Source organism: Kribbella sp. NPDC058245, from assembly GCF_042882005.1.
Taxonomy (GTDB): domain Bacteria; phylum Actinomycetota; class Actinomycetes; order Propionibacteriales; family Kribbellaceae; genus Kribbella.
In genome coordinates, this window is the sequence record NZ_JBHVWY010000019.1 from 142592 (window position 1) to 196718 (window position 54127).

Annotated in this window: 58 protein-coding genes (1 of these 58 only partly in view); 33 read left to right on the top strand and 25 right to left on the bottom strand. The window is 68.1% G+C overall.

Going from position 1 to position 54127, the window contains the following annotated elements; all coding sequences use genetic code 11:
- The first annotated feature begins 81 nt into the window (after positions 1-81).
- Positions 82-1065: a LuxR C-terminal-related transcriptional regulator gene (locus ACFVWG_RS35310; RefSeq protein WP_391547822.1), complete on the top strand. Its 984-nt coding sequence runs from the start codon at positions 82-84 to the stop codon at positions 1063-1065.
- 33 nt (positions 1066-1098) lie between these two features.
- Here the strand turns inward: ACFVWG_RS35310 and ACFVWG_RS35315 are convergent, their stop codons facing one another.
- The gene (locus ACFVWG_RS35315) at positions 1099-1800 is read right to left on the bottom strand and encodes an isocitrate lyase/phosphoenolpyruvate mutase family protein (RefSeq protein ID WP_391547823.1); all 702 of its coding nucleotides are present in this window, start codon (positions 1798-1800) and stop codon (positions 1099-1101) included.
- Positions 1797-2258 carry a carboxymuconolactone decarboxylase family protein gene (locus ACFVWG_RS35320; RefSeq protein ID WP_391547824.1) on the bottom strand — a complete coding sequence of 154 codons (462 nt, stop codon included), beginning with the start codon at positions 2256-2258 and terminating at the stop codon, positions 1797-1799. Before ACFVWG_RS35320 ends, ACFVWG_RS35315 begins: the two co-directional genes overlap by 4 nt.
- Positions 2259-2304: 46 nt before the next feature.
- Between ACFVWG_RS35320 and ACFVWG_RS35325 the strand changes: the two genes are divergently transcribed.
- Complete coding sequence (locus ACFVWG_RS35325) at positions 2305-3684, top strand: PLP-dependent aminotransferase family protein (RefSeq protein WP_391547825.1); 1380 nt, start codon at positions 2305-2307, stop codon at positions 3682-3684.
- Positions 3685-4449: 765 nt separating this feature from the next.
- Here ACFVWG_RS35325 and ACFVWG_RS35330 read toward each other — a convergent pair.
- Genes ACFVWG_RS35330 through kdgD form a run of 4 tightly spaced genes read right to left on the bottom strand, consistent with a single transcriptional unit; the run spans position 4450 to position 8693 of the window.
- A complete protein-coding gene (locus ACFVWG_RS35330; RefSeq protein WP_391547826.1) occupies positions 4450-5343 on the bottom strand; it encodes an FAD-dependent oxidoreductase in 894 nt (297 codons plus the stop codon).
- Positions 5344-5357: 14 nt separating this feature from the next.
- A complete protein-coding gene (locus ACFVWG_RS35335) occupies positions 5358-6440 on the bottom strand; it encodes an esterase-like activity of phytase family protein (protein ID WP_391547827.1) in 1083 nt (360 codons plus the stop codon).
- Between the two features lie 31 nt (positions 6441-6471).
- Positions 6472-7791: an enolase C-terminal domain-like protein gene (locus tag ACFVWG_RS35340; RefSeq protein WP_391547828.1), complete on the bottom strand. Its 1320-nt coding sequence runs from the start codon at positions 7789-7791 to the stop codon at positions 6472-6474.
- A complete protein-coding gene (gene kdgD / locus ACFVWG_RS35345; protein WP_391547829.1) occupies positions 7788-8693 on the bottom strand; it encodes a 5-dehydro-4-deoxyglucarate dehydratase in 906 nt (301 codons plus the stop codon). The genes ACFVWG_RS35340 and kdgD overlap by 4 nt, the downstream gene beginning before the upstream one ends.
- A gap of 131 nt (positions 8694-8824) precedes the next feature.
- On the opposite strand from kdgD, the gene ACFVWG_RS35350 reads away from it, so the two are divergent.
- A complete protein-coding gene (locus ACFVWG_RS35350) occupies positions 8825-9376 on the top strand; it encodes a hypothetical protein (RefSeq protein WP_391547830.1) in 552 nt (183 codons plus the stop codon).
- Positions 9376-9663: a transcriptional regulator gene (locus ACFVWG_RS35355; RefSeq protein ID WP_391547831.1), complete on the top strand. Its 288-nt coding sequence runs from the start codon at positions 9376-9378 to the stop codon at positions 9661-9663. Before ACFVWG_RS35350 ends, ACFVWG_RS35355 begins: the two co-directional genes overlap by 1 nt.
- Position 9664: 1 nt before the next feature.
- Here the strand turns inward: ACFVWG_RS35355 and glmS are convergent, their stop codons facing one another.
- The 3 genes from glmS to nucS form a co-directional block, all read right to left on the bottom strand.
- Positions 9665-11485 (bottom strand): glutamine--fructose-6-phosphate transaminase (isomerizing), encoded by a 1821-nt coding sequence (gene glmS / locus ACFVWG_RS35360; protein ID WP_391547832.1) that lies wholly within the window; start codon positions 11483-11485, stop codon positions 9665-9667.
- Between the two features lie 33 nt (positions 11486-11518).
- Positions 11519-11800 (bottom strand): hypothetical protein, encoded by a 282-nt coding sequence (locus ACFVWG_RS35365; RefSeq protein WP_391547833.1) that lies wholly within the window; start codon positions 11798-11800, stop codon positions 11519-11521.
- A gap of 76 nt (positions 11801-11876) precedes the next feature.
- On the bottom strand, positions 11877-12536 hold the full coding sequence (nucS, locus tag ACFVWG_RS35370) for an endonuclease NucS (RefSeq protein WP_391547834.1): 660 nt from the start codon (positions 12534-12536) through the stop codon (positions 11877-11879).
- Positions 12537-12609: 73 nt separating this feature from the next.
- Here nucS and ACFVWG_RS35375 point away from each other — a divergent pair, with 73 nt between their 5' ends.
- From ACFVWG_RS35375 to ACFVWG_RS35385, 3 genes are read left to right on the top strand one after another with little or no spacing between them, the layout of a single operon-like run.
- Positions 12610-13491 (top strand): class I SAM-dependent methyltransferase, encoded by an 882-nt coding sequence (locus ACFVWG_RS35375; protein ID WP_391547835.1) that lies wholly within the window; start codon positions 12610-12612, stop codon positions 13489-13491.
- On the top strand, positions 13488-13937 hold the full coding sequence (locus ACFVWG_RS35380; RefSeq protein WP_391547836.1) for an NUDIX domain-containing protein: 450 nt from the start codon (positions 13488-13490) through the stop codon (positions 13935-13937). The genes ACFVWG_RS35375 and ACFVWG_RS35380 overlap by 4 nt, the downstream gene beginning before the upstream one ends.
- A 44-nt stretch (positions 13938-13981) precedes the next feature.
- Positions 13982-15757, top strand: coding sequence for a 3-hydroxyacyl-CoA dehydrogenase family protein (locus ACFVWG_RS35385; RefSeq protein WP_391547837.1), 1776 nt, complete (start codon positions 13982-13984; stop codon positions 15755-15757).
- On the opposite strand, the gene ACFVWG_RS35390 is transcribed toward ACFVWG_RS35385, so the two are convergent.
- Positions 15741-16364, bottom strand: coding sequence for a TetR/AcrR family transcriptional regulator (locus ACFVWG_RS35390; RefSeq protein ID WP_391547838.1), 624 nt, complete (start codon positions 16362-16364; stop codon positions 15741-15743). The genes ACFVWG_RS35385 and ACFVWG_RS35390 overlap by 17 nt on opposite strands.
- Positions 16365-16455: 91 nt before the next feature.
- Here ACFVWG_RS35390 and ACFVWG_RS35395 point away from each other — a divergent pair, with 91 nt between their 5' ends.
- Both ACFVWG_RS35395 and ACFVWG_RS35400 read left to right on the top strand, forming a co-directional pair.
- A complete protein-coding gene (locus ACFVWG_RS35395; RefSeq protein ID WP_391547839.1) occupies positions 16456-16860 on the top strand; it encodes a nuclear transport factor 2 family protein in 405 nt (134 codons plus the stop codon).
- Entirely contained in the window at positions 16857-17003 is a 147-nt protein-coding gene (locus tag ACFVWG_RS35400; RefSeq protein WP_391547840.1) for a hypothetical protein, read from the top strand. The genes ACFVWG_RS35395 and ACFVWG_RS35400 overlap by 4 nt, the downstream gene beginning before the upstream one ends.
- On the opposite strand, the gene ACFVWG_RS35405 is transcribed toward ACFVWG_RS35400, so the two are convergent.
- The gene (locus ACFVWG_RS35405; RefSeq protein WP_391547841.1) at positions 17000-17782 is read right to left on the bottom strand and encodes a phytanoyl-CoA dioxygenase family protein; all 783 of its coding nucleotides are present in this window, start codon (positions 17780-17782) and stop codon (positions 17000-17002) included. The genes ACFVWG_RS35400 and ACFVWG_RS35405 overlap by 4 nt on opposite strands.
- Before the next feature lie 118 nt (positions 17783-17900).
- Here ACFVWG_RS35405 and ACFVWG_RS35410 point away from each other — a divergent pair, with 118 nt between their 5' ends.
- The 4 genes from ACFVWG_RS35410 to ACFVWG_RS35425 all read left to right on the top strand — a co-directional run bounded on the left by ACFVWG_RS35410 (position 17901) and on the right by ACFVWG_RS35425 (position 21189).
- Complete coding sequence (locus ACFVWG_RS35410) at positions 17901-18659, top strand: helix-turn-helix domain-containing protein (RefSeq protein ID WP_391547842.1); 759 nt, start codon at positions 17901-17903, stop codon at positions 18657-18659.
- 99 nt (positions 18660-18758) lie between these two features.
- Positions 18759-19613, top strand: a complete 855-nt coding sequence (locus ACFVWG_RS35415; protein WP_391547843.1) for an ABC transporter substrate-binding protein — start codon at positions 18759-18761, stop codon at positions 19611-19613.
- Positions 19610-20461 (top strand): amino acid ABC transporter permease, encoded by an 852-nt coding sequence (locus ACFVWG_RS35420; protein ID WP_391547844.1) that lies wholly within the window; start codon positions 19610-19612, stop codon positions 20459-20461. The genes ACFVWG_RS35415 and ACFVWG_RS35420 overlap by 4 nt, the downstream gene beginning before the upstream one ends.
- Positions 20458-21189, top strand: coding sequence for an amino acid ABC transporter ATP-binding protein (locus ACFVWG_RS35425; protein ID WP_391547845.1), 732 nt, complete (start codon positions 20458-20460; stop codon positions 21187-21189). The genes ACFVWG_RS35420 and ACFVWG_RS35425 overlap by 4 nt, the downstream gene beginning before the upstream one ends.
- Positions 21190-21278: 89 nt before the next feature.
- Here the strand turns inward: ACFVWG_RS35425 and ACFVWG_RS35430 are convergent, their stop codons facing one another.
- Together ACFVWG_RS35430 and ACFVWG_RS35435 are read right to left on the bottom strand one after the other, a co-directional pair.
- Positions 21279-21926 (bottom strand): response regulator, encoded by a 648-nt coding sequence (locus tag ACFVWG_RS35430; RefSeq protein WP_391547846.1) that lies wholly within the window; start codon positions 21924-21926, stop codon positions 21279-21281.
- Positions 21878-23185: a sensor histidine kinase gene (locus ACFVWG_RS35435; RefSeq protein ID WP_391547847.1), complete on the bottom strand. Its 1308-nt coding sequence runs from the start codon at positions 23183-23185 to the stop codon at positions 21878-21880. Before ACFVWG_RS35435 ends, ACFVWG_RS35430 begins: the two co-directional genes overlap by 49 nt.
- Before the next feature lie 131 nt (positions 23186-23316).
- Between ACFVWG_RS35435 and ACFVWG_RS35440 the strand changes: the two genes are divergently transcribed.
- The 9 genes from ACFVWG_RS35440 to ACFVWG_RS35480 all read left to right on the top strand — a co-directional run bounded on the left by ACFVWG_RS35440 (position 23317) and on the right by ACFVWG_RS35480 (position 29993).
- On the top strand, positions 23317-24363 hold the full coding sequence (locus ACFVWG_RS35440) for a fatty acid desaturase family protein (RefSeq protein WP_391547848.1): 1047 nt from the start codon (positions 23317-23319) through the stop codon (positions 24361-24363).
- 75 nt (positions 24364-24438) lie between these two features.
- A complete protein-coding gene (locus ACFVWG_RS35445) occupies positions 24439-25830 on the top strand; it encodes a M28 family peptidase (protein ID WP_391547849.1) in 1392 nt (463 codons plus the stop codon).
- 54 nt (positions 25831-25884) lie between these two features.
- Positions 25885-26184 carry a hypothetical protein gene (locus tag ACFVWG_RS35450; protein WP_391547850.1) on the top strand — a complete coding sequence of 100 codons (300 nt, stop codon included), beginning with the start codon at positions 25885-25887 and terminating at the stop codon, positions 26182-26184.
- 28 nt (positions 26185-26212) lie between these two features.
- Positions 26213-26980 carry an alpha/beta fold hydrolase gene (locus ACFVWG_RS35455; protein ID WP_391547851.1) on the top strand — a complete coding sequence of 256 codons (768 nt, stop codon included), beginning with the start codon at positions 26213-26215 and terminating at the stop codon, positions 26978-26980.
- Positions 26981-27050: 70 nt separating this feature from the next.
- Entirely contained in the window at positions 27051-27995 is a 945-nt protein-coding gene (locus ACFVWG_RS35460; protein WP_391547852.1) for a GNAT family N-acetyltransferase, read from the top strand.
- Between the two features lie 12 nt (positions 27996-28007).
- On the top strand, positions 28008-28718 hold the full coding sequence (locus ACFVWG_RS35465; protein WP_391547853.1) for a PIG-L deacetylase family protein: 711 nt from the start codon (positions 28008-28010) through the stop codon (positions 28716-28718).
- A gap of 104 nt (positions 28719-28822) precedes the next feature.
- Positions 28823-29350, top strand: coding sequence for a hypothetical protein (locus tag ACFVWG_RS35470; RefSeq protein WP_391547854.1), 528 nt, complete (start codon positions 28823-28825; stop codon positions 29348-29350).
- A 41-nt stretch (positions 29351-29391) separates the two neighbouring features.
- Complete coding sequence (locus tag ACFVWG_RS35475; RefSeq protein WP_391547855.1) at positions 29392-29556, top strand: hypothetical protein; 165 nt, start codon at positions 29392-29394, stop codon at positions 29554-29556.
- Positions 29553-29993, top strand: a complete 441-nt coding sequence (locus ACFVWG_RS35480) for a type II toxin-antitoxin system VapC family toxin (protein ID WP_391547856.1) — start codon at positions 29553-29555, stop codon at positions 29991-29993. Before ACFVWG_RS35475 ends, ACFVWG_RS35480 begins: the two co-directional genes overlap by 4 nt.
- 78 nt (positions 29994-30071) lie before the next feature.
- Here the strand turns inward: ACFVWG_RS35480 and ACFVWG_RS35485 are convergent, their stop codons facing one another.
- From ACFVWG_RS35485 to mce, 5 genes are all read right to left on the bottom strand, one after another.
- Positions 30072-31433, bottom strand: a complete 1362-nt coding sequence (locus ACFVWG_RS35485; protein ID WP_391547857.1) for an AI-2E family transporter — start codon at positions 31431-31433, stop codon at positions 30072-30074.
- The gene (locus tag ACFVWG_RS35490; RefSeq protein WP_391547858.1) at positions 31430-33061 is read right to left on the bottom strand and encodes a transposase; all 1632 of its coding nucleotides are present in this window, start codon (positions 33059-33061) and stop codon (positions 31430-31432) included. Before ACFVWG_RS35490 ends, ACFVWG_RS35485 begins: the two co-directional genes overlap by 4 nt.
- A gap of 97 nt (positions 33062-33158) precedes the next feature.
- Positions 33159-34490 (bottom strand): crotonyl-CoA carboxylase/reductase, encoded by a 1332-nt coding sequence (ccrA, locus tag ACFVWG_RS35495; protein ID WP_391547859.1) that lies wholly within the window; start codon positions 34488-34490, stop codon positions 33159-33161.
- A 154-nt stretch (positions 34491-34644) separates the two neighbouring features.
- Positions 34645-35547, bottom strand: a complete 903-nt coding sequence (locus ACFVWG_RS35500) for an anti-sigma factor RsbA family regulatory protein (RefSeq protein ID WP_391547860.1) — start codon at positions 35545-35547, stop codon at positions 34645-34647.
- 91 nt (positions 35548-35638) lie between these two features.
- A complete protein-coding gene (mce, locus tag ACFVWG_RS35505) occupies positions 35639-36055 on the bottom strand; it encodes a methylmalonyl-CoA epimerase (protein WP_391547861.1) in 417 nt (138 codons plus the stop codon).
- Between the two features lie 92 nt (positions 36056-36147).
- On the opposite strand from mce, the gene ACFVWG_RS35510 reads away from it, so the two are divergent.
- The 4 genes from ACFVWG_RS35510 (at position 36148) to ACFVWG_RS35525 (ending at position 39572) form a co-directional block, all read left to right on the top strand.
- Positions 36148-37350: an acetyl-CoA C-acetyltransferase gene (locus tag ACFVWG_RS35510; RefSeq protein WP_391547862.1), complete on the top strand. Its 1203-nt coding sequence runs from the start codon at positions 36148-36150 to the stop codon at positions 37348-37350.
- The gene (gene meaB / locus ACFVWG_RS35515) at positions 37350-38306 is read left to right on the top strand and encodes a methylmalonyl Co-A mutase-associated GTPase MeaB (protein WP_391547863.1); all 957 of its coding nucleotides are present in this window, start codon (positions 37350-37352) and stop codon (positions 38304-38306) included. The genes ACFVWG_RS35510 and meaB overlap by 1 nt, the downstream gene beginning before the upstream one ends.
- A 297-nt stretch (positions 38307-38603) precedes the next feature.
- Positions 38604-38762, top strand: coding sequence for a hypothetical protein (locus ACFVWG_RS35520; RefSeq protein WP_165956841.1), 159 nt, complete (start codon positions 38604-38606; stop codon positions 38760-38762).
- A 99-nt stretch (positions 38763-38861) separates the two neighbouring features.
- On the top strand, positions 38862-39572 hold the full coding sequence (locus tag ACFVWG_RS35525) for a PH domain-containing protein (protein WP_391547864.1): 711 nt from the start codon (positions 38862-38864) through the stop codon (positions 39570-39572).
- Here ACFVWG_RS35525 and ACFVWG_RS35530 read toward each other — a convergent pair.
- The 3 genes from ACFVWG_RS35530 to ACFVWG_RS35540 all read right to left on the bottom strand — a co-directional run bounded on the left by ACFVWG_RS35530 (position 39538) and on the right by ACFVWG_RS35540 (position 41994).
- Positions 39538-40815 carry an RNA polymerase sigma factor gene (locus ACFVWG_RS35530; protein ID WP_391547865.1) on the bottom strand — a complete coding sequence of 426 codons (1278 nt, stop codon included), beginning with the start codon at positions 40813-40815 and terminating at the stop codon, positions 39538-39540. The two genes, ACFVWG_RS35525 and ACFVWG_RS35530, sit on opposite strands and share 35 nt — an antisense overlap.
- A 3-nt stretch (positions 40816-40818) precedes the next feature.
- On the bottom strand, positions 40819-41166 hold the full coding sequence (locus tag ACFVWG_RS35535; RefSeq protein WP_391547866.1) for a YciI family protein: 348 nt from the start codon (positions 41164-41166) through the stop codon (positions 40819-40821).
- Positions 41167-41241: 75 nt separating this feature from the next.
- Positions 41242-41994, bottom strand: coding sequence for a maleylpyruvate isomerase family mycothiol-dependent enzyme (locus tag ACFVWG_RS35540; RefSeq protein ID WP_391547867.1), 753 nt, complete (start codon positions 41992-41994; stop codon positions 41242-41244).
- A gap of 43 nt (positions 41995-42037) precedes the next feature.
- Between ACFVWG_RS35540 and ACFVWG_RS35545 the strand changes: the two genes are divergently transcribed.
- From ACFVWG_RS35545 to ACFVWG_RS35560, 4 genes are all read left to right on the top strand, one after another.
- A complete protein-coding gene (locus ACFVWG_RS35545; protein WP_391547868.1) occupies positions 42038-42541 on the top strand; it encodes a MarR family winged helix-turn-helix transcriptional regulator in 504 nt (167 codons plus the stop codon).
- 69 nt (positions 42542-42610) lie between these two features.
- Positions 42611-44284, top strand: a complete 1674-nt coding sequence (locus ACFVWG_RS35550; RefSeq protein WP_391547869.1) for a methylmalonyl-CoA mutase — start codon at positions 42611-42613, stop codon at positions 44282-44284.
- Positions 44205-45998 (top strand): NAD-binding protein, encoded by a 1794-nt coding sequence (locus tag ACFVWG_RS35555; protein WP_391547870.1) that lies wholly within the window; start codon positions 44205-44207, stop codon positions 45996-45998. Before ACFVWG_RS35550 ends, ACFVWG_RS35555 begins: the two co-directional genes overlap by 80 nt.
- A gap of 76 nt (positions 45999-46074) precedes the next feature.
- The gene (locus ACFVWG_RS35560; RefSeq protein ID WP_391547871.1) at positions 46075-47025 is read left to right on the top strand and encodes a tetratricopeptide repeat protein; all 951 of its coding nucleotides are present in this window, start codon (positions 46075-46077) and stop codon (positions 47023-47025) included.
- Here ACFVWG_RS35560 and ACFVWG_RS35565 read toward each other — a convergent pair.
- A complete protein-coding gene (locus ACFVWG_RS35565) occupies positions 47022-47468 on the bottom strand; it encodes a MarR family winged helix-turn-helix transcriptional regulator (RefSeq protein ID WP_391547872.1) in 447 nt (148 codons plus the stop codon). The two genes, ACFVWG_RS35560 and ACFVWG_RS35565, sit on opposite strands and share 4 nt — an antisense overlap.
- 99 nt (positions 47469-47567) lie before the next feature.
- On the opposite strand from ACFVWG_RS35565, the gene ACFVWG_RS35570 reads away from it, so the two are divergent.
- On the top strand, positions 47568-48551 hold the full coding sequence (locus ACFVWG_RS35570; protein WP_391547873.1) for a hypothetical protein: 984 nt from the start codon (positions 47568-47570) through the stop codon (positions 48549-48551).
- A 281-nt stretch (positions 48552-48832) separates the two neighbouring features.
- Here the strand turns inward: ACFVWG_RS35570 and ACFVWG_RS35575 are convergent, their stop codons facing one another.
- On the bottom strand, positions 48833-50395 hold the full coding sequence (locus tag ACFVWG_RS35575; RefSeq protein ID WP_391547874.1) for a DUF5722 domain-containing protein: 1563 nt from the start codon (positions 50393-50395) through the stop codon (positions 48833-48835).
- 108 nt (positions 50396-50503) lie between these two features.
- On the opposite strand from ACFVWG_RS35575, the gene ACFVWG_RS35580 reads away from it, so the two are divergent.
- The gene (locus tag ACFVWG_RS35580) at positions 50504-51388 is read left to right on the top strand and encodes a MurR/RpiR family transcriptional regulator (protein WP_391547875.1); all 885 of its coding nucleotides are present in this window, start codon (positions 50504-50506) and stop codon (positions 51386-51388) included.
- 251 nt (positions 51389-51639) lie between these two features.
- On the opposite strand, the gene ACFVWG_RS35585 is transcribed toward ACFVWG_RS35580, so the two are convergent.
- The gene (locus ACFVWG_RS35585) at positions 51640-52818 is read right to left on the bottom strand and encodes a citrate/2-methylcitrate synthase (RefSeq protein ID WP_391547876.1); all 1179 of its coding nucleotides are present in this window, start codon (positions 52816-52818) and stop codon (positions 51640-51642) included.
- 73 nt (positions 52819-52891) lie between these two features.
- Here ACFVWG_RS35585 and ACFVWG_RS35590 point away from each other — a divergent pair, with 73 nt between their 5' ends.
- On the top strand, positions 52892-54031 hold the full coding sequence (locus ACFVWG_RS35590; RefSeq protein ID WP_391547877.1) for a citrate/2-methylcitrate synthase: 1140 nt from the start codon (positions 52892-52894) through the stop codon (positions 54029-54031).
- On the opposite strand, the gene ACFVWG_RS35595 is transcribed toward ACFVWG_RS35590, so the two are convergent.
- On the bottom strand, positions 53976-54127 hold the 3' portion of the coding sequence (locus ACFVWG_RS35595) for a flavin-containing monooxygenase (RefSeq protein WP_391547878.1). 1327 nt of this gene lie beyond the right edge of the window; the window shows 152 of its 1479 coding nt (coding positions 1328-1479); its start codon lies beyond the right edge, outside the window; the stop codon is at positions 53976-53978. The two genes, ACFVWG_RS35590 and ACFVWG_RS35595, sit on opposite strands and share 56 nt — an antisense overlap.

Below are 54127 nucleotides of genomic sequence, written 5' to 3' on the forward strand. Positions count from 1 at the left end.
CCTACCTAAGCGGGCCCCTCGAATGGTAACTTCACGCCAACGCCACCCGCCCTGGTGGCCGATCGTGGTGGGGGATGTCGCGTGGTCGCCAACGTCACCGCCGGCTTCGGCCGGCAGCCGCAGGACCTGTCCGAACACGAGAAGCTCGTCCGCGAGCTACTGCCCGACGATGTGGCCGAGGCCTATCTCGAGCTGACCCGAACCGGCGCTCGCGTCACCCACGTCGGTGACCCGATCGACCACGAGTTGCTGAACCGCCAACTGGCCTATCTGCAGCCCGCTCCCGACGCTCTGGTGATCAGAGCCGTCGACCCGCTGATCGCCGTGACCGGTCTGCTGACGCAGGTGCATCAGGAGCTGACCAAGCAGCACAGCAGGCTGCTGCAGGGATACGTGGCTGCCGCCGAGATGCATCAGATGCAGTTGCACGATCGGCGGTCCGACCACGTGCCGTCGGTGCTCGCTCAGATCATCACCGACCCCGACGAGCTCACCGCTCGCTGGACGACCTCTATCCAGACCGTCCAATGCACTTACCGGTCGATCGTCACTCCTGACGGCCCAGCGCGGGTGCTGCCGGCGCCCATCAATGCACAGTGCGACAGCATGCAGTTCCGTGAGCTCTGCACACCGGAGTACCTGGCTGACGGTGGTGTGCAGACAGCACTCGACGCCGGGGTCGCAGTACGCACGACCCGGACGCTGCCGACCAGCATGGTGATCGTCGACGACCACTTCGCACTGATCGGTCTGGCCGGCGGTGGCAGTACCGGCGCACTGCTGGTCCGCTCGGCGCCGATGGTCGCCGCACTGACGCAGTACTACGACCAGCTCTGGGAGAGCGCCACGCCGGTCATTCAGTCCCAGACAAAGGGCCTTGGCAGCACTGAGCGCGAAGTGCTCCGGCTGCTCGTCCATGGCCTCAAGGACGACGCGATCGCCCGCCATCTGCAGCTGAGCGTCCGGACAGTACGCCGTCACATCGCCGCGATCATGGACTTCGTCGACGCCCCCACCCGCTTCGCTGCGGGCGCGGCCGCGCATCGCCTGGGCCTACTGGGCTAAGAGGTGGGCCGCTGCAACGGCCCACCCTCTAGCTCACTGCAGGCTCGGCAGGAGTTTCTGCAGCGAGTCCATCAAGTACGTGTGCACGCTGGTCCCGTAGGAGATCCGGTGCGCACCGGCCGCGATCAGCTCGGCAGCCTTCGGTCCGTTAGGTGCAGCGTGCGCGTTGATCGGGCCGCCGATCTCAGCGACCAGCTCCGGCAGTACCTCGACTGGCGCAAAGATCGGGTAGATGCAGTCCGCGCCTGCCCGCCGGTAGATCCGCCCGCGGGCAACAGCGTCCGCAGGCGTGCCCTGCACCAGGAAGGTGTCGACCCGCGCGTTGATGACCAGGTCAGCACCCGCAGTCGCTCGCACCTCAGCCAGGTAGTCGGCGAACTCAGCAGGGTCGACCAGTCCGCCGCTCACCGAGTCCTCGAGGTTGCAGCCGACCGCACCGGTCTCCAGCAACCGCTCCGCGAACTCCTTGGCCGGCAGGCCGTACCCAGCCTCCATGTCCGCTGTCACCGGTACGTCGACCGCCCGGGCGATCCGGGCGACCGCGGTCAGCATCTCCGCGGCCGGGGTCAGCTGACCGTCGTCGTACCCGAGGACCCGAGCCACTGCGCCACTACTGGTGGCGATGGCCGCTGCGCCGCTGGCCGCGATGACCTTGGCGCTGACCGGGTCCCACGCGTTCGGCAGGATCAGCGGCGGCCCGGAGTGGTGCAGGGCCCGGAAGGCTTCAGCGGTCATGGCTTGTAGTGGCCGGGAGCCATCTTGCCGGTGATGCCGACCCGGTTCCACGCGTTGATCATGATGATCAACGCGATCAGCTGGGCCAGCTCCTTCTCGTCGAAGTGCTGGGCGGCCAGCTCGTACACGTCGTCCGGCACGTGGCCGTCGCTGACCAGGGTGATCGCTTCGGTCAGCTCCAGTGCGGCTTGCTCCTGCTCGGTGAACAGGTTGCGGGCCTCGCGCCAGACCGGCAGCAGGTTCAGCTTCTGCTGGGGGCCTTCGCCGTGCAGGTAGTCGAGGCTGTGCATGTCGGTGCAGTAGGCGCAGCCGTTGACCTGGGAGGCGCGCGCCCTGATCAGGTTGGCGAAGTTGGCGTCGAGGCCGGCGCCCGCGGTCTCGTCCAGCGCGATCAGCGCCTTGTAGAAGTCCGGGGCCACGGTGGCCAGCTTCACCCGTCGAGTTGTCGTTGTGCTCATGTCTCCAACCTAGGTCGGGATCGGCCCAGGTGTATGGTCCACTTCCATGGAAGATCCAGGGGCCAATTTCGGTGCTGATCTACATCTGGACCTCGCCGCCTCGCGTGGCCGCAACGACCTGGTCCACGCACTGCACGCCTCGATCCGGAGCGGCCGGCTCCCGGCCGGCACCCGGCTGCCGTCGTCGCGCTCGCTGGCCAAGGACCTCGGCATCGCCCGCAACACGGTGGCCGACGCCTACGGCCAACTCGTCGCCGAAGGCTGGCTGACCGCCCGCCAGGGCTCGGGCACTGTCGTTGCCAGCCGCGCCAGCACCACACCGCCCCCGGTCGCGACGGTGGCGCCGGTCCGCACCTTCCGCTACGACCTGACCCCGGGCTCACCCGACGTCTCGACATTTCCGCGTGGCGAGTGGCTGGCCGCCGCACGCAAGGCCTGGCCGGCTGCCCCGAACGAGGCGTTCGGCCTCGGTGATCCCCGCGGCCGGATCGAACTCCGGCGTACCCTCGCCGACTACCTGGCCCGCGCCCGCGGCGTCCGCGCCGACCCGGAACGCATCCTGATCTGCTCCGGCTACGTCCAGGCCCTCAGCCTGCTCTGCGAAGCAGTCCGCAACCTCGGCGGTACGACGGTCGCCACCGAGGAGTTCGGCTATGACCTGCACCGCGACGTCATCCGTGCCCGCGGTCTCGAACCCGTACCGCTCCCACTCGACCAGTACGGCGCCGACGTGTCCCACCTGACTGGACAGGCCGCCCTGCTCACCCCGGCCCATCAGATGCCGACCGGAGTCCCGCTCTCACCAGAACGCCGTACGGCGGCTGTGGAGTGGGCAGCCGAGTCAGGCGGGGTGCTGATCGAGGACGACTACGACGGTGAGTTCCGCTACGACCGGCAGGCCGTAGGAGCCCTGCAGGCGTTGGACCCTGAGCGGGTCGTCTACACCGGCACAGCGAGCAAGAGCCTCGCCCCGGGCGTCCGGCTCGCCTGGATGATCCTCCCGCAACACCTGCTCGAGCCGGTGATCGCAGCCAAGCGCGTGGCCGACTACCAGACCGCCACACTCGAGCAGTTGGTGCTCGCCGAGTTCATTGCCTCCGGCCACTACGACAGGCATGTACGGCGTTCGCGCCTGCACTACCGTCGTCGCCGCGACCGCCTGGTCGAGCTGCTCGCGGAACGCGCTCCGAACGTGCAGGTCGCCGGAATCGCGGCCGGCATGCACGTGCTGCTCGACGTACCGGGTGATGCCGAGGACATGGTCGCGCGTGCCGCCCGCCAAGGGCTCGGCCTGGCCAGCATGAGCACCTACCACTTCGCCCCGACCCCGGCGACCCGCCAAGCCGTCATCGTCGGCTACGGCACCCCACCCGACCACGCCTACCCAGGCGCCCTAGACCTTCTCTGCCAGGTCCTAGGCGTCTGATCGGGTAGCGGTCGCCGGATCGGCGGTTGGTTTGGGGGCCGGAACGCCCCACTCACCAACTGCCGCTGACGGGGTTTCCACCTCCCACCTGAGCGGCAACCCTCCAGCTCAGGGGATGCCCGTCCAGTTGGAGGGTTGCCCCCCGAAATTCTGAGTGGGCAACCCCCCAAGTGAATGGGCAACCCCCCAAGTGAATGGGCAACCCTCCAGGTGAGTGGGCAACCCTCCAGGTGAGTGGGCAACCCCCCAAGTGAGTGGGCAAGTCCCTGTTTGGCCGTGCAACCCCTCAGGTCAGGGGATGCCCATCGAGTTGGAGGGTTGCCCCCCGAAAATCGCGATGGGCAACCCTCCAGGTGGAGGGATATCTCCTCAGTTGGAGGGTTGCCCCCGGCCCCGGGCCGGGACCGGGTGGGAGGGCGCGGGACTTTGTGCACCCGTCAACCATTCGCGCGCGGCCGCAGTGGTTGAGCCGTGCTCAAGGTCGCGTGCCTGGTCCACCTTGTGCACCCGTCAACCATTCGCGCCGCGTCGGAGTGGTTGAGCCGTGCTCAAGGTCGTACCGGGGTGTGTCACGCCACCACTGGTGGCCGGAGACATGAAGTTGGGGGCGGAGAGCATGGGCAACAGGTCTCCAGCGATCACAAGGTGTCTCACGCCACGCAAACCGGACCCCGGCCGCAGTCAGCCCAGCTAGCGTCCGAATACACGCTGACCAGGCGCTGCGGTCGTTCGGACGTTAGCGCGCGGTCCGGTCAGGTATGGCGGTTACCCGGCAACGAGCGCCAGTACCTCGTCGGCGCAGCCCCAGGAGAGGGTGACGCCGGAGCCGCCGTGGCCGTAGCAGTGGATGACGTCGTCGACGCGTTCGCAGCGAACCGTCGGCCGGGACGGCCGCAGCCCGACCCGCGCTCGCAGAACCGTTGCCTTGCGCAACTGTGGCACGAGTGCAGCGGCCCGCTCCAGAATCGCCGAGGTGTCGTCAGCATTGACGCCTAGCGTCCAGTTGCCCGGCTCGCTCGTGCCGCCGACGATGACGTCGTTCGAGCGCGGGATGACACAGACTTCATCCGCGATCAGCCACTCCGAGATCCCACACGGCGAAACGCTCAGCACCTGCCCGCGCACCGGCGTCACGGTCTGGTCGGCTGCGGTCAGCCGCGCCCCGAGACCCGTGCAGTTGACCACGAGGTCCGCCGTACTGGGTAAGCCGGACAGGGCTGCGCGGGTCAGTGTGCCGCCGGCGTTCTCGAGCCGTTTCACCAACGCAGGCAGGTACTGCGGCATCGCGACCACCGGCGCGGTGAACGCCCACCCGTCCGCGTATCCGACCGGCGGTGACGCGACCCGGGTCAGATCCGGCAGGACATCGGCCCACGCCGGATCCGGGGTCCGCTCCACCAGCAGCTCACGCCCGTGCCGCAGCTGCACCGACGGCTCATGCTCGGCCAGCTTGGTGAATTCGTCGTACGACGCCTTGGCCCAGGCAGCAACGCGGTCGGCCGGCTCAGCGAGGTATGGACCCCAGATCGCGCCGGCCACCGCAGACGTCGTCTCCAGCGGTAGATCGCGAGCGAGAACCGCCACCTCGTAGCCACTCTCGGCCAGCCTGACGGCACACGTCAGTCCGATGACACCGGCACCCACCACAATCACGCGCATACGCACAGTGTTGCTTAGTGCAGGTCAACCGCCAACGAGTAGAAGCGGGTGATCTGCGTCTTGCCGTTGTTGTCGTCGGACATCAGGTACAGCTGGCGCCGTCCACCGGGCAGGTATCCGCCGAGCGCGAGGGCCTCGACGTTGTCGAGCAGCGGGTTCGGCTGCGGCTGCAGAGCCGTCGCACCTGACGGTGGGCAGTTCACCAGGTCGAACAGCAGCTCCTTCTGCAGGAACACCTTGTCCGAGGCATCGGCGAGCGAGGCGTGCGACGTGACGTCGGTTGCGTGCCGCAACGAGACCGTGAAGACCCGGATCGTGTTCCCGACCCCCGGCACGAAGGTGCGCTCCATCGACACCAGTTCAGTGGGGCTCACCCACGCCAGCTCGACCAGCGACAGCCCGGGGTCGGTCTTGTACGCGTACTGCGAGGCAACGCGGTAGTCGTGGCCTGGCCAACCGGCGTACCGCAGGATCCGGTTCCGCCCGCGACCGTCAGCGTCCCGTCCGTCCGGCGCCAACGGCTCCTCCATGCCCGCGAACACCGACCGCCCGTCCCGGCTGGCCGTCAGCGACTCGAAGGTCCCGTTCGAGACCGCCTCACCGGCCGGCGCCACCTGGAACCGCGACGGTACCGGCAGCGACCCGATCTGCAGACCGTCGGACAACCGGAACCGCCGGATCGACGGCTCCCGCTCGGACGTCGCCAGGATGGTCCGGTCACCGCGTTCGACGACGAGTCCCTCACCATCGAAGTCCTGCGCGTTGAACGGCGTACCGTCTGGTCGCTTGAGGATCGTCATCCCGTCCACGCTGACGGTCGGCTTGCTGCTGACCTTCAGGTTGAAGACCCGCGCAGGCGACGTGAGCACGTTGTCCACGAGCGCGACCGCGCTGTGCGGCCCGGTGACGTTGAGCGCTGACAACCCCGCGACCAACTGGCCGTCGTACGTCGTCTTGTTCAGTGCATCGCTGAACCCGAGGAACCGGGCATCAGGGGAGCACGCGCCGCCACCAACCGGCGGGTGGGCTACGGCGGTGAGTGGAGTGGCAAGCGCAGTGAGAACAACAGCAGCGGCGAGCGGCTTCTGCCAACGCATTCAAGGCTCCTCAGTCAACGACAGATGAACATCAGCGCACCAGACAGGGCCGCTTCGGATCGAAGGCCCAGTCCTTGATCACATACTGCATGGCGACTGCGTCATCACGTGCACCGAGTCCATGTTTCAGGTACAGCTCATGCGCTGCCTGCAAGGCGTCGCGGTCCAGACTGACCCCGAGCCCAGGGGCCGCCGGTACGGCGATCTGTCCGTCGACGATCTGCGGTGGCGCCGTGGTGAGCGCCTGTCCGTCCTGCCAGATCCAATGCGTGTCGAGTGCCGTGATCTGACCAGGAGCCGCGGCGCCGACCTGCGTGAACATCGCCAGCGAGATGTCGAAGTGGTTGTTCGAATGCGAACCCCACGTCAGCCCGAAGTCGTTGCAGAGCTGCGCGACCCGCACCGACCCGGCCATCGTCCAGAAGTGCGGATCCGCCAACGGGATGTCGACGGCGTCCATCCGTACCGCCTGGGCCAGCTCCCGCCAGTCGGTCGCGATCATGTTGGTTGCCGTGCGCAAGCCCGTCGTACGGCGGAACTCGGCCATCGTCTCGCGCCCGGAGAACCCGGCCTCGGCCCCACACGGATCCTCGACGTACGCGAGTACGTCGTCCAATCCGTTGCACAAGGCAACAGCTTCACGGAGCGACCATGCGCCATTCGGGTCGACCGTGATCCGAGCCTGAGGGAAGCGTTCAGCCAGTGCACGGACAGCGGCGATCTCGGCCGAACCCTCGAACACCCCGCCCTTCAACTTGAAGTCGGCGAACCCGTACCGCTCCTGAGCCGCCTCCGCCAACGCAACCACAGCCTCCGGCGTCAACGCGGGCTGCCGCCGCAACCGCGACCAGCGATCGTCCCCGGAGTCGTTCAGATACGGCAGATCCGTGCGCCCCGAATCGCCGACATAGAAGAGATAACCCAGCACCGGTACGGCGTCGCGCTGCTGACCGTCGCCGAGTAGCTCAGCCACCGGTACGCCGAGATGCTGGCCCACGAGGTCGAGGAGTGCGGACTCGAGTCCGGTCACCGCGTGCACCGTCGTACGGAGGTCGAAGGTCTGCAACCCGCGACCGCCCGCATCCCGGTCCGCAAAGGTGTCAGCCACCGAGCGCAGGAGTCGGCGGTAGCCGGCGATCTCTTGCCCCACAAGGAGTTCGGCGGCCTCGGTGATCGTGGTCGCGATGTTCGCGCCGCCTGGAACCTCGCCGAGTCCGGTGTTTCCGGAACTGTCGGTGGCGATCACTACATTGCGGGTGAAGAAGGGGCCGTGTGCGCCACTGAGGTTGAGCAGCATGCTGTCGTACCCGGCCACTGGCACGACCTCGATGGAGGTGATGGTTGGTGTCATTTCACGCGCCCGATCAGCTCGGTGAGCTGCTCAAGTTCATCGGCGGACAAATCTTGCAACGGCGGCCGGACCGGCCCGGCCGAGCGCCCAATAGCTTGAAGACCGGCCTTGACGATCGAGACGGCGTACCCCTTGGTGCGGTCGCGGATGTCGAGGTAGGGGAGGACGAAGTCGTTGAGCTTGCGGTAGACGGCGTCCCGGTCCTGCGCGCGCACGTCGGCGTAGAAGCCGAGGGCGAACTCGGGGACGAAGTTGAAGATCGCCGACGAGTAGGTGCTCACCCCGAGCTGCAGCAACGGCAGCGCGAAGGTCTCCGCGGTCGGCAGTCCGCCGATGTAGGTCAGCCGATCGCCCACGCGCGCGTAGGTCCGGGTCATCATCTCGATGTTGCCGACGCCGTCCTTCAGACACACCAGGTTGTCGTTGCGGTCGGCAAGTTCTGCGACCGAGACGTCGGTGAGGATGGCGTTCGCCCGGCTGTAGACGGTTACGCCGAGGCTGGTACTGCGGCAGACCGCCGACACGTGCTCGACGAGTCCACGCTGGCCGGCCTCGGTCAGGTACGGCGGCAGCAGCAACAACCCATCGGCGCCCGCGGCCTCGGCGGCCTGCGCCTGCTCGATCGCCGCGAACGTCCCACCCGTCGCCGGCGCGATCACCGGCACCCGCCCGGCCACCTCCGAGACGGCAGCCCGGACCACGGTGTCGATCTCGGCCGGCGTCAGCGAGAAGCCCTCGCCGGTCCCACCCGCGGCGAACAGCCCGGCGACGTCGTACTGGCTGAGCCAGGACAGATGCTCGCGGTACGCCGGTTCGTCGAAGCTCAGGTCGGGTCGGAAGTGCGTGACGGGGAACGAGAGCAGACCGGTCTTCAGCTGGGCGGCGAGTTCGGCGGGATTCACTCTTGCCAGCCTAGAAACGCCGCCGGATGCTGTCCAAGGTTGTTTTTGGATCTATCGATGCTCTCAGAGCATCGCGCTCGCCGTACTTGCCAAGTTGGAAAGTTCGATCCATACTTTCCAACATGGAAAGTATGGGGAGTCCGAGCGCAGACGATGCCGCAGCCGCACTGGACGACGTCCGCCGGTCACAAGCGAAACTGGCCGCCGGTCTACAGCTACCGAAGGGGTTCTACGGGAATATTGGGCTGGCGATCGCGGTCCAGATCTTTCTGACTGCGCGGAGTTTGTCCGCAGGCTCGGGCAAGCTGCCCGTTCTGGCCTTCGCGGGCGTGCTCGTCTTCGCTGTCGTGGCTTGGATTCAGATCGTGCGGTTCCGCCGTCTCAACGGCGCCCGGGTGCGCAGTCTGATCAGCAGGTTGGTACTGGGAACAGGCGCGCTTTCGTCGCTGACCTACGGTGCGGCCCTGGCCGGCGCGCTGTGGGCGGCGCTGGGCCACCACTGGTGGTTGAGCGGGGTGTGTTCCATTGCGGGCGGAGCCGGCTACGTCGCCGGGGGGATGCGCTGGATGCGCCTCTATCGAGCAGATCCGCAGTCCAACGGCCGCAACGAGTCTGCGTGGTGGCTCGCCGCCGTTGTCGGACTGGCGGTCGCTGGTCTGCTCCTGCTCGCCGCGGGCAGCTGATGATCGACCTGGATCCGCACCTGCAAGCGCCCGCCCGGCTCAAGCTCATGAGTCTGCTGGTGACCGTCACGGAGCTGGAGTTCGCGACCCTTCGCGAGCAACTCGAGGTCAGCGACTCGGTGCTGTCCAAACACATCGCGGCTCTGGCTGAGGTTGGCTATGTGCGCAGCCGCAAAGGCAGTCACCAGGGCCGCCGGACGACCTGGATCTCGATCACCGGCGGCGGCCGAAAGGCCCTCAGCACGCATGTCGCCGTACTGAGGGCCATCGTCGCCAACGTCGAATGAACTACTCGACGGTGACGGACTTCGCCAGGTTGCGCGGCTTGTCGACATCGTGGCCGAGGGCGACAGCGGCGTAGTACGCGAGAATCTGCAGCGGGATCGTGAGCAGGATCGGGTCGAGCTCCGGCTCGTTCTTCGGGACCACGATCTTCGCGGCGACACCGTCCGGTACGTCGACGCCCGGGTGGGTGACGACGTACAGGGGGCCGGAGCGAGCGGCGATCTCGTGCAGGGCGCCGATGTTGCGGTCGAGGAGCTCGTCCTGCGGGACGATCGCGACGCTTGGGACGTCCGGCGAGATCAGCGCGAGCGGGCCGTGCTTGAGCTCGGAGGTCTGGTAGGCCTCGGCGTGCCGGTAGGAGATCTCCTTGAGCTTCTGCGCGCCTTCCCGGGCGACCGGGTAGCCGCGGGTGCGGCCGACGAAGAAGATGCTCTCGTGCTGGGAGAGGCGACCGGCGATCTTGGCCAGCTCCTCCTCCTGCGCGACGATCGACTGGATGTGCTCGGGGAGCTTCTTCAGCCCCTCGATCAGCCGCCGCCCGTCGGCGGGGGAGACGTCGCGGATCCGGCCGAGGTGGATGCCGAGCATCGCGAACACGACGGCCATGTTGGTGAGCGCCTTGGTCGACGCGACCGAGACCTCCGGGCCGGCGTGCAGGTACACACCACCGTCGACCGCGCGGGCGATGCTGGAACCGACCGCGTTCACCAGGCCGATCACCCGGCCGCCCTTGCGCTTAAGTTCCTGTACGGCGACCAGGGTGTCCAGCGTCTCGCCGGACTGGCTGACCGCGATGTACAGCGTGTCGCGCTCGACCACCGGGTTGCGGTAGCGGAACTCCGAGGCGGGCTCGGCGTCGGCGGGGATCCGGGCGACCTCTTCGATGAACTGGGCGCCCATCTGACCGGCGTAGTACGCCGAGCCGCAGCCGAGGATCTTGACCCGCTTGATCTCACGGGCCTCGCGGGCGTCCATGTTCAGGCCACCGAGGTGGACGGTGTGGAAGCGCTCGTCGAGGCGACCCCGCAGCGCGCGGCCGACCGCGTCCGGCTGCTCGTGGATCTCCTTCATCATGAAGTGCTCGTGCAGGCCGCGCTCGTACTCGTCGGCCTCCCAGTCGACCGTTTTCGCGGTCTTGGTGGTCGGCGAGGCGTCCTGGGTGAAGGTGCGGTAGCCGTCGGCCTTGACGGTCGCCATCTCGCCGTCGTCCAAGTAGACGACCTGGCGGGTGTAGCGGATCAGCGCGGCCGCGTCGGAGGCGACGTGCATCTCGCCGTCGCCGATGCCGAGGATCAGCGGGCTGCCGTTGCGGGCGACCACGATCCGGTCGGGGAAGTCGAGGTCGATCACGGCGATGCCGTAGGTGCCCTCGATCCGGCGCAGTGCGGCCATCACCTTCTCTTCGAGGGTGGTGCCGTCGGCCTGCTCGATCAGGTGCGCGAGGACCTCGGTGTCGGTCTCGGAGCGCAGCTTGACGCCGGCCTCCTCGAGCTGGGCGCGGAGCGCACCGGCGTTGTCGAAGATGCCGTTGTGGACGACCGCGATCCGCTCGTTGCCGCTGGCGTGCGGGTGCGCGTTGTCCTTGCTCGGGCCGCCGTGGGTCGCCCAGCGGGTGTGTCCGATGCCGAGCTTGCCGCCGAACCGCTTCGGCAGCGAGGCCTCCAGCTCACGGACCCGTCCGGCGTCCTTGTGCACCTTCAGCTCGCTGGTACCGAGGACGGCGACTCCGGCCGAGTCGTACCCGCGGTACTCCAGTCTGGCCAGTCCGTCCACCAGGATGGGCGTGGCCGGCTTGGTGCCGACGTACCCGACGATTCCGCACATGTGTTGGTGCCTTTCGAAGGTCGTTGGTTGCCGTCAGCCGTAGACGATCCGTCGCAGCTGACGGGCAGAGAGTTCGGGGGAGCGCACGGGCCAGTGCCGGAGCTCGGTGCCGACGCGGGCGAAGATCTCGTCGTTGCGGGCACCGTAGGTCTGCAGCTCCCGATGACGGCGCCGGACATACTCCTCGGCCGTCTCGGTGAAATACGCCAGGACGTCGGCGACCACGCGCCGCGCATCGTCCGCGGAGAGTCCGGTCGTCCGGCTGACCTGCTCGGCCAGTTCGTCCACCGGGCCTGCCGCCGCCTCACTGATCACGCCCCAACTCTGCAGCGTTTCAGGGTCCAACACAAAGGATCTGCCCGAAATCGGGCAAAAATCCTGACGGGTCAACCTAGAACAGGCGCAGAACGTCCGATTCCATGCCGCGCAGCAGGTCGTAATCGACCGTCACACACTCCAGGCCGCGGTCGGTCGCCAGGAACTGGGCCTGCGGCTTGATCAGCTGGGCCGCGAAGATCCCCCGGACCGGGGCCAGCAGGGGGTCGCGGTTGAGAAGCTCGACGTACCGGGTGAGTTGCTCGACGCCGTCGATCTCGCCGCGCCGCTTGATCTCCACCGCGACGTGCTTCCCGTCGGCATCCCGGCACAGGAGGTCGACCGGGCCGATGGCGGTCGGGTACTCGCGCCGTACCAGCGTGAAGCCCTCGCCGAAGGTGTGGACGTGCTCGGCCAGCAGCTCCTGCAGGTGTGCCTCGACGCCGTCCTTGATCAGGCCGGGGTCGGTTCCGAGCTCGTACGCCGTGTCGCTGTGCACCTCCTTGATGGTGATCCGCAGCTCCTCGCCGGCCTTGTTCGTGACGCTCCAGACGTCGTCGTCCACGGTCAGCTTGCAGGGTGGCGACATCCAGTTGAGCGGTTTGTACGAACCACCGTCGGCATGGATCAGCACAGAGCCGTCCGCCTTCACCATCAGCAACCGCGGCGCCATCGGCAGATGGGCGGTCAGACGGCCGGAGTAGTCCACGGAACACGTTGCAATCACCAAGCGCACGAGGAGTGACGCTACAGCACGTCGACTGCTGTCGGCGGACCGTGCGAAGGTGGCGGTGCATAAGGAGGTTGGCATGAACCTGATGTGCCCGGCTCGGATCCTGTTGCTGCCAGGCGATGTGCAGGACGCGGCGGTGGGGGAGCGGATCGCGCAGGTGTACGCGGCGACGTTCGACGCGTCCGCGGGTGCGCGGCTGGCGGAGCGGCTCGGCGTACCGCTGACTGTGCTGCCAGACCTGGTACGGCGGCCGGACGCGGAACTGCAGGCGGTCGCGGACCAGCATCGCGGCGAGACCGTGGTCGTGCTCGGTGTCGATCTCGGTCTGAAACTGCCCGCGGTGGTGGAGCACACCGGCGACGGCTGGACCCGGGTGGCGACCGACAACGAGCGGACGCTGGCGACGTACGAGCAAGCGGCGGACAAGTTCCGCGAGTCGATCCCCAAAGATCCGCATTACCAGCTCATCGACCTCCTGGCCGGTGTGGTGGCACCGGGCGCCCGAGTTCTCGAGCTGGGCAGCGGTACCGGGCGGGACGCGGTTGAGCTCGAGCGCCGCGGCTATCTGGTTCGGCGGACGGAGGCGACCGAGGCCTTCCTGGAGATGATGCGCGCCGACGGTCACGACGCCGATCGGCTGGATGCGATCGCCGACGACTTCGGCGGACCGTACGACGCGGTCTTCGCCGACGCGGTCTTCCTGCATTTCGAGCGGACCCAGCTGGCCGAGGTCCTGCGCAAGGCCGTTCGTGCCGCACCCGTGCTCGCCTTCGCGACCATCGAGGGTTCCGGCGAGGAGTGGTCGAACCGCTACCTCGACCTGCCACGCCACTTCGTCATGTGGCAGGAGGAGCCGTTGCGCGAGTTGCTCGCCAGCACCGGCTGGACAGTCCGGGAGCTGATCCGCACTGCGGCCCCACGCCGCAGCTGGTTCGACGTCGTAGCGACCCGCACGTGATCCGGGCTGGCGTCCTCCTCTTCTCGGCGGAGGGGATCGCGGTGATCGAGCGCGTCCGCGACGGACTCACCTACTACGTACTGCCCGGCGGCCAAGTGGATCCGGGCGAGACGGTGGCTGAGGCGGCGCGGCGGGAGTCGCTTGAGGAGCTCGGCCTGCACGTGCGGATCCTCGGCGCCGTCGCAGTGGTGACCTTCCGCGAGAGCAACCAGCACTACTTCCTGGCCGAGGCGCTCGGGGGCGACTTCGGCACGGGGGACGGCCCCGAGATGGACAGCCCCGTCGACTCCGAGGCGGGCAGCTACCGGGCGATGTGGCTGCCACCCGCCCGGTACGGCGAGCTGAAGCCCAAACCGATCGGTGCGGCACTGGCCGCCGTACCGGATCCTCTCGCTGTGGCCAACGAGTGGTTGGACACACCGGTGGTTTTCGACGAGCCAGGGTGACTCAGCTCATGGGCTGACCAGTCGCGGACTGGCATAGTGCCTGCATGGCTCGGGAACTGCAGGTCGTCGGTGTGGTCGGTCTCGGCACGATGGGTGCCGGTATCGCGGAGGTGTTCGCGCGCCACGGTCTGACCGTGGTCGGTGTGGAGCGTGACGACGAGGCGGTCGAGCGCGGCCGCGGTCACATCCAGCACTCGACGGACCGGGCGGTGAAGCGCGGCAAGCTGTCGGTCGAGGACCAGCAGGCGCTGTTCGACCGGGTCACCTTCGCCACCTCGATCGAGGCGCTGGCGGACTGCGACCTGGTGATCGAGGCCGTGATCGAGCGGCTCGAACTGAAGCGCGAGATCTTCTCCGCGCTCGACAAGGTCGTCCGCGAGGACGCGATCCTGGCCACCAACACCTCGTCGTTGTCGGTCACCGAGATCTCGGTCGCCACCCAGCGCCCGCGCCGCGTCGTCGGCATGCACTTCTTCAACCCGGCGCCGGTGCAGGAGTTCGTCGAGGTCATCAAGACCGTCGTCACCGAGCCGGACGTCGTCGAGGACGTGCAGGCGCTGGCCCGCCGCCTCGACAAGGTCCCCGTGGTCGCGGCCGACCGGGCCGGCTTCATCGCCAACGCGCTGCTCTTCGGCTACCTGAACCACGCCGTCTCCATGGTGGAGTCGCACTACGCGACCCGCGAGGACGTCGACGCCGCGATGCGCCTGGGCTGCGGTTACCCGATGGGTCCGCTGGCGCTCCTTGACCTGATCGGCCTCGACACGGCGTATGAGATTCTCGACACGATGTACAAGCAGGGCCGCAACCGGCTGCACGCGCCGGCCCCGATCCTCAAGCAGATGGTCACCGCCGGCCTGCTCGGCCGCAAGACCGGCCGCGGCTTCTACACCTACGAGTCCCCGGACTCGCCGGTCGTCGTCGACGACGAGCAGACCCCTCAGGTGAACGGCGACGACACCGTGATCCGCCCGATCCAGCAGATCGGCGTGGTCGGCTCGGGCACGATGGCCGTCGGCATCATCGAGGTCTGCGCCAAGGCCGGGTACGACGTTCTGTACGTCGCGCGCGGGACCGAGAAGGTGGACAAGGTCCGGGCGGGTCTGGAGCGCTCGCTGGAGAAGGGTGTCCAGCGCGGCAAGCTCTCCTCCGACGAACGGGACGCCGCCCTGCGCCGGGTCACCGGGACCGCCCGGCTGGACGATCTCGCGAGCGCGGACCTGGTGATCGAGGCCGTGGTCGAGGAGTTGAGCGTCAAGCAGGCCCTGTTCGAGAGCTTCGACGAGATCTGTAAGCCGACCGCGATCCTGGCCACCACCACCTCGTCCCTGCCGGTGATCGACCTGGCGATGGCGACCAAGCGGCCCGCCGCCGTGGTCGGGCTGCACTTCTTCAACCCGGCGCCGGTGATGAAGCTGGTCGAGGTCGTCAGCACGGTCAGCACCGCCCAGGACGTCGCCGACACCGTCGCCGCCGTGGCCGTTGCCGCGGGCAAGCATCCGGTCCGCTGCGGCGACCGGGCCGGCTTCATCGTGAACGCGCTGCTCTTCCCGTACCTGAACGACGCGGTCCGGATGCTCGAGGCGCACTACGCCGGGGTCGACGAGATCGACGCCGCGATGAAGCTCGGCTGCCGCCTGCCGATGGGCCCGTTCGAGCTGCTCGACGTGGTCGGCCTGGACGTCTCGCTGGCCATTCAGCGGACGCTCTACCTGGAGTTCCGTGAGCCCGGGTTCGCCCCGGCGCCGCTGCTCGAGCACCTGGTCACGGCCGGCTACCTCGGCCGCAAGACCGCCCGCGGCTTCAGAGACTATGCATAGCCTGCGTCACTAGGGCGCGGGCAGCCCACACCATCGTCTCGGTGGCTTCCGCCGGAGACAGTTGGGCCGCATCACGGGTCGAGATCAACGCCTCGACCCCGCACGTCATGATCACGGCGCTCACCAGTCGCTGGAAGTCCGCCGTACTGAGGCGTGGTTCCAGCGGTGAGAGGGCTTGGCTGACGACGTCCTTGCGGGCCGAGGACCGGATCGGCTCCTCGACCTGACCCCGGTCGTCGAGTCCGCCGTGGTCCACCTGCGCGAACCACCGTTCCAAGGTCGCCTGCTGGACGCGCCGCCAGACCGCTTCGTCGCCGAACTGCCAGGTCGCGATCGAGCGGACCAGAGCCTCGATGCGCACCAGCGGGTCGTCGCCGGCGGCTGCCAGTACGGCGTCGTAGTCGGGCATGTTGTGCCGCGGCGCGACCGAGGCGTCAGCCTGCAGCGAGCGCGTGTTCGGGAAGTACCGGTACGCCGTCGCCACCGACACCTGGGCGGCCTCGGCAACCTCGGCGACGCTCGGCGACTCTCCTTCGCGGACGAGCTCGATGTACGCCTCGATCAGGGCCGTGCGGGTCCGTTGTTTCTGGTTCTCCCGGCCGGGCATGGGCGATTCCCTTTCGGGCAGACGACTTGACGTGAGAAAGATTTCTCATAACGATAGATCCATCTTACGACATACTTGGGGGTTCGGGATGATGACACCGGCGGAGATGGACGCAGTTCTCGATCGGCATTTCGCCGCCGAGGCCGCGCATGACCTCGAGGGCGTGCTGGCGACGCTCACCCCGGATGCCGAGCACGACGTCGCGGGCCAGGGTGTGCTGGTTGGGCATGAGGCGATCGCCGAGCGGTACCGGGTGCTCTTCGCTCAGGGGGACGAGGAGAAGTACGAGCCGGTACGGCGGTACCACGGGGACGACTTCGTCGTCGACGAGGTGCTCGCGACCCAGCTGATCGCCAACGACGACTTTGGTCCGCAGGCGCGCGGCAAGACGGTGACCTACCGGTTGCTGCACGTCTGTGAGTTCCGTGATGGGCTGATGACCCGCGAGAACGTCTGGCTCGACCTGGCCGGGATCATGGCTCAGGTCAGCTCATGAACTCGACGGACGCCAAGCCCTGGCGGTACGGTCCGCGGTCCGGTGTCAAGCCGGGCGCGAGCTGGACGGCGGGCGGCGCCTATCGCGTCCTGCCGACCACTCGCCCGCGCCCGGACCGACGTCGTACTCGTCGATCTGCTTAGGGCTCCTTGTCGCCGTAGTCCCCGCAAGGACCGCCGCCGATGGCTTCGGGGAGGGTCGTCGGTCGGTGGTCGGGGCGGATCAGCGGGTTGTAGAAGGCGGCGATCTCGGTGCTGGCCTCGGGAACGTAGTGGAAGATCAGCGACCGACGGAATCGGTCGGCGCTGCTGTTCGGGCGGGATCCGTGCACGACGCTGCCGTGGAAGAACAGCACGTCCCCGGCCGTCATCTTGGTCTGAACCTTCTGCAGGCCGTCGGGGATCGGCACCTCGGCGTTCGTGAACGACTCGGTGAGGTCGGCCGGCTCCGGGCACACCAGCTCAGTCCGATGCGACCCCGGTACGACGGCCAGTCCGCCGTTCTCGGCGTCGACGTCGTCGATCGCGATCCACGCCGCCAGGCAGGTCTCGGGATCGGCCCGCAGGAACATGTTGTCCTGGTGCAAGGCCTGACCGCGCCCACCTGGCGGCTTGAAGTAGAACATGGATTGGGCGGCGAGCGGCGGTCCGATCAGCGCGGTGACCACATCGAGGATCCGGCTGTCGAGCATCAGGTCCCGGGCGATCCGACCGGCCTCGACCTCGGTTCTGCGATGGGGGTGCACGAACCGCGGGTACCGGGCCAGCGGATCGCCGTCCGGGAGGCCGTCGTCGAAGTCCATCGATCGATCGGTCTCGACCTGCTCCATGAACGCCGTCCGCACGCGGGCGACTTCATCAGGGGTGAGGAGCTGCGGGACCTGGACGATCCCTTCGGTGGCGTAGATCTCGGCGACTGTCATAGGTCAAGGATCCGTCGCGGGCAGTGCGGAGGCGATAGCCTATCGAGCTGTGAACCTTCGAGATCCTGCTGAGACACCCAGAGCGGAGACATCCAGAGCGGAGGCGCCCAGGCCTGAAGTGCGCCGTCTGGTGGCCGGCGAGTTCGACGAGGGTCCGGAGTACGCGACCTTCCGCCGCCGCGGCACCACCGACTGGCTGCTCGTCCTGACGCTGCATGGCGCCGGGCACTTCAGCGAGATCGCCGCCCAACGGGGCACGGTCGTGCTGGTCCGGCCCGGCACCCTGCACGACTACGGGACCGTGGGGGAGCGGTGGCACTTCTTCTACGTCCACCTGCGCCCGAAACCGGAATGGCTGCCGCTGCTCGACTGGCCCGAGGTCGCCCCCGGCATCCTGCTCCTCCACCTCACCGCCATCGAGAAGATCGCCGACAATCTCCGCGACGCGGCCAGGTACCAACGCAGCCCGCTGCCGCACGGGGAACAACTCAGCGTGAACGCCCTCGAAGCCGCCCTCCTCTGGTGCGACACCCAGAACCCCAAGGCCGTCCGCATCGACGACCGCCTGCTCCGCGTGATCGAGCTGATCGACCTTTCGCTGAAGAGTCCGCTGGACCTGCCCAAGCTCGCTCGGGTCGCGAACCTCTCGGTCTCCCGCTTCGCCCACCTCTTCCGCGACCAGCTCGGCGTCACTCCGCAACAGTTCGTCGAACGCCGCCGGCTCGACGCCGCGGCCCGGCTCCTGGAGCTCACCACCCGCTCCATCGCCTCCGTCGCCGCCGAGGTCGGTTTCGCCGACCCGCTGTACTTCTCCACCCGCTTCCGCCGCCACACCGGGACCAGCCCCACGGCGTACCGGCGTCGCCAAGGACACTAGGTAGTCGTCTACCTACGCGTGAGGAGGGGCGGCACGCCGAAATCTCAGGGACTACTACCTGTCGTTAGCGCACGCATCGGACGCCGTACGCTTCTGCGCATGACTTCGCGTGCAGTAACGGTGGCGGCGGCTGTGTTGATGCTCGGGCTGGTCGCCTGCGCTCCGGAGGACCAGACGACCGGTACGCCGGCGCCGACCGGGGCCGATGCCTGTGGCAAGGACAAGCTGGCCCTCCGGACCGCCGGGACGCTGGCCGTCGGGACGGACAAGCCGGCGTACGAGCCGTGGTTCAGCAAGGACGACCCGAGCAACGGTCAGGGCTACGAGTCGGCCGTCACCTACGCGGTGGCCGAGAAGCTCGGGTTCGCCAAGACCGAGGTGAAGTGGCAGACCGTGCAGTTCAACGCCGCGTTCGCGCCCGGGCCGAAGAAGTTCGACCTCGACGTCAACCAGGTGTCGATCTCGGACGCGCGCCGCAAGGCGGTCGACTTCTCGTCCGGGTACTACGACGTCCGGCAGACCGTGATCACCACCGCGGGCAGCAAGATCGCGAACGCGAAGTCGGTCGCCGAGCTCGCCGACGCCAAGCTCGGTGCGCAGGTCGGGACGACCAGCTACACGGTCGCGAAGGACCAGATCAAGCCGAAGCAGCAGGTCGCCGCGTACGACACCAACGACCTGGCCGTCCAGGCGCTGAAGAACAAGCAGCTCGACGGCATCGTGGTCGACCTGCCGACCGCGTTCTACATGACCGCGGCGCAGCTCGACAACGGCAAGATCGTCGGGCAGTTGCCGGCGACCGGGACCACTGAGCAGTTCGGCTTCGTGCTCGAGAAGGACTCGAAGCTGACCGGCTGCGTGTCCCAGGCGGTCGACGCGCTGAAGACTGACGGAACCCTGGCCAAGCTGCAGAAGCAGTACCTGACCGAGGAAGGCGCGCCCGAGCTCTCATGAGTGAGTGGCAACCGTCCGTTCTGCAGCAGGAGCGGATCGCCTTCCGCCGTCGGCAGGCGCGGCGGTCGACGCTGATCGCAGTGGGCAGCTCGGTCGTTCTGCTGGTACTGGTTGCCGTCGGCATCGGTTCGACCCCGGGCTGGCCGCGGGTCCGGGAGACGTTCTTCAACGCCGACCGGGCCTGGGAGGCGCTGCCCACTGTCGCCCAGGGGCTCTGGCTGAACATCCGGGTGATGCTGATCTGCGCCGTACTGATCGTCATCTTCGGCCTCACGCTTGCGATCATGCGCACCCTGCGCGGGCCGATCTTCTTCCCGCTCCGCGTCTTCGCCGCCGCCTACACCGACGTGTTCCGCGGCCTGCCCCTGCTGCTGGTGATCTTCCTGCTCGGCTTCGGCGTCCCCGCGCTCCGCCTCAGCGGCCTCCCGAACGATGCGGTGATCTGGGGCGGCGCCGCGCTCGTCCTCACCTATTCGTCGTACGTCGCCGAGGTCTTCCGCGCCGGCATCGAATCGGTCCACCCTTCCCAACGAGCCGCCGCGCGCTCGCTCGGACTCACCTACCGCCAGACGCTGCGCTTCGTCGTACTGCCGCAAGCCGTCCGCCGCGTGCTCCCACCTTTGCTGAACGACTTCGTCAGCCTGCAAAAGGACTCCGGCCTGATCGCAGTACTCGGCGTGATCGACGCGATCCGTGCCGCCCAGCTCGAGACCGCGATCGACTTCAACTTCACCCCGTACGTCGTCGCGGGGCTGCTGTTCGTCGCGCTGACCATCCCCTTGACCCGGCTGACCGACTACGTCGCCCGCCGCCAAGGCTGGTACGGCGGGGGAGGGGGACCCGTATGACCCTGTTATCGCTCCGTGGAGTGCGCAAGTCGTACGGCGCGAACGTGGTGCTCGACTCCTTTGACCTGGAGGTCGACGAGGGGGAATGTGTCGTGCTGATCGGCGCATCGGGATCCGGCAAGTCGACGCTGCTGCGTTGCGTGAACCTGCTCGAGGTCGTCGATGACGGCGTGATCGAGTTGGCCGGCGCCGACATCACCGATCCGCAGGTGAACGCGGACAAGGTGCGCTCCGAGATCGGGTTCGTCTTCCAGTCCTACAACCTGTTCCCGCACCTGACCGTGCTCGACAACATCACCCTCGCCCCGATCCGCGTCCACGGCGTCGACCGCGCCACCGCCCGCACCCGAGCCCTCGCCATGCTCGACCGCGTAGGCCTGGCCGACAAGGCGGCTGCCAAGCCGGACGAGCTGTCCGGCGGTCAGCAACAACGCGCCGCCATCGCCCGAGCCATGGTCAACTCACCCCAGTTGCTCCTGCTCGACGAAGTCACCTCAGCTCTCGACCCCGAACTCGTCGGCGAAGTCCTAGACCTCCTGCGCGAGTTGAAGGAGGAAGGCATGACCATGCTCGTCTGCACCCACGAGATGGCCTTCGCCCGCGACGTAGCCGACCGAGTCTGCTTCCTCCACCAAGGTCGCCCACTGGAGGTAGGCCCACCGGCCGAGGTCCTCGACAACCCGAGAGAGTCCCGCACCCGCGAGTTCCTCAGCCGCATCCGCCCCTGACCCGGAGCCGAGGACACCACGTGGGGAGTGCGGACATCTGGCCAGGTGTCCGCGGTCCCCAGTTGGTGTGCCCAGTTGGTGTGCTCGGCTCAGCGGGCGGAGAGGTATTGGAGGACCGCCATCACTCGGCGGTTGTCGTCTTCGGACGGTGGGAGGTCGAGTTTGGCGAAGATGTTGTTGGTGTGTTTGGAGACTGCCTTCTCGGTGACGAACAGGGCGCCGGCGATGGCGGCGTTCGAGCGGCCTTCGGCCATCAGGCCGAGGACTTCGGACTCGCGCGGGGTGAGCCGGCCGATCGGTTCGTCGCGGGTGTTGCGGGCCAGGAGTTGGCCGATCACGTCCGGGTCCATCGCGGTGCCGCCGCCCGCGACCCGTCGTACCGAGTCGAGGAAGTCGGCCACGTTGGAGACGCGGTCCTTCAGGAGGTAGCCGACCGCGCCACCGCCGCCGGTGAGGAGCTCGCGCGCGTACAGCTGCTCGACGTACTGGGAGAGGACCAGGATCGGCAGGTTGGGGACCTGCTTGCGGGCCTCGATCGCGGCGCGCAGTCCCTCGTCGGTGAAGGTCGGGGGCAGCCGGACGTCGACAACGGCCACGTCCGGCCGGTGCTCCACCAGGGCGGGCACCAGCCGGGGACCGTTGTCGACTGCCTCGACGACCTCGAAGTCGTGCGCCTCCAGGAGACGGATCAGGCCGTCCCGGAGGAGGGCGTGGTCTTCAGCGATGAGGACTCGCAAGGCAGCTCCATGATCACGGTGGTCGGCCCGGCGCTCGGGCTCACCACGGTCAACGTACCGTCGAAGGCGGCCAGCCGCCGCTCGATACCGTACAGACCACCACCGGGGCGGACCACCGCACCTCCCACGCCGTCGTCGCCGACGATCATGTGCAGCTTCTCGTGCTCGTGGGTGATCTGGATCCAGGCGGTCGTCGCGGCCGAGTACTTCACCGCGTTCGCCAGGCACTCGGCCACCGCGAAGTACGCCGCGGACTCGACCGGCGCCGGGGGACGACCCGGTACGTCGTACATGACGTCGACCTTGAACGGGCAGGACATCGCGAGCGCCCTGACCGCTCCGTCGAGCCCGCGGTCGGCGAGCACCGGTGGGTGGATGCCCCGGACCAGGTCGCGCAGCTCGGACAGCGCCGTACTGGCGGACAGACGGGCCTCGGTCAGCAGCGCGGCGGCCTGGGCCGGGTCGCGGGCGACCATCTCCTCGGCCATACCGAGGTTCATGCTCAGCGCGGCCAGGCGGGCCTGGGCGCCGTCGTGCAGGTCGCGCTCGATCCGGCGCAGCTCGGCCGCCTGGGTGTCGACGGTCTCGGCGCGCGAGGTGGCCAGCTCCTGGACCCGCAGCGCCAGCTTGGCGCTCTCGGTCGGCCCGAGCAGCGAGCGGGCGATGTACGCGTTCGCCTTCAGCAGCCGCTCACCGGCGGCCTGCCAGATCATGAACCCGATCAGCGCGACCGGCATGACCAGGAAGCTGGTCCAGAAATTGACCGTGAACAACCCTCCGAACGGCTCGGTGAAGACACCCTCCGGGGTAACGCCGACCAGCAGCGGGTAGATCCCGTAGAAGAGCGTGCTCAGGAAGAGGACCGCACTGATCAGGCTCAGCGTGAACCCGACCACCGCGTTCACCAGCAGCCAAACGATGTCACGCCAGGTAGCGGGGTCGGAGAGCGTCGTCCGCAGCCACATCAGGATGCCGGGCAGCGGCGGCTTCTTGTACGGGCGGGGGATCGCCTCGCCGATGAAGCCGGCCAGCATCGTGCGGTGACAATTCGCGAACCAGCGGGTGGCCGGGACGAACGCGAGCAGCAGCGGGATGCCGACCCAGACGGCGATCAGCGGGATGGCCACCACGTTCAGCACGAAGAACGCGATCCCGATCTGCGCCAGGATGGCCAGGGCGAGCGCGATCCACGGCTGTGCGAGTTTGGGGTACCGCATCGGCGGCGCCGCAGTGGCAGTCGCAGTGGCAAGGGTGGTCATGCACCCATCATGACCGAGAGTGAGTCCGTAGCCAGTGGTGTTAACCCCCCTTCTTCACCGGGGGATTTCCCCCGGTGGATTCGGGGGATAGCAGGCCTGTGCGCGGCGCCCGCGCCGACAAAGCTTGCTCCATGACGACCACAGCGCACCTTCCGGGGACGACCCCAGACACCCGCGGGAGCGGATTCGCGCCGCTGCTGCGCGAGATCAAGGCTGCCGGACTCCTCGAACGCCGGACGGCGGCCTATGCCATCTCCATCGGCGTGAACGTGGCGCTGACGGCCCTCACCTGGATCGCGATCGCCGCGGTCGGAAGCTCCTGGTGGGTGCTGCTGCTCGCGCTCCCGCTGGGCATCCTGACCACCCGGGCCGCGTTCTTCGGGCACGACGCCGGGCACCAGCAGATCACCAACTCGCGCCGGCTGCACGACTGGATCGGGATGCTGCACGGCAACTTCGTCCTCGGGATGAGCTACGCCTGGTGGAACGACAAGCACAACCGCCACCACGCCAACCCGAATCACACCGACAAGGACCCGGACGTCGGCGAGGGCATCCTGGTCTGGACGCAGCAGCAGGCCGAGGGCCGCAAGGGTCTCGAGGGCTGGCTGAGCCGCAACCAGGCCCGGATCTTCTTCCCGCTGCTCACCCTCGAGGGCTTCAACCTCAAGGTCTCCAGCATCCGCTTCCTGCTGCAGCGTCGCCGCACCGAGCAGGTCGAGATCGGCCTGATGGTCGCGCACCTGGTCTGCTACTTCACCGCGCTCTTCGTGCTGCTGTCGCCGGCGCAGGCGCTGGTCTTCGCGCTGCTGCACCACATGATCTTCGGCCTGCACCTGGGCAGCGTCTTCGCACCGGGCCACAAAGGGATGGAGATGCCCGGTGAGGACAGCGACTGGGGCCACCTGGAGAAGCAGGTCCTGACCTCCCGCAACATCAACGGCGGCCTCGCGACGGACTGGATGATGGGTGGGCTGAACTATCAGATCGAGCACCATCTGTTCCCGAGCATGCCGCGGGCCAACCTGCGGTTCGCCCAGCCGATCGTCCAGCAGTACTGCGAAAAGGTCGGCCTGCCGTATCTGAGCACCGGACTAATTCATTCGTACCGAATGGGGTTGCGGCACCTGCACGAGGTCGGCCGCGAACTGCGCGAGGAAAAGGCGTTCACGCACTGAAAACTCCTTCTCTTACTGAGATTGCTCGATTACCTTCACTTCTCTCGGGGCCGCCCACCTTGTGAGGAGACCTGCATGACCGAAACGTCCGGTGTAAGCCGCCGCGGGCTGTTGGGCGCGGTTGCCGGCGTCACCGCCGCGACCGCGATCCCCGCCGCCCCCGCCTGGGCTGCGGACGACCAGCGGCCCGGTGCACTCAGTCACCCCAAGCTCGACAAGTACGACCGTCAGATCGTCTCCGGACTCTCCTCGGACCGGGCCCTGAGGCACCTGCAGGTTCTGTCCGAGGACATCGGCCCGCGGATCGGTGGGACCAGCAGCGAGAAGCGGGCGGCCGACTACATCGCCGACCAGCTGGACAGGTTCGGGTACCGGACCAAGCTGGAGCCGTTCCCGGTGGCGGACAAGTTCCTCGCGCAGATCGAGGACGTCCGCGACATCCTGCCGAACGACCTCTGCTGGCAGGCCGGAGCCGCTGCCGGCGGCAAACTCGACGTGACCGTGGAGGGGCCGGTCCGGGACGTCGGCCCAGCCACTGCACCGGTCTGGCCGGCCGACGTGGCCGGCTCGATCGTGATCGCGGATGACACCGCAGCCGCGCGCCCGGCCTTAGTCGCGGAGGCCGCGGCGCGGGGTGCTGTCGGAGTCATCCTGTTGCCGGCCGACCTGGTGTTCCCGCGCCGGGCGTCGGCGTTCGCACCAGCCGGTCTGACCGACGCACCGATCCCGGTGATCGGGGTCGCGCAGGTGCAGAAGCGGCTGCTTCGTGAGGCGCTCGCGGTGGTGACCTCACTGCCGCTGCGGATCAGTACCAAGGCCCACCGGGGTCTGACCTCCAACAACGTGATCGGTGAACGTCGGGGCCGCAGTGGCGCCAACGGCCCGATCGTGATGGTCAGCGGTCACTACGACTCGGTCATCGGCGCGCCCGGTGCGAACGACGACGGGTCCGGGACCGTCCTCACGATGGAGATCGCCCGGGTGATGAGCAAGCTCAACACCAACGCAACCCTGCGGTTCGCACTGTGGGGTTCGGAGGAGCAGGGGCTGATCGGATCGCGGTACCACGTGGCGCAGCTGCCGCAGGATCAGCGCGACCGGTACAAGGCCGTGTTCCAGAACGACATGGTCGCTACCAGTTGGGACCCAGCCGTCACCTACTGGATCCTGTCGTTCACCGGTCTGGCCAACACCGCGACCGACGCCGTACGGGCTTCTGGTCAGCGGCTCGGCTACGACCCGCAGATGGTCGGTCCGGTGCTGCGTGGTTCGTCGGACCACCAGTCGTTCCAGGAGGTCGGCATCGCGTCGGCGAACTTCTCCTGGCGCGGTGAGATCTCACCGGCTCACCTGGAACCGCCGTACCACTCGCCCGAGGACACCATCGTCAAGAACGTCAGCCTGGAACGCCTCCAGGTCTCGATGGAGCTGATCGGTACGGCGGCGTACGCGACCGCACGTCTGTAGTTGGCAGTGCCTGCACCGGGGTGACATGGCTCATACGGCTAGCCTTGAAGGGCTATGTCGCCCCGGAGCAGGAAACCGTCGAAGTGGCAGCGGCCCGTCAGCGACCGGCCGCTACTGGGTGGTTCCCAGTCGCGGGAGGACCGGTCGGACGGCGAGTGGAACGTCCGGCGCGTGTCGGGCTCCGCGTCCGGCAAGTCCTACCGCTGCCCTGGCTGCGATCAGCTGATCCCGCCGGCCACGCCGCACGTGGTGGTCTGGCCGGACAACCCCAGCCTGCTCGCCGCCCTGGGTGGCGCCCAGTCCCTCGACGAACGACGCCACTGGCACACCGCGTGCTGGGGCCGTCGGCGCTGACGAAAGGTCCCAAGATGAAGGGCAGTGCATGAAGCTCCCGGTCACGTCGTACGGCGAAACTGGTACGCCGGTCGTGGTCATGCACGGCCTGTTCGGCTCGGGCCGGAACTGGATGACGGCCGCCCGCCGACTCGCCGGGCAGCACCGCGTCTTCGCGCTCGACCTGCGCAACCACGGCTCGTCACCGCACGTGGACACCATGAGCTACCCGGAGATGGCCGACGACGTCCGGGAGACGATCGAGAGCCTCGGTACCGGCCCGGTCACGCTGGTCGGGCACTCGATGGGCGGCAAGACCGCCATGCTGACCGCACTGCTCTACCCGGGAGTGGTCGAGCGGCTGGTCGTCGTCGACGCTGCTCCGGTCACCTACCCGCCCGCGTTCGTCGAGTACGCGCAGGCGATGCGCAACGCCGATCTCTCGTCAGTGCAGCGTCGCGCCGATGTCGACGCCCAGTTGGTTGACGCCGTACCGACGCCGGGGACGCGAGCTTTCCTGCTGCAGAACCTCATCCTCGACGACACGGGCGCCCGCTGGCGGCCCAACCTGCCGGTGATCGAGGCCGCGCTGCCACAGATCTCCGGCTGGCCGTTCGGTCTCGAGGGCCGGCACTACGACGGGCCGACGCTGTTCATCTACGGCGGCAAGTCGGACTACGTCCAGCAGGACCACCGAGCCACGATCGCGTCGTACTTCCCACGCGTCCAGTACGCCGAGGTCCCGGAGGCCGGCCACTGGGTGCACGCCGAACGCCTCGACGACTTCCTCGCCGCGCTCGTGCCGTTCCTGCCGTGAGTGTTAGGCGTTGACTGGATCAACTGTGCGGCGGTAAGTTTTCAACACGGCTCGCTCGTCGGGGGTGTTGATGATCCGTTCGTTCGCGGTGGGAGACGGTCCCGAGCTGGCCGCCGCCTGGACCGCCGCGGCGCCGGCCGACCCGATCGGGTACCCGCGGTTCCGCGACCTCTTCCTGCTCGACCGGAACTTCGACCCGGCCGGCCTGAAAGTTGCCGTCAGCAACGGCCGGATCGTCGGCGCCGCGTACGCCGTCCGCCGGCTGATCGCAGTCACCGGCGCGGACCTGGAGCCGGCCACCGGCTGGATCCCCTTCTTCTTCGTTCATCCCGACGCGCGCGGTCGCGGTCTCGGCCGGGCGCTGCTCACGGCCGCGATGGACTGGCTCCGCGAAAGGGGATGCGCCGAGGTCTACTTCTCGTCGTACACGCCGAACTACTTCCTGCCCGGCCTCGACCGCCCGCGCTACCCGGCAGCTGAGCGCCTGCTGACATCGCTGGGCTTCGAACCCGGGTACGACGCGGTCGCGATGGACCGGAGTCTCATCGGGTATGCGATGCCGGCCGAGGTGGGCAAACGCCTCGACGAGTTGGTGGGGGAGGGCTACAGCTTCGGTACGCCGACCGGTGACGAGCTGACCGCGTTGATCCACCTGGCCGGCGCGGAGTTCACTCCGGACTGGGCTCGGGCGATCCGTGAGGCGGTCGTGGCCGGGATGCCGCTGGACCGAATCGTCGTGACGCGTGATCCGGATGGACGCATTCTCGGGTGGGCTCAGCATGCGACGTACGAAGGTGTGATCGAGCGGTTCGGCCCATTCGGCGTACTGCCTGAATGTCGTGGCACCGGTCTCGGCAAGCTCCTGCTGCACCTCACGCTGACGCGCATGGCCGCGCTCGGCGCCCACAGTGCGTGGTTCCTGTGGGCGGGCGAGCAGTCCGCCGCCGGCCGTCTCTACCTGAGCACCGGCTTCACCATCACCCGCACCTTCACCATCCTGCGTGCCAACGTCTGACGGGAGTCACCCATGACCAGAACCGTGCTCGCCATCGGCGCCCACATCGGCGACATGGACCTGACCGCCGGTCCGACCCTGGCCAAGCTGATCCTCGACGGCGCCAACGTCACCATCGTCGCCCTCACCCCCGGCGAACGCAGTCATCCGCGACTTGCGCCGGCCGAGTACAAGAAGCAGAAGATCGCCGAAGGCGAAGCGTTCGCCACCGCGATCGGCGCCGACTTCATGGTCCTCAATCACAGCGAAGGCTTCCTCCCCGACACCGACGAGGCGGCGATCGAACTGGCCACGATCATTCGCGACCAGCAACCCGACACCCTCATCACCCACTGGCATCACAGCGCCCACCGAGACCACGAGCACGCCGCCCGCCTCACCATCCGAGCCCGCTACCTGGCCGACCTCGCACTGGACCCCACCGAGCTAGGCCCCCTGGCAGACCTCCCCAGGCACGCCACCCGCACCCTCCTCCACACCGAGAACTGGCAGGACATGGACGGCTTCCACCCCACCCTCTACGTCCCCATCCCCGACGAAGCCTTCTACCGCTGGATCTCGGCCATTCGCCACCAACCCTTCGCCCGCGGCGAACACGGTTTCCGCCACATCGACTACTACACAGCCCTCCTCACCACCCGAGGCTGCCTAGCCGGCTACCCCCGAGCCGCCGCCTTCCACACCACCCCAACCCCCGAACTAACCAAACTCCCCGCCCCGTAAGGACGCTGATCGCGCACGCCGTGCCCTCCCGCCGGTGGACGGTCCGGTGGACCCAGATTCCATGGAAGTTGCCACGAAATCGTCTAGCTGGATAGACTGAATCCATGGGGAGTCAGAGAGTCTTCGATGCGACGGTCTCTCGTGAGGGCCGATGGTGGATGGTTGAGGTTCCTGAGCTGGACGGCATCACCCAGGCGCGCAGGCTCGACGAGATCGAGCAGGTCGCGCGGGAGTACGTTGCCCTGACTGCTGACCTGCCGCTGTCACAGGTGCAGGTGAGGTTCTCCGCGATCGACGCGGCAGGGCACGACCTCCTCGATGCGAAGGCGCTCGTCGAGGATCTGCGCGCGCAGGCCAAGAAACTGGAATCCCTGGTCGCCGACTTCAGCCGCGAGCTCGCCTCGGCGTTGACCAGCGCGGACGTTCCGGTACGCGACGTCAGCAATGTTCTCGGCGTCTCCCATCAACGCGTATCGCAGTTGGTCCAGGAAGCAGAAGAGGTGTCGTCACAGCTCGCCGACGTGGTGCGCGAGGTCATCGCCGACTACCGGCATGACCTTCTGATCCGTGGCAAGGACGGACGACTGCATCGCATCGTAGAGGTTGTGCCATCCGAACAGGGGAAGACATGAAGATCAGACGGTTTCCGGGTCAGCTCGTTTACAGTGAAGGCATGGATGACCAGCAGGTCGCCGAGCTGCGACGTCGCTTTCCGTGGTTTGGTTTGGCCAGCATCGATGAGCCCGACCTGTCAGTGCGGTATCGCGAGATCCTCGCGGACGCCCGCAAGGACCGTGAGATTGTTGAGGCGATCGAGGCTGTCCGGCGGGGTGCATGACTGCGTTGCTCTGTGATTCAGGCCCGTTGATTGCCATGTTCAGTGTCCGCGACCTGAACCACGAGCGCTGCGGGAACTTTTTGCTGGGATGGTCAGGAACGCTGCTCGTTCCTGAACCTGTGCTGGGCGAGACCTGCAATTTTCTCCGCAACAACGTGCGCAACGGTCCGTCCCTTGAGGTTCAGCTTCTCGAGGCAGTGACGGGGCGAACCGAAGCTTTCGAGGTGGTCGACCCGGCTCCTGAGGATCGATTGCGTGCTGCTGAGCTCAGCGCGCAACTGGTCTCGGGGCCGTTGGGTTATGTCGATGCTGTGATCCTGGCGCTGGCCGAGCGGCTGCAGGTGCCGGCGATCGCGAGTGTCGATTTCAAGTTCCTCGGGATGGCAACGCCGGTCTCCCGTCTGCAGCCATTGCGGTGGGTTCTGCAGGAACAGTGACACGACGGGGTCACTGTTCCTCGGGATGAGCCGGGCGTAGGTGGTGCGTGGCGCGGCAGGCCCCACGCACCGAAGAGACTACGAGGCGTCGGCTTTGCGGACCCAGACTTCGCGGATGATCAGGAGGATGGCAGCGGCTGAGGGGATGGCCAGCAGGGCGCCTACTACGCCGAGGAGGGCGCCGCCGAGGAGGGCGGCGATGACGGTGACGGCGCCGGGGATGTCGACGGCTCGGCGCATGATGCGGGGAGCTACGACGTAGTTCTCGATCTGCTGGTAGATGATGCCGTAGATGAGGCAGGCGATGCCGGTCCAGAGACCGCCCGTGAAGCCGATCAGGGCGACGATGACGACGCCGATCAGGCCGCCGACCATCGGGATGAAGTCGCAGAACATGACGACGATCGCGAGGGCGACGGCGTACTCGCGCAGGCCGACGATCTCGAGGAAGAGGAACATCATCACGCCGGCGATCAGGGCGACCAGGAACTGGCCGCTGACGTAGCCACCGACGCGGGTGAGGACCTCGTCGCCGAGGATCGAGACGCGGGTACGGCGGGTGCGCGGCACCAGGCTGTAGGCCGCTCGCTTGACCGAGGGGAGCGAGGCCAGGAAGTAGAGCGTCAGGATCAGGATCGTGAAGGTGTTGAAGAGGGCACCGGCGACGACCTTGCCGACGCCGAGGATGCCGCCGAAGGCGCGTTGCGCCAGGGCCGGGTCCTGGATGTACTCCTGGGCCTTCTGGATGAAGTGGTACTGGTTGTCGAAGTTCTTCAGCGTCTTCGACTTCTGCAGGAGGTCGAGCCACCCTGGGGCGTTCGTGATCAGGCCGTCGATCTGGTCGGTGACGACCGGGACGATCGCGAAGCCGACGCCGGCGACGGCGAGGATCATCAGCAGGAAGACGACGCCGACCGAGAGGCCGCGCTTCAGGCCGCGGCGCATGAACCACTCGACGAGCGGGTTCAGGCCGACCGCGATGAACATCGAGACCAGCAACAGGATCAGCACCGAGCTGGCGCGACCGAGGGCGTTCCACAGGCCCCACGCGAACAGGACGCCGAGGGCCGCGAAGAACCCGAAGACGAACGGGTTCGACCGGCGGATCGGCGGACCGGGCTTGCCCATGCCCTCGTCGGGGTGGCGTTCGTCGATCAGCAGTTCGCCGGAGATGTCGTCGTCGGTGGTCTCGAGGTCCTCGGCCCTCTCGACCGTGGCGACGGCCTTGTTCGCCGCGGCCTCGGCCTGCTCGGCCGAGGTGCCGGCGTCGTCGGCCGAGTCGTCCGCCTGGTCGGCGGACTCCTCGGCGTCGTCGGCGGACTTCTCCGCGTGCTCAGCAGCGGCCTCGGCGTGCTCGGCGGCCGCTTGGGCCTCGCGGGTCGCCGCGGCGAGTTCTTCCGGAGTGGTCGCTGTCGAGTTGTCGTCGCCGGCTGGCGTCACATCGTGTCCTTCGGGGATCGCGCGCTGGTCTTGCGGTCCACCGAATTCTCCTGGGCGTCGAGGTCATCGAGGCGGAACTCGTCGATCCTCGTCGAGTCGACCGGCTGGTCATCGCCGTCAGCATCGTCGGCGTCGGCCGGCCCACCCGAGGACTTGCTGGTCAGCTGCTCAGCGATTGCCGGGTCCACCCGAAGACTGCTGTCGATCCGCGTCTCGTCGACCCGGGCCTCACCGGCGTCCGATCCGACGAACGGGCTCGAACCGGTGAACGGTCCGCCGTCGTCGAGCGCCGGGTCCGCGGCCGCCGTACCGGCGCCGAAGGCGTGGCTGTCGGTGCGGGGCTTCGGCGCGAAGGGGCTGTCACCCGTCGGCTTCGAGTCCGCGACGGGCTCGACAGCCGGCGAGGTGAACGGGTTGTCGGTCGACGGCGTGAACGAGCCACCCGCCGTACCAGGTCCGCCCGCCGAAGGGGAGACCCCATCCACAGAAGCGGAAGCGGAAGCCGGAGCTGGGGCCGAGCTCAGCGCGCTGGAGTCCGGACGGCTGAAGGGATTCACGTACGGCGTGACCGGCGCCGTCTCGGAGTCGAGTTCGGCCGCCTGGCGGGCGATGTTGCTGGCGATCTCGTTCAGACCGGCGATCTGGGTCAGGATGCCGTCACGACGCTTGGCGAGCCGCTCGGTCTCGCGGGCGACGATCGTGCGCGACCGCTCGGCCTCGTCGGCGGCGTTGGCGAGTTCGGACTCGGCGCGGGTGCGGGCGGTGCTCAGTACCTGCTCGGCCTCGCGGCGGGTCCGGCTCAGGGTCCGCTCGGCGGACTCCTCGGCCTCGGCGCGGATCTTGCGGGCCTGCTCGGTCGCCTCGGCCACCCGGCGCTCGGAGGCCTCGGCGGCCTCCTTCATCTGGGTGGTCAGGTTCTCGGTGTCGGCCGCGATCTGCTGGTGCTTGTCGGCCAGCTCCTTGGCCTGCTGCTCCCGCTCGTCGGCGAGCCGGGCGCGCAGGGCGGCCGACTCGCGCTGGATCGCGGTCCGGATCTTCTCGGCCTCGTGCAGCGCGCCGTTCTTCAGCGTGCTGGCCTGCGACTCGGCGGTCAGCGTGAGCTGCTCGGCCTTGCGGCGCGCGGCCTGCAGCACCTCGGCGCCCTCGGTCTCCGCGGTACGGCGGAGCTCGGCGGCATCACCTTCGGCGGTACGACGCATGCTGTCGGACTCGTTGAGGGCAACCGTCCGGATGTCCTCGGCCTCGCGCTCACCGGTCGCCCGCTGCGCAGCGGCCTCCTTGGCCGCGGTGGTCCGCAGCTCCTCGGCCTCGCGCCGGGCCTCCTCGAGCGCCTCGGCCGCCTGGTCCTGGGCGAGCCGCAGGATCTGCGCGGCCCGGTCACCGAGACCGGCGTACGACGGGTTGGCACTGGCCTCGAGTTGACGGCGCGTCTCGTCGAGCTGCCGCTGGATCGGAGCAACGCTGCCCTGCAGCTCGTCGGCCCGCGTGCGGACCTCCACGAGCTGCATCTCCAGGGCGCGAACGTAGTCGTCCACGGCTTGCTTGTCGTAGCCACGCCGACTGACCGGGAAACCTCCGGCCGCGGTCGCAGTGCGGTCGAAGAACGGCAGGCTCGACTCGTCAGGCATTCCTGAGTTTCCCTTCTGGCGGCTCAGCTGAATCCCCCAGCTTAAGCCTGTCAGACGGAGGCCCTGACCAGCCAATCGGGCCCCCGCCTAGAACAACTCAGCGATTGCGGAACCGATCGATCGCCTGCTGGTGCCGCGCCCGCAGCTCAGGATCCCGGACACCGAGACCCTCGGCCGGTGACAGCGTCAGGACGCCGACCTTGCCCTGGTGCAGGTTGTGGTGGACGTCGTACGCGGCCTGGGCGGTGTCCTCGAGGGAGTAGACGCGGCTGACGGTCGGGTGCACCATCCCCTTGGCGATCAGGCGGTTGGCCTCCCAGGCTTCGCGGTAGTTGGCGAAGTGCGAGCCGACGATGCGCTTCAGGTTCATCCAGAGGTAGCGGTTGTCGTACTCGTGCATGTAGCCGGACGTCGAGGCGCAGGTGACGATCGTGCCGCCCTTGCGGGCCACGAACACCGAGGCGCCGAAGGTCTCGCGGCCCGGGTGCTCGAAGACGATGTCGGGGTCGTCGCCGCCGGTCAGTTCGCGGATCCGGGCGCCGAGGCGCTTCCACTCCTTCGGGTCCTGGGTCGACGGGTCCTTCCAGAACTTGTAGCCCTCGGCGGACCGGTCGATGATCAGCTCCGCACCCATCGCGCGGCAGATCTCGGCCTTCTCCGGCGACGACACCACACAGACCGGGATCGCGCCGCCGTTGAGTGCGAACTGCGTCGCATACGACCCGAGCCCGCCGGACGCGCCCCAGATCAGTACGACGTCGCCCTGCTTCATGTTCGCGCCGTTGGACGAGACGAGCTGCCGGTACGCCGTGCTGTTCACCAGCCCGGGTGATGCGGCCTCTTCCCAGGTGAGGTGGGCCGGCTTCGGCATCAGCTGGTTGGACTTCACCAGCGCGATCTCGGCGAGGCCGCCGAAGTTGGTCTCGAAACCCCAGATCCGCTGCTCGGAGTCCATCATCGTGTCGTTGTGCCCGTCGGGGGATTCGAGCTCGACCGACAGGCAGTGCGCGACCACCTCGTCGCCGGGCTTCCAGGCGTTCACGCCCGGGCCCGTCCGCAGTACGACGCCGGCCAGGTCCGAGCCGACCACGTGGTACGGCAGGTCGTGGCGGGCGGTCAGCGGCGACAACTTCCCGTACCGCTTGAGGAACGAGAAGGTCGAGACCGGCTCGAAGATCGACGTCCAGACGGTGTTGTAGTTGATCGCGCTCGCCATCACCGCGACCAGCGCCTCACCCGGGCCGAGCTCGGGCGTCGGGACGTCGTCCAGATGCAGGCTCTTGCGCGGGTCCTTCTCCTTGGCGTCCAGACCTTCGAACATGTCCGCCTCGTCGGCGTGCACGGTGATGCCCCGGTAGTGGTCCGGTACGTCGATCCCACCTACCGCCGCACTGTCGCCGGCGAGGATCGCATCGAGGATCTGCTTCACGTCGTACCTCCTGCAAGGAGCGGACTGGTGAGCGGACGTTACCGTTGAGTATGCCTCGCGGGCTGTGCCTTGTGACACAGTTCGGCACCGGTGAGACCACCGTCACTTTTCCAGTCCACCGTTGTCAGTGGTCCCATAAATCAAACAAGCACAGTCACCGCAAGCGCGTGTGCAACCGCACTTGCGTGAAGTCGTCGCCAGACCGCAGTTGGGCGAGATCGCAGAGCTGGTTGGCGAGCCAGACGCCCCGGCCGCCGAGTCCGTCCAGCGGCGGCATCACCCGGCCGACGAGCAGGTTGTCGATCCGGCCGCGGTCGGCCACGTCGCAGACGAGCGAACCGTTCTCGATCCAGACCGACAAGGCACCGCGGCCGCCACCGAAGCGGATGCTGTTGGTGCAGATCTCGTGCAGCGCCAGCCCGAGGTCGTCCATCCGGTCCCGCGACACCCCGTGCGACGACGCCTGCCCGTTCACCCACTTCCGGACGTCGCCGAGATCGGCCAGCCCGAACTCCCACCGCTCGGCCCGATCCGGTACGTCGTTCAGTGGTGTCCGGAAGGTCTTCTCGGCCAGCGCCTCGGCTCCCGAGTGGGAAGCGGTGGGGCCGACTCCGGTTACTGCCGCGAAGGGACAGCAGAGGCGGAAGCCCGAGTCGCCGGTGAAGGCGAGGTCGGTCAATCCCTCGTGCAGCAAGGCTTCGTCGTACTCGGCCGTGGTCCGGCCCGGGTACATGGACTCGCTGAGGCCGTAGACCGGGCGGCCGCCGGACTGCGTGAGGACGTCGCGCCAGAACGGGATCAGCCGGGCGGGATTACGACCGGTGGTCGTCATATCGATAAAACGCAGCTGCGCGGCCGATGCTCCGAGGGCGTCGCGCAGCATGGCGATCCGGTCCGGCGGGAGTACCGCCACGATCGCCGCGTCCGTCGCCAGGCCGTCGTGCACGAACGGTGCCGACAGTCGCACGAACTCTTCGTCGCCGGAGTAGACGAAGGCTTCGTGCTGGAAACCCGCCGGCACACCGTCGAGAGAGTCGGTGGCGCTGTCCTTCAGCACTCGAACAGCGTAGTCCGCAAAATCCAACTCTGAAGGGGATAGAGCGCGCCGTCACCGGCTGTTGGCCAGCCGTAACACGCCGCCGTAACACTCAGGCGGGCTGTACGAGTTCAACCAGTACGCCGCCGGCCGACTTCGGGTGGATGAAGTTCACCCGGGATCCGGCGGTACCCCGGCGCGGTTCGTCGTACAGGAGCTCGGCCCCACGGGAGCGCAGTACGGCGGAGACCTGGTCGATGTCGCGGACCCGATAGGCCAGCTGCTGGATGCCCGGCCCGCGCTTGTCCAGGAACTTGGCGATCGGCGACGCGTCCGACAGCGGTGCGAGCAGCTGGATCGAGGAGCCGGAGGCGCCGACCGAGAGCATCGCCTCGCGGACGCCCTGCTCCTCGTTGACCTCCTCGTGCGCGACCGTCATCCCGAAGACGTCGGCGTAGTGGCGCACGGCCGCGTCGAAGTCCGGTACGGCGATGCCGACGTGATCGATCGCCTCGAAGAGCTCGTCCATCCCTTCACCCTAAGACTGCGTTGAGGCAATACGTCGTTCGTGTGACCCGTTCGACAGACGCGTACCAGTGCCGCCGCAGGTATCGTGACAGCATGTCTGACACGCAGAACCAAAGCGTCATCGTGGCCGGCGCGCGTACCCCGATCGGGAAGCTGCTGGGCGGTCTGAAGGGCTTCACCGGAGCCGAGCTCGGTGGGTTCGCGATCAAGGGCGCGCTGGACAAGGCCGGCGTCGCGCCGGACCAGGTCGAGTACGTGATCATGGGCCAGGTGCTGCAGGCCGGCGGCGGTCAGATCACCGCTCGCCAGGCCGCGGCCAAGGGCGGCATTCCGATGAGCGTCCCGGCGATCACCATCAACAAGGTGTGCCTGTCCGGCCTGAACGCGATCGCGCTCGCCGACCAGCTGATCCGCGCCGGCGAGTACGACGTCGTCGTGGCCGGCGGCATGGAGTCGATGACGAACGCGCCGCACCTGCTGCCGAAGTCCCGTGAGGGCTTCAAGTACGGCCAGGTCGCCCTGAAGGACTCGATGGAGTTCGACGGGCTCTGGGATGCGTTCACCGACCAGCCGATGGGCGCGCTCACCGACCAGGCCAACAACGAGGGCATCAAACTGACCCGCGAGGAGCAGGACGCGTTCGCCGTCCGCTCGCACGAGCGGGCCGCGGCCGCCTGGAAGAACGGTCTGTACGTCGACGAGGTCGTGCCGGTCGAGGTCCCGCAGCGCAAGGGCGACCCGATCGTGATCAGCGCCGACGAGGGTGTCCGTGCGGACACCTCGCTCGAGGTGCTGGGCAAGCTGCGGCCCGCGTTCGGCAAGGACGGCACGATCACGGCCGGTTCGTCGTCGCCGATCTCCGACGGCGGCTGCGCGGTCGTCGTGATGAGCAAGGCCAAGGCCGAGGAGCTCGGGCTGTCCTGGATCGCCGAGATCGGTGCGCACAGCTCGGTCGCCGGTCCGGACTCGACGCTGCAGAGCCAGCCCGCCAACGCGATCGCGAAGGCGTGCGCGAAGGAAGGCATCGAGCCGGCGGCACTCGACCTGGTCGAGATCAACGAGGCCTTCGCGTCCGTCGGGATCGCGTCCACGCGTGAGCTCGGGGTCGACGCCGACAAGGTGAACGTGAACGGTGGCGCGATCGCTGTCGGCCACCCGATCGGGATGTCGGGTGCGCGGCTCGTGCTGCACCTCGCGCTCGAGCTCGGTCGTCGTGGCGGCGGCGTCGGCGCGGCCGCACTCTGTGGTGGTGGCGGTCAGGGTGACGCGCTCATCGTTCGCGTGAACAAGAGCTGATGCCACGCCGCACCCCGCCGGTAGCGGAGCTGGTCGAGCGTGCCCGGGAGGGAGACTCCCGGGCCGTCGCCCGGCTGATCTCGCTGGTCGAGGACGAGTCACCGCTGCTGCGCGAGGTGATGGCTGCACTCTCCCCGTACGCCGGTCATGCGCACATCGTCGGGATCACCGGCTCACCCGGCGTGGGCAAGTCCACGTCCACCTCGGCGCTCGTGACGGCGTACCGGGGAACCGGGAAACGGGTGGCTGTTCTGGCGGTCGATCCATCGTCTCCGTTCTCTGGTGGTGCGTTGCTGGGCGACCGGGTGCGGATGCAGGACCACGCCCTGGACAAGGGCGTCTACATCCGGTCGATGGCGTCGCGCGGTCACCTGGGCGGGCTGTCGTGGTCGACGCCGCAGGCGTTGCGGGTGCTGGACGCGGCCGGGTTCGACGTGGTGTTCGTGGAGACGGTCGGGGTCGGGCAGTCCGAGGTGGAGATCGCCGGGATGGCCGACACCACGATCGTGCTGCTGGCGCCCGGGATGGGCGACGGGATCCAGGCGGCCAAGGCCGGCATCCTCGAGGTCGGCGATCTGTACGTCGTGAACAAGGCCGACCGTGATGGCGTCCAGAACGTCACTCGCGACCTGCGGCACATGCTGGCGCTGGCCGAGCGGGCCGAAGGTGCGTGGGTGCCGCCGATCCTGAAGACGGTGGCCTCGCGCAACGAAGGCATCGACGAGGTCGTGACGGCGATCGAGGACCGGCTGACCTGGATGCGCGGCAACGGCGTACTGGACGAGCGGCGACGCTCCCGGGCCCGCGACGAGATCGAGGCGATCGCGATGACCGCGCTGCGGACCCGGTTCGCGCATCTGCACGGTGATGCGCGGCTCGACGTACTGGCCGCGAAGGTGGCCGAAGGCAACACCGATCCCTACAGCGCGGCCGACGAACTGATCGCTGCCCTGTGATTTAGGTCTCGGTACTGCGACAGAGGGCCACCTTCTGTCACACCGTGTAATCGGGCTCCGAAGATTGGGCTACTGTCCCGTATTCGGGCAAATGTGCCACTATGTGGTCACTGTCTGCGATCCGCGTCTCATCACGGCGCGCCGATAGGTGCCATGCCCCCGGATCCGTTACACAATGGAGCTTGTAGCTGGTGAGCATTGTGCGGTGGGCTGTGTTCAGTCAGTGACAATTCGTGACGGTCCGTGATACAAACTCACAACACAGTCGACCCAGTGGTTGGAACGAGGAGTGGTGACATGCCGAAGAAGCTGTTGATCTGGGCTCTCATCGCCTTTGCCGGCTTCTATCTGTTCACGCAGCCGACGAACGCCGCCGACGCGGTGGGGGGCGCCTTCTCCGGAGTCGGTGATCTGTTCGGGAGCGTGATCACGTTCCTGACCGCGCTGTTCAACTGATCTGACGCCCAAGTGTCCCGTGACGAGCGATCGTGCGGGACACTTGTTGTACGGGGTCACACAGCGGGATCAGCAGACGCGTGACAGGGGAGTGAGCGGATGGCCGGAATTGGCCTCTTCCGGATGTTCGATCCGAAGGTACGGCGCCATCTGATCTCGGACGAGGGCGAAGTCGTCATCGACGAGGTTCGGCAGCACTGGGTCGTGTTCACGGTCCCGATGCTGGAGGTGCTGCTCGCGGCCGGGCTGCTGATCACGATGGTGACCACGCCGATCGGCGGGCAGCCGGTGCTGCTGGCGATCTGCCTGGTGCTGCTGACGCACTCCTTCTGGACCTTCCTCACCCATCACCGCGACCGCTTCGTGGTGACGAACATGCGGGTGATGCGGATCCGCGGCGTCTTCTCGCAGACCGTCGCGACCACCCCGATCGCGCGAGTCCTGGACATCACGCTGCAGAAGCCGATCATCGGGCGGATGCTGGGCTACGGCCACTTCGTCTTCGAGTCCGCCGCGCAGGACCAGGGCTTCCGCGAGATCAAGTGGGTCAGCCGGCCCGACGACCGCGACCTGACCATTCAGCGTGTCATCCAGCGCACCGGCCTGCGAGCCTCGGCCAGCGTCGACGTGGTCCAGAGCGACGAGGACTCCGACGACGACGGCACCGGCCCGATCGGGATGGACTCGGCCCAGGAGGTCACCACGACCACCGCGGCCCCGGCGCACCACTCGCGCCCCGCGCCGAGCAGTTCGCCGTCCGCCTCGAAGTCGATCTTCAACAGCGATCGTGGGAACTGGACCGACGACTGAACTCCTCGATCCGGCCTTGCTGATGGCGGCGTTCGGCCGCGGTCGCGGGCTCGGATCGGGACAGCTCGTCGACGGCCTCGCGATAGCGATGCAGACGCGCCAATAGCTCGGCCCGTACGGCGTGAGTCCGGGGACCCTGCTGTCGTTCGAGAAGGGTCAGTCCGGCCTGCGGGCCCTCGGCCTCCGCGGTCGCGACGGCGTGGGCCAGCTCTGCGGCGGGTGTCGGAGCGACGGAGAGCAGAAGGTCGTAGAGGCGGACGATCTCGCGCCAGTCGGTGATCGAGTACGCCGGTGCGCGCGCGTGCTCGGCCGCGATCGCGGCTTGCAGCTGATAGGGATCGGCCTGCCGGTCTGAGCGTTCCAGCGAGTCGTTCAGCAGTGAGATCCCGCGGGTGATCGCCGCCGCGTCCCACAGCGCGCGGTCCTGCCGATCGAGCGTGACGACCTCGCCATCAGCATCAAGCCGTGCTGGTCGGCGCGCCTCAGTGAGCAGGAGCAACGCCAGTACGGCGGTTGGCATCGGCTGGTCGGGGAGTAGTCCGTGCAGGAGCTCGGCCAACCGGATCGCCTCCGTGCACAGATCCAGGTTGTACGCCGGTTCTCCGTCGGCCGGCGCATGTCCGGAGGTGTACAGGCCGTGGACGACCGCACAGACCGCGGGCAGCCGGTCAGCGAGCTCGGCCGCGGGCGGAACGCGGTACGGGATGTTGGCGGCCGCGATCTTCTGCCGGGCGCGGGTCAGGCGCTTCGCGGTCGCGGCCTCGCTGGTGAGCATGACCGCGGCGATCGCGCCGGCGGAGAGCCCACACAGCGTTCGCAGCGCGAGCGCGACCCGAGTAGGCGGCGAGAGTGTGGGATGGCAACACGTGAAGATGAGCCGCAGTAGGTCGTCGTGCACGGTTTCATCGGACTCGACCGACTCGACGGAGACTGCTGGAACCTCAGCCGGTGCCGGGCGGGTCAGCTCCAGGAGTTCGGTCCCCGCCCGTTCCTTGTCTCCTCGGGCGCGCTCACGACGCAGGATGTCGATCGCCTTGCGGCGCGCAGTGACGGTCAGCCAGGCGCGCGGCTCCGGCGGTACTCCCGTGACCGGCCAGGCGCCGAGAGCCGCCAGGGTGGCTTCCTGGACGGCATCCTCGGCGAGCTGGACGTCGCCGACGGTCCGGATCAGGGTGGCGAGGATCCGCGTGCCCTCGATCCGGATCGTGTCGGCGATGGCGCCAAGGTAGATCGGTTCAGCCATGGGTTATCTGGCGTTGATGACCGGGCGGACCTCGACCGCGCCGTTCCAGGCGGCCGGGAGCTTGGCGGCGATCGCGATCGCTTCCTCCAGGTCCTCGGCCTCGATCAGGTAGTAGCCGGTCAGGGCTTCCTTGGTCTCGGCGTACGGCCCGTCGGTGGTGACGACCTGTCCGCCGCGCGCGCCCTCGACGCGGACCACGGTGGCGGTCGTCGTCGGGTGCAGCACAGCGCTGGCCTTGATCTGCCCGGCGTTCTCGATCGCGAACTGCCGGTACTCCGCGAGCTCGGCGGCCTGCTCGGGGGCCCACCAGTCGACGTCGGCGGTGTAGGTGAGTGCGAGGTACTGCGTCATGATGCGGCTCCTTCGGTCAGGACCACTCTGGTCCCTCGGAAAGGGAACGAACAGCACCTCGCCATCAGGACACTCTCATTGAGTCGCTTCCGTGAGGCGCCCACGGAACGCCTGGACGACGTCCTCCGAGCCGACGGTCTGGATGGCCTCGTTGCCGGTGCGCCCAAACAGCCACAGGTAGACCGAGCCCGGATCGCCGTAGATCTCCGCGGCCGAGTCGCCCTCGGATCCTTGCGTCACGGTGACGCTGGTGGCGTCGGCGCCGACGGTCCACGAGCGGCCCTCGGCGGTGATCCGCAGGGTCGCGTCGATCGGGTACTTGGTCCAGCTCTCGTCCCACCACGGACCGCCGAGGCTGGGGTACAGGAGCTCGTCGATCCCGTCCAGGGCGAGCTCAGCGGCGATCGGCGTGACCACGTCGTGCGCGAGCTCGGCGTCGATCCGGTGCACGACGGTCTCCAGCGCCATCCGCCGGTACCAGAAGCCCGTCGTAGTGTCCTTCGGGCTGAAGGTCCAGGTCTGCTGGGTCGTGCCGGCCTGCTTCAGCGCAGCGATCACCGCCGCCAGACCTTCGTCGTACAGCTCGAAAGCGTCGTGCTCGTCGATGCCCTCCGGCGGCCAAGGCTTCGGCAGGGCTCCTAGCTTCAGGACCTCGACCTTGTGCAGGTAGACCTGCGCGACATGCCGGACGACGGTCTCGACCGTCCAGCCCGGGCAACTCGGAACCGGCGCCTCCAGGCCGAGCTGGGCGACCTCACGCAGGCGGGCGGCCTCGGCGGTGAGCTGTTCGAGGTAGTACTCGGCGGACAATCCCATGTCTGTACCCATGTCCGGACCCTCCCACAGGCCGCCGACAGTTACTCTTCAGTTCATGGCGAGGAGACGGGCGTTGCCGTTCGATCCGATCGACGAGGCGTCGCGGCAGTGGGGTCAGCGGTGGGGCGCGGTCGAGCAGATGCGCGCGGTCACGTCGTTGATGCGGGCCCAGCAGATCGTGATCGGCGAGCTGGACGACATCCTCCGCAAGCACGGACTGACCTTCGCGCGGTTCGAGGCGCTGGTGCTGCTGACGTTCTCCCGGCGTGGTTCGCTGCCGCTGGGGAAGATGGGCGAGCGGCTGCAGGTGCACCCGACCTCGGTGACGTCGATCGTCCGGCGGCTGGAGGCGGCGAACCTGGTGCTGCGGATCCCGCACCCGGACGACGGTCGCGCCGTCCTGTGCGAGATCACCCAGGAGGGCCGGGACCTGGTCGAGCGGGCGACCGCGGACCTGGTCGCGGCGGACTTCGCGCTCAAGGGCCTGAGCGACGAGCAACTGAAGATGCTCTGGTCGGTGCTCGAGCCGCTGCGGCAGAGCGCCGGCGACTTCAGCTGACTCTGCTCACCAGTAGTTAACGGGCTTCTGTGGGTTGGAAATAGTTGGACGTCCAAGTATTTTGGGACCATGGACGCCGAGCAGATCGCAGCCGGCCGCAGCCGGTGGCAGCAGCGGTACGACGCCGCACGCAAGCGGGAGGCGGACTTCACCACGCTCTCCGGCACCGAGGTCGAGCCCGTCTACGGCCCGCCCGAGGGGGCGACCGATCCGCGGATGGAGCGGATCGGCTGGCCGGGCGAGTTCCCGTTCACCCGCGGTCTGCACGCGACCGGGTTCCGCGGCAAGCCGTGGACGATCCGGCAGTTCGCCGGCTTCGGCAACGCCGAGCAGACCAACGAGCGCTACAAGATGATCCTGAACGGCGGGGGCGGCGGCCTGTCCGTCGCCTTCGACATGCCGACGCTGATGGGTCGCGACTCCGACGAGCCGAAGGCGCTCGGCGAGGTCGGCCACTGCGGTGTCGCGATCGATTCGGCCGTCGACATGGACCGGTTGTTCAACGGCATCCCGCTGCAGGACGTCACCACCTCGATGACGATCTCCGGTCCCGCCGTACCGGCCTTCGTGATGTACCTGGTCGCCGCCGAGCGGCAGGGCGCGGACATCTCCAAGCTCAACGGGACGCTGCAGACCGACATCTTCAAGGAGTACATCGCGCAGAAGGAGTGGCTGTTCCCGCCGGAACCGCATCTGCGCCTGATCGGCGATCTGATGGAGTACTGCGCCGCCAACATCCCGGCGTACAAGCCGTTGAGCGTCTCCGGCTATCACATTCGCGAGGCGGGATCGACGGCCGGCCAGGAGCTCGCCTACACGCTCGCCGACGGTTTCGGGTACGTCGAGCTCGGCCTCGACCGTGGTCTCGACGTCGACGTCTTCGCGCCCGGTCTGTCGTTCTTCTTCGACAGTCACCTGGACTTCTTCGAGGAGATCGCGAAGTTCCGCGCGAGCCGCCGGATCTGGGCGCGCTGGATGCGTGACGTGTACGGCGCCAAGACGGACAAGGCTCAGTGGCTGCGTTTCCACACCCAGACCGCCGGTGTCTCGTTGACTGCCCAGCAGCCGACACTGAACGTCGTACGGACTGCTGTTGAAGCCCTGGCTGCCGTCCTGGGTGGCACGAACTCGCTGCACACCAACGCTCTTGACGAGACGCTTGCCCTGCCGACCGATCAGTCGGCCGAGATCGCGCTGCGCACGCAGTCGGTGCTGATGGAGGAGATCGGCGTCACCAACGTCGCCGACCCGCTCGGCGGCTCGTGGTACGTCGAGGCTTTGACCGACAAGATCGAGGCCGAGGCCGAGGAGATCTTCGCGCGGATCAAGGAGATGAGCCCGGACGGCACGATGACCGGAGGCATCCTGCGCGGCATCGAGGACGGCTGGTTCATGGCCGAGATCGCCGACGCGGCCTTCGAGTACCAGCAGAAGCTCGAGAAGGGCGAGAAGAAGATCGTCGGCGTGAACACGCTGACCGACACCGTCTCCGGCGGGCTGGAGATCCTCCGGGTCAGCCACGAGGTCGAGGTCGAGCAGTGCCGGGTGCTCGCGACGCGCAAGTCCCAACGCGACGAGGACCTGGTACGGCGTACGCTGGCGGCTCTTGTCGAAGCGGCCAGGGGGACTGGCAACCTGATCGAGCCCATGCTGGAGGCTGCGCGTGCGGAGGCCACGATGGGGGAAATCTGTCACGTTCTTCGGGACGAGTGGGGCGAGTACCGAGAGCCCGCCCGCTTCTGAGGCAGTAGTACCGGCAGAACCCTCAGCTGCAGCGCGCGTTCAGGCGGCGGCAGGTCCGCCTGACGGGCGAGCGGTCGTGGTCTGTGGTTCGGACCGGACCATGCTGCGGGTCGTCACCGAGCTGGTGAGCTCGGGCGAGCGGGTCGTGGCGGTCGTCAACCCGGCCTCGCGGCACTACGACCGGATCAGCGAGCTCGGCGCCCAGGTGATGGGCGTCCGGGTGATCAGTGAGTCGTTGCTGCGCCGGGCCGGGATCGACGCCAACGACGGCGAGGCGTCGACGGCGCGGGCCTTGGTGTTGCTGGACACCGACGACGTCCACAACGTGCACACGGCGCTGACCGCGCGCGACATGGATCCAGGGCTGCGGATCATCGTGCAGATGGTCAACCCGCGGCTGGGCAAGCAGTTGCACAGCCTGCTCGGCGACTGCGTGGTCATCTCCGGCCCGTCGCTGGCCGCGCCCGCGTTCGTGGCGGATGCGCTGGAGGACGACGAGCTCACGTGGCTCGACATCGGCGACCGGCGGCTGGTCGCAGGACAGGCCGAGCTGATCCGCGAACCCCATCTGACTGTCCTTGCCGACACGACCTCGTCCGCGACGCCCGTGCTGCTGCCCGAGGCGAGTGCGGATCCGAGTGGCGACATCGTGCTCGGTACCGGGATCCGCACGGTCTGGCGGACTCGCGACGTCCGGCGGGCCGGCTGGATCATGGCACTCAGCGACGTGCTCGATCGCCGGGTACGACGGATCGCGGCGGTGATGGCGATGCTGGTGATCATCGGAACGGTGCTCACGCATTTCATCGCCAGGATCGACTGGCTGCGGGCGCTCTATCTGGTCGCCGGGGCGGTCACCTCGGCCGGAATCGAGGACAACGTGTTCTCCGACGCGGCACCGTGGGCGAAGGTCGCGGCCGTGATCGTGCAGCTGACCGGCATCGTGCTGGTCGCGTTGCTGACCGCGGTGATCGTCGACTCGCTGATCGGCGCCCGGCTGTCTCGCGTGATCGGTGGGGTCCGCGGCCGGCCGCGCAACCACGTGGTCGTCTGCGGCCTCGGTACGGTCGGCGCCCGGGTGCTGGAGATCCTGTCCGAGCGTGGAGTCGCGGTGGTCGGCGTCGAGAAGGACGACGATGCGCCCGGCGTACAGACTGCGCATCGGCTGCGGATCCCGGTCGTGATCGGTGACAGCAGCAATGAAGAGACGCTGCGATCTGCTGGGGTTCAGCGGGCGCAGTCAGTGCTGGCGCTGACCGATGGCGACATCACCAACCTCGAGTCCGCGATGGTGGTCCGGGATCTCAATCCGGACGCGCGGATCACGATGCGGATGTTCGACCACGACCTGGCCCAGCGGGTCGAGCGGCGGCTCGGGCTCGGCCACAGCCGTTCGGTGTCGATGCTGGTCGCCCCTGCGATCGCGGCTGCGGCGGCCAACCGGCGCAGTCAGGTGACCGTGCCGGCCGGTCGGCGCGTCCTGCTGCTGACCGAGGTGACCGTGGAACCGGCCTCGGTCGCGGTCGGTCTCCGGCTCGGTGAACTCGACGAGGCCGGCGGGCTCCGGGTGCTCGCCCACAAGCGTGACACCGACCCCTGGGACTGGACCCCGGCGTACGACCGGCCCCTGCGCGGTGGTGATCGGATCGCGGTCGCTGGGACGCGGAGCGGCCTGGCGCGACTACTCCTGGCTACCCGGGCACCCAACGCTTGAGTAGCGTCGGAGAGGATAGACCTGTGAACGTACGCGGTGGGCGCCCCTTGGGCGCGAGCGGAATGCGAGGGCAGTGGTGAGCCAGTCCAACTTCTCCCGTCCCGGAGCGATCGATCTGTCAGCCTTGCGGCGGCCGGCCGGAGCCCCTGGGCCCGGAGCCGGTGCAGGTGCAGGTGCGCCCGGTACGCCGGCCGGTGGTGCTGCCGGCTCGTACGTGCTGAACGTGAGCGAGGCGACGTTCCAGAGCGACGTGATCGAGCGGTCCCTGCAGGTGGCCGTGGTGGTCGAGTTCTGGTCGCCGCGGGCGCAGGGCGCGGCCCAGCTCGGCGAGGTGCTGACCAAGCTCTCGACCGAGTACGCCGGAAAGTTCCTGCTGGCCCGGATCGACATCGACGCCAACCCGCAACTGGCCCAGGCGGTCGGCGTGCAGTCGGTACCGCTGGTGATCGCCGTACTGCGTGGTCAGGTCGTGCCGCTGTTCCAGGGTGCGCTCGGCGAGGCTGAGGCCCGCCAGTACCTCGACCAGCTGATGACGGTCGCTGTGGCGAACGGCGTCACCGGCCGGGCCGAGCCGGTCGGACCGGCCGCAGAGGCTCCCGTCGAGGAGGAGGACGCACCGAACCCGCGCTATGCGAAGGCGGAGGACGCGGTCGGTGCGGGTGATCTCGAGGGCGCGATCGCGGCGTACGAGGAACTGATCAAGGAGACGCCGAACGACGCCGAGGCGAAGTCGGGCCTGGCCCGGGTTCAGCTGGTGAAGCGGACCCAGGAGGCGCCGGCCGACATCCGCACGCGGGCGGCTGACAACCCGTCCGACATCGAGGCGCAGTTGCTGGTCGCCGATGTCGACCTGATGGGCGGTCACGTCGAGGACGCGTTCGCCCGGCTCATCACGACCATCCAGACGACCGCGGGGGACGAGCGCAACACCGTTCGCCTGCACCTGCTGGAGTTGTTCGAGGTCGTCGGCGCCGAGGACGAGCGCGTCGGCAAGGCGCGTCGCCGGTTGATGGCCGCGCTGTTCTAACGGTCGAGTATTGGATCTGTGGTCAGTGTTTCTGACACCCGGGCGAGGAGCGCACGCAGTACGTCGCGCTCCTCGTCGCTGAACGCAGCGGCAAGCCGGCGCTCGACGCCCGTGGCCCGCTCATCGGCCTGATCCAGCGCCTTCCGCCCGGCCGGAGTCGGGCGCGTCTCGATCACATGCTTGTGCAGCGGGTGCGGTGTGCGCTCGATCAGACCCGCCGCTTCCAGGTTGCGCAGGATCGTCGTCATCGTCTGCGGGGTCACCAGGCAGCGCCGAGCCAGCTCAGCGGCTGAGATCCCCGGCTGCTCGTCCAGCACGAACAGAGCGGCGTACTGCGGCACTGTCAGGCCTGCCGGCTTCACTGCGGCCGCCTTCGCGGCCTGCAGGTCTTGCTCGACCCGCTTCAGGTGACTACCGAGCCGCTCGTCGAAGGACATCCGCATACCACCCATCGTACGAACACTTTTCGGCATATATGCATTGACGAGCATCAGACCTCTGATTAGTCTCTGTACTCGTATCCATCCGAGAGGGGTTCTTCGATGTTGCGTTTCACTGCGGCTGTTGCCGCTGTTCTAGCTCTGACCTCGCCTGTTGTCCCTGCGGTGGCGGCCCCGGCTGGGGTCTCGATCACCGGGCACACCACTGACCGCTACCCCGAGGGGATCGCCTGGGATCCGACCCGGCAGGCGTTCCTGATCGGGTCGATCGCGACCGGCCGGATCTCGGTAGTCGGCCGCGATGGCGTCCCGCATCCGTACGGCGTCGCTCCCGGCATCTCCACCTTCGGGCTGCATGTCGATGCTCCGCGCAACCGCGTGCTTGTCACGTACGGCGATATCGGGTCGGGCGAGCGCTCGTCCGAGGCAACGGCGTACAAGCAGTCCGGCGTAGCCGTCTACAACCTGCGGACCGGTCGACTGCTCCAGCGCGTCGACCTGAACACCGCACGGCTGAACCCGGCCGGCGGCAAACACGGCGCGAACGACCTCGCGATCGATGCCGTGGGCAACAGTTATGTCACCGACCCGGCCGGGGACGCGATCTACAAGATCGACGCGGCCGGTCACGCGTCGGTGCTGGTCCGGGATGTCCGGCTGCGCGGCGACTCGATCGGTGCGAACGGGATTGTCTGGGATCCGGCCGGCTTCCTGCTGACGGTTCGCTACGACACCGGCGTACTGCTGAAGATCACGCGGGGCGGCCGCATCTCAGAGGTTGCCGTAGGCAAGAAACTGATCGGTGGCGACGGACTGGCGATCACCCACGACCGGCGGCTGATCGCCGTCACCAACAAGCTGGGTGCGCCCGGCGCCGAGGAGGTCACCGTGCTGTCGAGCAACGACGGTTACCGTACGGCGCGGGTACGGTCGGCGCAGGCCTGGCCCGTCGTCGCCCCGACCACCGCCGCCATCACCCCCGCCGGGACCTACGTCCTCAGCGGCAGCATCGACGTGCTGCTGAGTGGCGGCTCCTCGGACCGATTCACGATTCGTCGGGCCGACGTCGTACCGAAGAACGGGTAGTGGTCGCCCGCGGACCCGACAACTGAGCGTGCGACTCGACCTCGGATGCCTCGCCGACCGGCGACTACCCGTTCGCCGGTACACCTCGACCTGAAGGGGCGACACCTCGCGCCCACCCGTCCGCCGGTACGCCCCGAGCAGAAGGCTGCGGCACCCCGCGCCCATCCCGCGGACATTTGACCGGATATCCGCTCAACGTGCTGGTTCTCCCCTCAAATTTTGGGCGGAGAAGGGGCAACTTGAGGGGATCTCCCCTGAAATGGTCAGAGGCCGGGGCGGCGTCAGGCGGAGTGGCCGAGGAGTTGTTCGGTTCGCTGGCCCTCGCAGTTGGGGTCGGGGGAGATGAAGTGGTCGCCGTTCCCTGGGATATAGCAGCGGTAGATGGGGATGCTGCCGGGGGACGGCGACGTCCGGGCGTAGCCGACCGGGCCGAGTGGGCGGAGGCCTTCGCAGCCGGCGTCGCGGGTCAGCAGGTTGTGACCGCCGACCTGGCACTCGTAGAGCGCGACTGTGTCCGCAGCCGGTTCGCGGAGCAGCCGCCAGGTGCGTTCGGCGGCGAACCCACCGGGCAGGATGCGCGACGAGGCCCAGTGACCGCGGCTCGCGTTGTAGCCCCGCGTCAATGTTGTGTAGGGCAACTTTTCGAAGCCGCAGCTGAGTTGGGGCGGCGTCAGGTCACTGCGGTTGGCCAGCGCCCAAGTAGACCAGGCGGGCTTGGCCGAGCCATCGGTATTGCGCAGGCCGAGAGCCAGGCCGCCGGCGGTCTCATCGGGATGATCGACCATCCGGTGGTAGACGAAGTTCACGATGCCCGGAGTGCCTAGGACGTTGCGGAACACGTTGCAGACAGCCGCCGCCTGCTTGGCCGGTGAGGACGGCGACAGTGAGTTGACGCCGCTCTCGGTGAGTTGCACCTCGGTGGCCGCCGGGGTGTTCGGGAAGGTCTTCTGCAGCCAGCCGAGCAGGACGCCGACATTGCCGTGGGTGATGTACGGGTAGTCGTCCGGGCTGACCGCGTCGCTGCGCAGATCCTTCGCGTACGGGTGCGCGGCGACTCGCCAGGTGCGTGAACCGACGCGAGCCGCAAGCCCTTGCAGGACGGACATTCCGGCGAGCGTCGCCTCGCTCGCGGCGGGACGTTCGAGTTCGCTGCCGAACTGATGATCGATCGAGGTCAGCACCTTCGCCGCCGATTGCGCCGCGATGATCCGGTCGTACGCCGCGTTGTAGTTCGAGGCGATCTCGTCGAGCCAGCGGGTCTTGTCGCAGGCGGTGCCCTGACCGCAGCCGATGTCGAACCAGATGTTGCTGTTGACCTCGTTGCCGATCACGAAGTCCGCGATCCGGCCGTGGCCGTGCAGACCGTCGTACCGTTGCGCGATCATGCCGGCGAAACGGCCGTAGTCGGCGGGATCGTTCGGCGTACAGAACTGTTCGAAACCGGGCGCCGCGGGGGAGCAGGGCTTGCCGGCGCGGGCCCAGGCGGGGGTTCCGTAGACGACCGAGGTGACGATCACACCGCGATCGGTCCAGTCCTTGATGGCTGCGTCGGTCCGGGCGTCGACGGCGAAACAGTGGCCGTCGTACTCCTGCTCGGTGGCCGCACAGGGCGCTGCTTTGACCGACGGTTCCCAGGAGGCCCAGACCAGGTTCATCGCGACGCCGCCGGTGTTGTTGCCGGCGATCTCGTCGGGGTTGGCCCAGAAGTCGGGCTGGATCGCCTTGATCCGGTAGGCGTCCCGGGCCGGGTAGGGGAGGCCGGCCTGGGGTGCGGCTGCCGATTGGCCGGGCTGGAGGAGGGCGGCGACGGTCGCCAGGGCGATGACGAGACGGCTCAGCTGCATAAGCCGACGATGGCGGCTGACCGCGCGGGCGTCGAGCCTTGCGATCACCGCCGAAGACTCGGTGTGAACTCTTGTCATCGTGATGGATTTGGTTTGAGAATAATTCACATGAGCCTTGCCGCCGCTGGTCCGCCGCCGCCGAGCCTGGAGATGCGGATCCGTGGGCTGCTGCCCGCGCTCACTCCGGCACAGGCCCGGATCGCGACCGAGGTGCTGCGCGATCCGGCCGGGGTCGCCTCGTCGACGATCGGACAGCTCGCCGCCCGCTGCGGTACGTCGTTGCCGAGCGTCACTCGGTTCTGTCTCGCGCTCGGCCTTCCCGGGTACGCCGAACTCCGGCTCGGGCTCGCGGCCGAGACCGGCCGCAGCAGCCTGGGCTGGGAACGCGGTACCGGTGCCGAGGTCGGTCCCGACGACTCACTCGACGACGTTCTGCACACCCTGCTCCGGGCCGACACCCGAGCACTCGAGGACACCGTCGCGGCACTCGACGTGAACGCCCTCGGCCGCGCCGTACAAGCGATCTCCGACGCCCGCCGTACCGACCTGTACGCCGTCTCCGGCTCGGCGGCGGTTGCCTACGAACTGCGGCTCCGCCTGCACCGGATCGGCCGCGGCGCGAACAGTTGGAGCGACGTCCACAACGCACTCACCAGCGCCGCAATGCTCGGCCCGGGCGACGTGGCGGTCGGCATCTCGAACAGCGGCGAAACCATCGAGGTCGTCGAGCCGCTCACCCGCGCAGCCGCCCAAGGCGCCACGACCGTTGCCCTCACCAACTACCCGCGATCCCCACTCGCCCAGGCCGCCGACATCGTCCTGGTCACCGCCGCCCGCGACGTCACCTTCCGCTCCGGTGGTCTAGCCGGCCGCCACGCCCAAATGATCGTCCTTGACGCTCTCTACCTAGGCGTAGCCCAACGCGACTACCCCCTGGCCTCCCAAGCCTTCGAAGCCACCGCCGACGCCGTCTCCACCCACCGCCGCCGCTAACCCCGCGCTAACGTCCGAAGGACGCGCTGACGTGGTCTCCGATCCTTCGGACGTAGCGCGCTGGCTGCAGAGGCTCGCTTTGCGCACGGTCGCTTCGCACGCTGTCCAGGTAGGACCTCGCGCGGCCGAGTGGAAGGAGATTGCCGCCGGCAATCGATATCCGGCCGCACGGTCCTTCCACTCGATTGCACAGTTCTCACACTCGGCGGGGGCGCCTGGCATGGTCGGGCACGGGTGGCTCGTTGGGGTGGCTATTCGGGCTTGAGGGTGCCGGTGTAGATGCCGGGGGCTCGGAAGCGGAGGGCGGGGGCGGCGTACTCCTCCAGGGCGTGGGCGGTCCAGCCGACGATGCGGGCCAGGGCGAAGAGGGCTTCGCCGGCGTCGGGGCGGAGGTGGTGGGCGTGCATGACGGCGGCGATCGCCAGGTCGCTGTTGGGGAAGGACTTGGTGCGGGTGGCGATGGTGCGGACCACCTGCATGATCGGGGCGTCGCCGAGCAGGGTGAACAGGACCTCGGCGCGGGGGTCATGCGTTCGGTAGATCCTGTGGCCGAAGCCGGGGATCGGCGTACCGGTGCGGAGGCGGTCCGACAGGGCGCCAAGTGGGTCGTCCTTCGCGCGGTCCAGGAATTCGTAGGCCAGCGTCGGAGCCGCGCCGTGGTACTGACCGTCGAGTGCACCGAGGCCCGCCGACACGACGGCGTACAGGTTGGCTCGGGCGCTGGCGGCGACTCGGGCGGCGACCGTGGAGACTGCGAGGCCGTGGTCGGCGAGCAGGACCAGTACGGCGTCAAGGAGCTCGGGGCGTGGTGGCTGCGAGGACTCGGTGGCGGTGAGCTTCGGCCAGAGGCGGGTGCCGGGTGTGGCGGTGGGGGAGCCGGTGGGGCCGGGGAGGGCGGTGATGAGGGTGCCCAAAAGGGTTCGGGCTGCTGTGGTGATGGCGGTGGGCTGGAGGTCGAAGCGGAGCGGGTCTGCGGCGCTCAGTGCCGCAACGGCTACCCGGAGCTGGTCGGTGAGGCGGGCAGCGGGTGGCAGGACGGCCATGGCGGCTCGGGCGAGGTCGACAGAGGCGCGGTGGACGGGGAACGGGGGTTGGTCGGTGAGCTCGCCGGTCCAGAGCAGGTGCGCGACCGACTCGAGGGTCCGGGTGGTGGCCAGCTCGGGGACCGAGCGGCCGCGGTAGTAGAGCTCGTCACCGGACTGCAGGGTCAATGCGGACTCGGTCTCCTCGACGGCTCCGGAGTGCTCGACTGACCGGCTCGCCAGGCGCTCCACGTCGGCGACGGCGAACAGGCTGCCGCGCCGGCCGCGGGCTCGCACGCTCGTCAGCACTCCGCGGCTCACGTAGGCGTAGACCGTCTCCGGTTTCACGCGCAGCCGTCGCGCCACCTGAGCCGTCGTCAGGTAATCCTCGTCACCTTCTGCTGTCATCCCCGCTCCGTCATGCACTCATGTTGACTGGATCAACATTGACAATACTTGATTGCCTATCAACCCTGAAGTCATGTCAACGACGATCAATGTTCCGCCCGGTCTCCGCAATGTCGTCGTCACCGAGACGACCCTCGGCGACGTCCGCGGCGATGAAGGGTTCTACCACTACCGGCAGTACTCGGCGATCGATCTCGCCCAGTCGAAGACGTTGGAAGACGTCTGGTTCCTGCTCTTCGAAGGCCGGCTGCCGACCGCGGCCGAGCGCGACCAGTTCATCGCCGACCTCGCACCGCTGCGGGTGCTGCCGGACGAGGTCAGTGCAGTGCTCCCCGCCATCGCCACCGCGGGGCCTACATTTAACCCCCTGGCCGGCCTCCGAACCGCACTTTCCCTCTTAGCGGCCACCAAGAATTTGCCGCCATTGTGGGATGCCGACCCAGCGAGACGCAAAGCGGACGCGATGCTCGTCTGCGCGGTCACTCCGACCATCCTCGCCGCGCTGTACCGGCTCCGCGAATGTGCACAGCCCCTCGACCCCCGCTCCGAGCTGACCGCGGCCGCGAACTGGCTCTACCTGGTGACCGGCAAGGTGCCGACCGCCGTTGAGGCGACCGCCATTGAGCATTACTTGATCTCCACCGTCGATCATGGATTCAATGCGTCAACGTTTACGGCACGCGTCATCACCTCGACCGGCGCCGACCTGGTGGCGGCCATCGCCGGCGCGATCGGCGCGTTCTCCGGCCCACTGCACGGCGGCGCACCCGACCGCGCGCTGGCCAGCCTCGACGAGATCGGTACGCCGGACCGCATCGACGACTGGGTTCGCGCCAAGGTCGAGGCCGGCGACCGCATCATGGGCTTCGGTCACGCGGTCTACCGGACCGAGGACCCCCGCTCGCTGATGCTCCGCGACATCGCTCGCGGTATCGGTGGCGACCTCGTCGACTTCGCGACCACGGTCGAGCAGCGCATCGTCGACGTACTGGCTGAGCTCAAGCCCGGCCGCAACCTCTACGCCAATGTCGAGTTCTACGCCGGCGTCGTGATGGAGCTCTGCGGTCTCCCGCGCGCGATGTTCACGCCGACCTTCGCCGTCAGCCGTGTCATCGGCTGGTCGGCCAACATCCTCGAACAGGCCACCGACTCGAAGATCATCCGCCCGAGTGCGCAGTACGTCGGCCCGCCGCCACCGGCTCCCGTCGAGTGAACTTCAGGACCCCGTCCTCGATCGCACCGAAGCGGAAGGTGACCAGGTCGCGGGGGTAGTTCTGCCGCAACCGCCAGGGCCCACCGGCGCCCTGGC

Excerpts from the sequence above, each read along its gene's own strand:
- ACFVWG_RS35355 (WP_391547831.1), top strand. The coding sequence starts at position 9,376 with ATGATCGACCTGGATCCGCACCTGCAAGCGCCCGCCCGGCTCAAGCTC.
- ACFVWG_RS35525 (WP_391547864.1), top strand. The coding sequence starts at position 38,862 with ATGGCCGGAATTGGCCTCTTCCGGATGTTCGATCCGAAGGTACGGCGC.
- meaB (WP_391547863.1), top strand. The coding sequence starts at position 37,350 with ATGCCACGCCGCACCCCGCCGGTAGCGGAGCTGGTCGAGCGTGCCCGG.
- ACFVWG_RS35565 (WP_391547872.1), bottom strand. The coding sequence starts at position 47,468 with ATGCGGATGTCCTTCGACGAGCGGCTCGGTAGTCACCTGAAGCGGGTC.
- ACFVWG_RS35440 (WP_391547848.1), top strand. The coding sequence starts at position 23,317 with ATGACGACCACAGCGCACCTTCCGGGGACGACCCCAGACACCCGCGGG.
- ACFVWG_RS35580 (WP_391547875.1), top strand. The coding sequence starts at position 50,504 with ATGAGCCTTGCCGCCGCTGGTCCGCCGCCGCCGAGCCTGGAGATGCGG.
- mce (WP_391547861.1), bottom strand. The coding sequence starts at position 36,055 with ATGGACGAGCTCTTCGAGGCGATCGATCACGTCGGCATCGCCGTACCG.
- ACFVWG_RS35530 (WP_391547865.1), bottom strand. The coding sequence starts at position 40,815 with ATGGCTGAACCGATCTACCTTGGCGCCATCGCCGACACGATCCGGATC.
- ACFVWG_RS35415 (WP_391547843.1), top strand. The coding sequence starts at position 18,759 with ATGACTTCGCGTGCAGTAACGGTGGCGGCGGCTGTGTTGATGCTCGGG.
- ACFVWG_RS35465 (WP_391547853.1), top strand. The coding sequence starts at position 28,008 with ATGACCAGAACCGTGCTCGCCATCGGCGCCCACATCGGCGACATGGAC.
- ACFVWG_RS35480 (WP_391547856.1), top strand. The coding sequence starts at position 29,553 with ATGACTGCGTTGCTCTGTGATTCAGGCCCGTTGATTGCCATGTTCAGT.
- ACFVWG_RS35470 (WP_391547854.1), top strand. The coding sequence starts at position 28,823 with ATGGGGAGTCAGAGAGTCTTCGATGCGACGGTCTCTCGTGAGGGCCGA.
- ACFVWG_RS35550 (WP_391547869.1), top strand. The coding sequence starts at position 42,611 with ATGGACGCCGAGCAGATCGCAGCCGGCCGCAGCCGGTGGCAGCAGCGG.
- ACFVWG_RS35340 (WP_391547828.1), bottom strand. The coding sequence starts at position 7,791 with ATGACACCAACCATCACCTCCATCGAGGTCGTGCCAGTGGCCGGGTAC.
- ACFVWG_RS35570 (WP_391547873.1), top strand. The coding sequence starts at position 47,568 with ATGTTGCGTTTCACTGCGGCTGTTGCCGCTGTTCTAGCTCTGACCTCG.
- ACFVWG_RS35405 (WP_391547841.1), bottom strand. The coding sequence starts at position 17,782 with ATGACAGTCGCCGAGATCTACGCCACCGAAGGGATCGTCCAGGTCCCG.
- ACFVWG_RS35375 (WP_391547835.1), top strand. The coding sequence starts at position 12,610 with ATGAACCTGATGTGCCCGGCTCGGATCCTGTTGCTGCCAGGCGATGTG.
- ACFVWG_RS35540 (WP_391547867.1), bottom strand. The coding sequence starts at position 41,994 with ATGGGTACAGACATGGGATTGTCCGCCGAGTACTACCTCGAACAGCTC.
- ACFVWG_RS35330 (WP_391547826.1), bottom strand. The coding sequence starts at position 5,343 with ATGCGCGTGATTGTGGTGGGTGCCGGTGTCATCGGACTGACGTGTGCC.
- ACFVWG_RS35575 (WP_391547874.1), bottom strand. The coding sequence starts at position 50,395 with ATGCAGCTGAGCCGTCTCGTCATCGCCCTGGCGACCGTCGCCGCCCTC.
- ACFVWG_RS35590 (WP_391547877.1), top strand. The coding sequence starts at position 52,892 with ATGTCAACGACGATCAATGTTCCGCCCGGTCTCCGCAATGTCGTCGTC.
- ACFVWG_RS35545 (WP_391547868.1), top strand. The coding sequence starts at position 42,038 with ATGGCGAGGAGACGGGCGTTGCCGTTCGATCCGATCGACGAGGCGTCG.
- ACFVWG_RS35420 (WP_391547844.1), top strand. The coding sequence starts at position 19,610 with ATGAGTGAGTGGCAACCGTCCGTTCTGCAGCAGGAGCGGATCGCCTTC.
- ACFVWG_RS35425 (WP_391547845.1), top strand. The coding sequence starts at position 20,458 with ATGACCCTGTTATCGCTCCGTGGAGTGCGCAAGTCGTACGGCGCGAAC.
- ACFVWG_RS35520 (WP_165956841.1), top strand. The coding sequence starts at position 38,604 with ATGCCGAAGAAGCTGTTGATCTGGGCTCTCATCGCCTTTGCCGGCTTC.
- ACFVWG_RS35435 (WP_391547847.1), bottom strand. The coding sequence starts at position 23,185 with ATGACCACCCTTGCCACTGCGACTGCCACTGCGGCGCCGCCGATGCGG.
- ACFVWG_RS35535 (WP_391547866.1), bottom strand. The coding sequence starts at position 41,166 with ATGACGCAGTACCTCGCACTCACCTACACCGCCGACGTCGACTGGTGG.
- ACFVWG_RS35395 (WP_391547839.1), top strand. The coding sequence starts at position 16,456 with ATGACACCGGCGGAGATGGACGCAGTTCTCGATCGGCATTTCGCCGCC.
- ACFVWG_RS35460 (WP_391547852.1), top strand. The coding sequence starts at position 27,051 with ATGATCCGTTCGTTCGCGGTGGGAGACGGTCCCGAGCTGGCCGCCGCC.
- ACFVWG_RS35385 (WP_391547837.1), top strand. The coding sequence starts at position 13,982 with ATGGCTCGGGAACTGCAGGTCGTCGGTGTGGTCGGTCTCGGCACGATG.
- glmS (WP_391547832.1), bottom strand. The coding sequence starts at position 11,485 with ATGTGCGGAATCGTCGGGTACGTCGGCACCAAGCCGGCCACGCCCATC.
- ACFVWG_RS35400 (WP_391547840.1), top strand. The coding sequence starts at position 16,857 with ATGAACTCGACGGACGCCAAGCCCTGGCGGTACGGTCCGCGGTCCGGT.
- ACFVWG_RS35335 (WP_391547827.1), bottom strand. The coding sequence starts at position 6,440 with ATGCGTTGGCAGAAGCCGCTCGCCGCTGCTGTTGTTCTCACTGCGCTT.
- ACFVWG_RS35585 (WP_391547876.1), bottom strand. The coding sequence starts at position 52,818 with ATGACAGCAGAAGGTGACGAGGATTACCTGACGACGGCTCAGGTGGCG.
- ACFVWG_RS35325 (WP_391547825.1), top strand. The coding sequence starts at position 2,305 with ATGGAAGATCCAGGGGCCAATTTCGGTGCTGATCTACATCTGGACCTC.
- ACFVWG_RS35445 (WP_391547849.1), top strand. The coding sequence starts at position 24,439 with ATGACCGAAACGTCCGGTGTAAGCCGCCGCGGGCTGTTGGGCGCGGTT.
- ACFVWG_RS35320 (WP_391547824.1), bottom strand. The coding sequence starts at position 2,258 with ATGAGCACAACGACAACTCGACGGGTGAAGCTGGCCACCGTGGCCCCG.
- ACFVWG_RS35475 (WP_391547855.1), top strand. The coding sequence starts at position 29,392 with ATGGATGACCAGCAGGTCGCCGAGCTGCGACGTCGCTTTCCGTGGTTT.
- ACFVWG_RS35315 (WP_391547823.1), bottom strand. The coding sequence starts at position 1,800 with ATGACCGCTGAAGCCTTCCGGGCCCTGCACCACTCCGGGCCGCCGCTG.
- ACFVWG_RS35510 (WP_391547862.1), top strand. The coding sequence starts at position 36,148 with ATGTCTGACACGCAGAACCAAAGCGTCATCGTGGCCGGCGCGCGTACC.
- ACFVWG_RS35350 (WP_391547830.1), top strand. The coding sequence starts at position 8,825 with ATGGGGAGTCCGAGCGCAGACGATGCCGCAGCCGCACTGGACGACGTC.
- ACFVWG_RS35450 (WP_391547850.1), top strand. The coding sequence starts at position 25,885 with ATGTCGCCCCGGAGCAGGAAACCGTCGAAGTGGCAGCGGCCCGTCAGC.
- ACFVWG_RS35490 (WP_391547858.1), bottom strand. The coding sequence starts at position 33,061 with ATGCCTGACGAGTCGAGCCTGCCGTTCTTCGACCGCACTGCGACCGCG.
- ACFVWG_RS35390 (WP_391547838.1), bottom strand. The coding sequence starts at position 16,364 with ATGCCCGGCCGGGAGAACCAGAAACAACGGACCCGCACGGCCCTGATC.
- ACFVWG_RS35455 (WP_391547851.1), top strand. The coding sequence starts at position 26,213 with ATGAAGCTCCCGGTCACGTCGTACGGCGAAACTGGTACGCCGGTCGTG.